Source organism: Paenibacillus sediminis (genome assembly GCF_017873765.1).
GTDB classification, from domain to species: Bacteria; Bacillota; Bacilli; order Paenibacillales; family Paenibacillaceae; genus Paenibacillus_AG; species Paenibacillus_AG sediminis.
Genome location: NZ_JAGGKP010000006.1, coordinates 1 through 57,671 on the forward strand (window position 1 = coordinate 1; position 57,671 = coordinate 57,671).

The 57,671-nt window shown below is 44.5% G+C and carries 50 protein-coding genes, 1 rRNA gene, 2 pseudogenes and 1 riboswitch (1 of these 54 running past the window's edge); of the genes and pseudogenes, 17 read left to right on the forward strand and 36 right to left on the reverse strand.

The features are described 5' to 3' along the window. A 16S ribosomal RNA gene (locus J2Z20_RS12075) occupies positions 1-91 on the reverse strand; the annotation flags it as partial. Between the two features lie 457 nt (positions 92-548). Next, the gene (locus J2Z20_RS12080; RefSeq protein WP_209850368.1) at positions 549-1,424 is read right to left on the reverse strand and encodes an NAD(P)-dependent oxidoreductase; all 876 of its coding nucleotides are present in this window, start codon (positions 1,422-1,424) and stop codon (positions 549-551) included. A gap of 316 nt (positions 1,425-1,740) precedes the next feature. Between J2Z20_RS12080 and qoxA the strand changes: the two genes are divergently transcribed. From qoxA to qoxD, 4 genes are read left to right on the forward strand one after another with little or no spacing between them, the layout of a single operon-like run. After that, positions 1,741-2,715 carry a cytochrome aa3 quinol oxidase subunit II gene (qoxA, locus tag J2Z20_RS12085; protein WP_209850370.1) on the forward strand — a complete coding sequence of 325 codons (975 nt, stop codon included), beginning with the start codon at positions 1,741-1,743 and terminating at the stop codon, positions 2,713-2,715. A gap of 18 nt (positions 2,716-2,733) precedes the next feature. Beyond that, positions 2,734-4,680 carry a cytochrome aa3 quinol oxidase subunit I gene (gene qoxB, locus J2Z20_RS12090; RefSeq protein WP_209850373.1) on the forward strand — a complete coding sequence of 649 codons (1,947 nt, stop codon included), beginning with the start codon at positions 2,734-2,736 and terminating at the stop codon, positions 4,678-4,680. Beyond that, positions 4,677-5,273, forward strand: coding sequence for a cytochrome aa3 quinol oxidase subunit III (gene qoxC / locus J2Z20_RS12095; protein ID WP_209850376.1), 597 nt, complete (start codon positions 4,677-4,679; stop codon positions 5,271-5,273). Before qoxB ends, qoxC begins: the two co-directional genes overlap by 4 nt. A 1-nt stretch (position 5,274) precedes the next feature. Next, on the forward strand, positions 5,275-5,559 hold the full coding sequence (gene qoxD / locus J2Z20_RS12100) for a cytochrome aa3 quinol oxidase subunit IV (RefSeq protein ID WP_209850379.1): 285 nt from the start codon (positions 5,275-5,277) through the stop codon (positions 5,557-5,559). 90 nt (positions 5,560-5,649) lie between these two features. Here the strand turns inward: qoxD and J2Z20_RS12105 are convergent, their stop codons facing one another. The 4 genes from J2Z20_RS12105 to J2Z20_RS12120 all read right to left on the reverse strand — a co-directional run bounded on the left by J2Z20_RS12105 (position 5,650) and on the right by J2Z20_RS12120 (position 8,042). Further along, positions 5,650-6,024 carry a carboxymuconolactone decarboxylase family protein gene (locus tag J2Z20_RS12105; protein WP_209850382.1) on the reverse strand — a complete coding sequence of 125 codons (375 nt, stop codon included), beginning with the start codon at positions 6,022-6,024 and terminating at the stop codon, positions 5,650-5,652. Continuing rightward, positions 6,005-6,388, reverse strand: a complete 384-nt coding sequence (locus J2Z20_RS12110; protein ID WP_209850385.1) for a MerR family transcriptional regulator — start codon at positions 6,386-6,388, stop codon at positions 6,005-6,007. The genes J2Z20_RS12105 and J2Z20_RS12110 overlap by 20 nt, the downstream gene beginning before the upstream one ends. A gap of 67 nt (positions 6,389-6,455) precedes the next feature. Continuing rightward, positions 6,456-6,842 (reverse strand): VOC family protein, encoded by a 387-nt coding sequence (locus J2Z20_RS12115; protein ID WP_342454307.1) that lies wholly within the window; start codon positions 6,840-6,842, stop codon positions 6,456-6,458. 12 nt (positions 6,843-6,854) lie between these two features. Further along, on the reverse strand, positions 6,855-8,042 hold the full coding sequence (locus J2Z20_RS12120) for an MGDG synthase family glycosyltransferase (RefSeq protein ID WP_209850388.1): 1,188 nt from the start codon (positions 8,040-8,042) through the stop codon (positions 6,855-6,857). A 299-nt stretch (positions 8,043-8,341) separates the two neighbouring features. Here J2Z20_RS12120 and J2Z20_RS12125 point away from each other — a divergent pair, with 299 nt between their 5' ends. Further along, positions 8,342-9,379, forward strand: a complete 1,038-nt coding sequence (locus tag J2Z20_RS12125; protein WP_209850391.1) for an LLM class flavin-dependent oxidoreductase — start codon at positions 8,342-8,344, stop codon at positions 9,377-9,379. Between the two features lie 61 nt (positions 9,380-9,440). On the opposite strand, the gene moaA is transcribed toward J2Z20_RS12125, so the two are convergent. The 4 genes from moaA to mobB all read right to left on the reverse strand — a co-directional run bounded on the left by moaA (position 9,441) and on the right by mobB (position 12,986). Beyond that, positions 9,441-10,466, reverse strand: a complete 1,026-nt coding sequence (gene moaA / locus J2Z20_RS12130; RefSeq protein ID WP_209850394.1) for a GTP 3',8-cyclase MoaA — start codon at positions 10,464-10,466, stop codon at positions 9,441-9,443. Positions 10,467-10,554: 88 nt separating this feature from the next. Continuing rightward, positions 10,555-11,166, reverse strand: coding sequence for a molybdenum cofactor guanylyltransferase (mobA, locus tag J2Z20_RS12135; protein ID WP_209850397.1), 612 nt, complete (start codon positions 11,164-11,166; stop codon positions 10,555-10,557). Further along, entirely contained in the window at positions 11,160-12,440 is a 1,281-nt protein-coding gene (locus tag J2Z20_RS12140) for a molybdopterin molybdotransferase MoeA (RefSeq protein WP_209850400.1), read from the reverse strand. The genes mobA and J2Z20_RS12140 overlap by 7 nt, the downstream gene beginning before the upstream one ends. 57 nt (positions 12,441-12,497) lie before the next feature. After that, on the reverse strand, positions 12,498-12,986 hold the full coding sequence (gene mobB, locus J2Z20_RS12145) for a molybdopterin-guanine dinucleotide biosynthesis protein B (RefSeq protein WP_209850402.1): 489 nt from the start codon (positions 12,984-12,986) through the stop codon (positions 12,498-12,500). A gap of 94 nt (positions 12,987-13,080) precedes the next feature. Between mobB and fdhD the strand changes: the two genes are divergently transcribed. Further along, positions 13,081-13,884 (forward strand): formate dehydrogenase accessory sulfurtransferase FdhD, encoded by an 804-nt coding sequence (gene fdhD / locus J2Z20_RS12150; RefSeq protein ID WP_209850405.1) that lies wholly within the window; start codon positions 13,081-13,083, stop codon positions 13,882-13,884. Positions 13,885-14,001: 117 nt separating this feature from the next. On the opposite strand, the gene J2Z20_RS12155 is transcribed toward fdhD, so the two are convergent. The 5 genes and pseudogenes from J2Z20_RS12155 to J2Z20_RS12175 form a co-directional block, all read right to left on the reverse strand. Continuing rightward, positions 14,002-14,499, reverse strand: a complete 498-nt coding sequence (locus J2Z20_RS12155) for a helical membrane plugin domain-containing protein (RefSeq protein WP_209850408.1) — start codon at positions 14,497-14,499, stop codon at positions 14,002-14,004. Next, positions 14,483-17,446 (reverse strand): formate dehydrogenase subunit alpha, encoded by a 2,964-nt coding sequence (gene fdhF, locus J2Z20_RS12160; protein ID WP_209850411.1) that lies wholly within the window; start codon positions 17,444-17,446, stop codon positions 14,483-14,485. The genes J2Z20_RS12155 and fdhF overlap by 17 nt, the downstream gene beginning before the upstream one ends. 203 nt (positions 17,447-17,649) lie before the next feature. Next, positions 17,650-20,082 carry a restriction endonuclease-like protein gene (locus J2Z20_RS12165; protein WP_209850414.1) on the reverse strand — a complete coding sequence of 811 codons (2,433 nt, stop codon included), beginning with the start codon at positions 20,080-20,082 and terminating at the stop codon, positions 17,650-17,652. Further along, a complete protein-coding gene (locus J2Z20_RS12170; protein ID WP_209850417.1) occupies positions 20,054-22,255 on the reverse strand; it encodes an MrcB family domain-containing protein in 2,202 nt (733 codons plus the stop codon). Before J2Z20_RS12170 ends, J2Z20_RS12165 begins: the two co-directional genes overlap by 29 nt. A 280-nt stretch (positions 22,256-22,535) precedes the next feature. Continuing rightward, positions 22,536-22,863, reverse strand: a pseudogene (locus J2Z20_RS12175) (M20/M25/M40 family metallo-hydrolase); the annotation flags it as partial. Between the two features lie 184 nt (positions 22,864-23,047). Between J2Z20_RS12175 and J2Z20_RS12180 the strand changes: the two are divergent. Continuing rightward, positions 23,048-24,304 (forward strand): WD40/YVTN/BNR-like repeat-containing protein, encoded by a 1,257-nt coding sequence (locus J2Z20_RS12180; RefSeq protein ID WP_209850420.1) that lies wholly within the window; start codon positions 23,048-23,050, stop codon positions 24,302-24,304. Between the two features lie 90 nt (positions 24,305-24,394). Here the strand turns inward: J2Z20_RS12180 and J2Z20_RS12185 are convergent, their stop codons facing one another. From J2Z20_RS12185 to J2Z20_RS12200, 4 genes are all read right to left on the reverse strand, one after another. Next, a complete protein-coding gene (locus J2Z20_RS12185; RefSeq protein ID WP_209850423.1) occupies positions 24,395-25,750 on the reverse strand; it encodes a dipeptidase in 1,356 nt (451 codons plus the stop codon). Positions 25,751-25,875: 125 nt separating this feature from the next. Next, positions 25,876-26,631: an amino acid ABC transporter ATP-binding protein gene (locus J2Z20_RS12190; protein WP_280921762.1), complete on the reverse strand. Its 756-nt coding sequence runs from the start codon at positions 26,629-26,631 to the stop codon at positions 25,876-25,878. 15 nt (positions 26,632-26,646) lie between these two features. Beyond that, on the reverse strand, positions 26,647-27,306 hold the full coding sequence (locus J2Z20_RS12195; protein ID WP_209850425.1) for an amino acid ABC transporter permease: 660 nt from the start codon (positions 27,304-27,306) through the stop codon (positions 26,647-26,649). A gap of 94 nt (positions 27,307-27,400) precedes the next feature. Next, positions 27,401-28,171, reverse strand: a complete 771-nt coding sequence (locus J2Z20_RS12200) for an amino acid ABC transporter substrate-binding protein (protein WP_209850427.1) — start codon at positions 28,169-28,171, stop codon at positions 27,401-27,403. A 193-nt stretch (positions 28,172-28,364) separates the two neighbouring features. On the opposite strand from J2Z20_RS12200, the gene J2Z20_RS12205 reads away from it, so the two are divergent. The 3 genes from J2Z20_RS12205 to J2Z20_RS12215 all read left to right on the forward strand — a co-directional run bounded on the left by J2Z20_RS12205 (position 28,365) and on the right by J2Z20_RS12215 (position 31,998). Then, on the forward strand, positions 28,365-29,048 hold the full coding sequence (locus tag J2Z20_RS12205) for a GntR family transcriptional regulator (protein WP_209850430.1): 684 nt from the start codon (positions 28,365-28,367) through the stop codon (positions 29,046-29,048). 205 nt (positions 29,049-29,253) lie between these two features. Continuing rightward, the gene (locus J2Z20_RS12210) at positions 29,254-30,855 is read left to right on the forward strand and encodes a long-chain fatty acid--CoA ligase (protein ID WP_209850813.1); all 1,602 of its coding nucleotides are present in this window, start codon (positions 29,254-29,256) and stop codon (positions 30,853-30,855) included. Positions 30,856-30,906: 51 nt separating this feature from the next. Continuing rightward, positions 30,907-31,998 (forward strand): SDR family oxidoreductase, encoded by a 1,092-nt coding sequence (locus J2Z20_RS12215; RefSeq protein ID WP_209850432.1) that lies wholly within the window; start codon positions 30,907-30,909, stop codon positions 31,996-31,998. Positions 31,999-32,031: 33 nt separating this feature from the next. On the opposite strand, the gene J2Z20_RS12220 is transcribed toward J2Z20_RS12215, so the two are convergent. Next, the gene (locus J2Z20_RS12220) at positions 32,032-32,520 is read right to left on the reverse strand and encodes a DinB family protein (protein ID WP_209850435.1); all 489 of its coding nucleotides are present in this window, start codon (positions 32,518-32,520) and stop codon (positions 32,032-32,034) included. Positions 32,521-32,798: 278 nt separating this feature from the next. On the opposite strand from J2Z20_RS12220, the gene J2Z20_RS12225 reads away from it, so the two are divergent. Further along, positions 32,799-34,190, forward strand: coding sequence for an APC family permease (locus J2Z20_RS12225; RefSeq protein ID WP_209850438.1), 1,392 nt, complete (start codon positions 32,799-32,801; stop codon positions 34,188-34,190). Between the two features lie 158 nt (positions 34,191-34,348). Here the strand turns inward: J2Z20_RS12225 and J2Z20_RS12230 are convergent, their stop codons facing one another. From J2Z20_RS12230 to J2Z20_RS12245, 4 genes are all read right to left on the reverse strand, one after another. After that, complete coding sequence (locus tag J2Z20_RS12230; protein WP_209850816.1) at positions 34,349-35,779, reverse strand: GntP family permease; 1,431 nt, start codon at positions 35,777-35,779, stop codon at positions 34,349-34,351. A gap of 44 nt (positions 35,780-35,823) precedes the next feature. Next, a complete protein-coding gene (locus J2Z20_RS12235) occupies positions 35,824-36,966 on the reverse strand; it encodes a glycerate kinase (RefSeq protein WP_209850441.1) in 1,143 nt (380 codons plus the stop codon). Positions 36,967-36,968: 2 nt separating this feature from the next. Continuing rightward, positions 36,969-37,823 (reverse strand): sugar diacid recognition domain-containing protein, encoded by an 855-nt coding sequence (locus tag J2Z20_RS18010; RefSeq protein ID WP_245252302.1) that lies wholly within the window; start codon positions 37,821-37,823, stop codon positions 36,969-36,971. Positions 37,824-38,001: 178 nt separating this feature from the next. Further along, positions 38,002-39,159 (reverse strand): CdaR family transcriptional regulator, encoded by a 1,158-nt coding sequence (locus tag J2Z20_RS12245; RefSeq protein WP_209850444.1) that lies wholly within the window; start codon positions 39,157-39,159, stop codon positions 38,002-38,004. Positions 39,160-39,425: 266 nt separating this feature from the next. Here J2Z20_RS12245 and J2Z20_RS12250 point away from each other — a divergent pair. Both J2Z20_RS12250 and J2Z20_RS12255 read left to right on the forward strand, forming a co-directional pair. Continuing rightward, positions 39,426-40,848 (forward strand): annotated as a pseudogene (locus tag J2Z20_RS12250) (DHA2 family efflux MFS transporter permease subunit). Positions 40,849-40,912: 64 nt separating this feature from the next. After that, entirely contained in the window at positions 40,913-41,521 is a 609-nt protein-coding gene (locus J2Z20_RS12255) for an acyl-CoA-like ligand-binding transcription factor (protein WP_342454308.1), read from the forward strand. A gap of 72 nt (positions 41,522-41,593) precedes the next feature. Here J2Z20_RS12255 and J2Z20_RS12260 read toward each other — a convergent pair whose 3' ends face one another. Continuing rightward, the gene (locus J2Z20_RS12260) at positions 41,594-42,055 is read right to left on the reverse strand and encodes a DinB family protein (RefSeq protein ID WP_209850450.1); all 462 of its coding nucleotides are present in this window, start codon (positions 42,053-42,055) and stop codon (positions 41,594-41,596) included. A 90-nt stretch (positions 42,056-42,145) separates the two neighbouring features. After that, positions 42,146-43,231, reverse strand: coding sequence for a major royal jelly family protein (locus J2Z20_RS12265; protein ID WP_245252323.1), 1,086 nt, complete (start codon positions 43,229-43,231; stop codon positions 42,146-42,148). A gap of 359 nt (positions 43,232-43,590) precedes the next feature. On the opposite strand from J2Z20_RS12265, the gene J2Z20_RS12270 reads away from it, so the two are divergent. Further along, the gene (locus J2Z20_RS12270; RefSeq protein ID WP_209850463.1) at positions 43,591-44,922 is read left to right on the forward strand and encodes an MFS transporter; all 1,332 of its coding nucleotides are present in this window, start codon (positions 43,591-43,593) and stop codon (positions 44,920-44,922) included. A gap of 60 nt (positions 44,923-44,982) precedes the next feature. Here J2Z20_RS12270 and J2Z20_RS12275 read toward each other — a convergent pair whose 3' ends face one another. From J2Z20_RS12275 to J2Z20_RS12285, 3 genes are all read right to left on the reverse strand, one after another. Next, a complete protein-coding gene (locus J2Z20_RS12275) occupies positions 44,983-45,495 on the reverse strand; it encodes an acyl-CoA thioesterase (RefSeq protein ID WP_209850466.1) in 513 nt (170 codons plus the stop codon). Between the two features lie 94 nt (positions 45,496-45,589). Continuing rightward, entirely contained in the window at positions 45,590-46,750 is a 1,161-nt protein-coding gene (gene purT, locus J2Z20_RS12280; RefSeq protein WP_209850469.1) for a phosphoribosylglycinamide formyltransferase 2, read from the reverse strand. Between the two features lie 71 nt (positions 46,751-46,821). Then, positions 46,822-46,902, reverse strand: a riboswitch (ZMP/ZTP riboswitch). A 72-nt stretch (positions 46,903-46,974) separates the two neighbouring features. Beyond that, positions 46,975-47,445, reverse strand: a complete 471-nt coding sequence (locus tag J2Z20_RS12285; protein WP_209850473.1) for an acyl-CoA thioesterase — start codon at positions 47,443-47,445, stop codon at positions 46,975-46,977. Between the two features lie 241 nt (positions 47,446-47,686). Here J2Z20_RS12285 and J2Z20_RS12290 point away from each other — a divergent pair, with 241 nt between their 5' ends. After that, positions 47,687-49,297, forward strand: coding sequence for a S53 family peptidase (locus J2Z20_RS12290; protein ID WP_209850476.1), 1,611 nt, complete (start codon positions 47,687-47,689; stop codon positions 49,295-49,297). Between the two features lie 46 nt (positions 49,298-49,343). Here J2Z20_RS12290 and J2Z20_RS12295 read toward each other — a convergent pair whose 3' ends face one another. After that, positions 49,344-49,820, reverse strand: coding sequence for a hypothetical protein (locus J2Z20_RS12295; protein ID WP_209850479.1), 477 nt, complete (start codon positions 49,818-49,820; stop codon positions 49,344-49,346). Positions 49,821-50,006: 186 nt separating this feature from the next. Between J2Z20_RS12295 and brnQ the strand changes: the two genes are divergently transcribed. Both brnQ and J2Z20_RS12305 read left to right on the forward strand, forming a co-directional pair. Next, positions 50,007-51,302, forward strand: coding sequence for a branched-chain amino acid transport system II carrier protein (gene brnQ / locus J2Z20_RS12300; protein WP_209850483.1), 1,296 nt, complete (start codon positions 50,007-50,009; stop codon positions 51,300-51,302). Positions 51,303-51,492: 190 nt separating this feature from the next. Then, entirely contained in the window at positions 51,493-52,980 is a 1,488-nt protein-coding gene (locus J2Z20_RS12305; RefSeq protein ID WP_209850486.1) for a phospholipase D-like domain-containing protein, read from the forward strand. A gap of 22 nt (positions 52,981-53,002) precedes the next feature. Here the strand turns inward: J2Z20_RS12305 and J2Z20_RS18015 are convergent, their stop codons facing one another. The 6 genes from J2Z20_RS18015 to J2Z20_RS12330 form a co-directional block, all read right to left on the reverse strand. Next, a complete protein-coding gene (locus J2Z20_RS18015) occupies positions 53,003-53,134 on the reverse strand; it encodes a hypothetical protein (RefSeq protein WP_415640025.1) in 132 nt (43 codons plus the stop codon). Between the two features lie 99 nt (positions 53,135-53,233). Then, complete coding sequence (locus J2Z20_RS12310) at positions 53,234-54,781, reverse strand: acyl-CoA carboxylase subunit beta (protein ID WP_209850489.1); 1,548 nt, start codon at positions 54,779-54,781, stop codon at positions 53,234-53,236. A 6-nt stretch (positions 54,782-54,787) separates the two neighbouring features. Continuing rightward, a complete protein-coding gene (locus tag J2Z20_RS12315; RefSeq protein WP_209850492.1) occupies positions 54,788-55,570 on the reverse strand; it encodes an enoyl-CoA hydratase in 783 nt (260 codons plus the stop codon). A gap of 23 nt (positions 55,571-55,593) precedes the next feature. After that, complete coding sequence (locus J2Z20_RS12320) at positions 55,594-56,733, reverse strand: acyl-CoA dehydrogenase (protein ID WP_209850495.1); 1,140 nt, start codon at positions 56,731-56,733, stop codon at positions 55,594-55,596. A gap of 20 nt (positions 56,734-56,753) precedes the next feature. After that, entirely contained in the window at positions 56,754-57,101 is a 348-nt protein-coding gene (locus J2Z20_RS12325; RefSeq protein ID WP_209850497.1) for an AtuA-related protein, read from the reverse strand. Positions 57,102-57,103: 2 nt separating this feature from the next. Then, positions 57,104-57,671 carry the 3' end of an acyclic terpene utilization AtuA family protein gene (locus J2Z20_RS12330; protein WP_209850500.1) on the reverse strand. It continues 797 nt past the right edge of the window, so the window shows 568 of its 1,365 coding nt (coding positions 798-1,365); the start codon falls outside the window, past its right edge — the gene reads right to left on this strand; its stop codon occupies positions 57,104-57,106.

Genomic DNA, 57,671 nt, shown 5'->3' on the forward strand with positions numbered 1-57,671 from the left:
AGGTGCAAGCACCTCATCAGCTCCGCTCGACTTGCATGTATTAGGCACGCCGCCAGCGTTCGTCCTGAGCCAGGATCAAACTCTCCATTAAATTGAAGAGCGATTAGCTCATTTTGAATCAAACTGACGAGAACATGTCGTTCTCTATTTTTGAATTTCACCGAAGTGAAATTCACTCACTCGTTGTTCAGTTTTCAAAGATCAAACTCACTTTTTCGGCTTATCCGCTTTTCAGCGGCGACTTTCATAATATATCACGTTCTTAACTTTTTAGTCAAGAACTTTTTTAAACACCAATCAAGTCATAAATACAACCAACTTCATTGTTGTTCTTTGGCTGTGTACTTCGTATCAGCCGGAACTAGAATATATCATGCCATTCACATTCATGGCAAGATGTAAAAATATCCAATGATATAATGAGTCGTATCTCGTCTATCAGTAATTTTCCCTTCTATATAATGCGAGATAATGCGAATAATTCAATCCACACAATAAAGCCGCCAAAGTATACTTCAGCAGCTTCCTCATGAATGCACAATTTGTCCTTACTTCCCTGCCATCTCCTTCAACTGCAAATAAACCGAGGCCATATCAAGATCTCCTTTGTTATTCGCTTTAGCCGCTAGGAAGGTATTGAGAACTGTAGCGACTGTCGGCAGAGGGGTATTCGCCTGTGTTGCCGCATCAACAGTCAGCTTCAGATCCTTGGTCATCAGTTTCAATGCAAAAGCAGCCGGGAACTCTTCCTGAAGCAGCATTTGTTTCTTCGCCTGCAACAAAGGAGAATTTAAAGCCGATTCCGACATCATGAAGAGCACCTGTTCTGTGTTCAGTCCTAGCTGCGATGCCAACATAAGAGATTCCGATATGCCATGCATCGTAATACCGAGTAAAGAATTAATAACAAGCTTAGCAGAGCTTCCGCTTCCGTTGTCCCCGAAATGAATCGAAGTTTTACCTAATACATCAAAAATCGGACGACACTTTTCATAGACTTCCGCATCACCGCCAACCAGAACAATGAGTGTACCGTCTTGAGCTGGCTTTACCGAGCCGGATACTGGCGCGTCTAGAAATAGACCGCCATGATCATTTACCAATTGAGAGAATTTCTTCGAATCGTTAGGTCCGGTCGTACTCATATCTACAATAATCTTACCTTGCAGTTGCGCTGATAAAATACCATCTGAACGGGTCAACACACTCTCTACCGCTGCCGAATCAGACACCATAGTAATGATGATATCTGAATGTTCACTGACTTCCTTCGGTGAACTCGCCAAACAAGCACCCGCCTGAAGCAATTCCTCTGCTTTATCTTTGGTACGGTTATATACGTAAACCTGATATCCTGCCCGCAGTAAATTAGCTGCCATTGGTTTTCCCATAGCACCAAGTCCAATCCAACCAATCTTAAGCATGATGATCACTCCCTATTTATAATTATTCATTTATAGAATTATCTGTTAATTACTTCCTCCATTATATCAAATGCCCACTTCATATTACCAATTTTCCTAGTAAGACTGCATTCTTGACAAAAATGTGTCTGTAAATATGTCGAAAATCGTAAATGTAATGCTATACATATGTACTAATGGATGAAGTTGTATATTATGTAAGAAGATTCGTTTGTGCATCTAATAAGTTGAATATATGATATACGATGGTTATATAAAAAGTTCAACTAAGTAAGGCGATATAAAGATCGCCAATCATCAAAGAAAGGGGTACCTTATGAAAAACAAAGGACCGTTATTTGTCGTGTTTTTATTATTTGCTGTCCTTCTATCGGGTTGTAGTCCACTCACTGTATTAGACCCTAAAGGACCTGTTGCGAAAACACAGTCCGACACCATTATGTTCTCTGTATTTGTAATGGCCGGGATTTTGGCAGTGGTGTATATCCTTTATATTTACATGCTGACAAAATACCGAGCTACAAAAGCAAATGAAGATTATGTGCCGCCTCATATCGAAGGAAGTAAATGGTTGGAATTGATATGGACGATCATCCCAGTCATTATTGTCATTGTTCTTTCCGTAGTTTCGGTTCGTTCGACAGCTGCCGTAGAAACGACTCCAAAAGGATACGAAAATGAGAAGCCGCTTGTTATTTATGCTTCTTCTTCCAACTGGAAATGGCACTTCAGTTATCCTGAAGAGGGGATTGAGACGGTCAACTATGTGAATATTCCTACAAACCGTACCGTTGAATTCCGTCTGTACTCTTACGGACCAATTACAAGTTTCTGGATTCCACAATTAGGTGGCCAAAAATACGCCATGAGCGATATGGTTACAAAACTTCGTTTAGTCGCAGAACATGCTGATTCTTACCTCGGCAGAAACTCTAACTTTAACGGTAAGGGCTATGCTCAAATGGAATTTGAAGCACAGGCTATGTCTCCTGCAGACTATCGGAAATGGGTTCATGATGTGAAAACGACTGCACCTGCTTTGACGAAAGAAGAGTTTAACACTCTATTAAATACACCGTTTGTTGGTCGTAAAACTTATTCCTCAACACATCTATCCTTTAGCCCGCCTCCAATGGAAGGTAAGGATATGAGTAATATGAATATGGACCACAAAACGGACGAAAAAGATTCATCTTCTTCAACAAAAACAGATGGTATGAATATGAATCACATGGACGGTATGAACATGGATTCTATGAATATGGATCACACGCAACACAGTAACAACTAAGAAGGGAGTCAATCCTCTATGAAATGGGATGAATTTTTCGTAACGGGCGAACCGATGATTTATGCAGCCGATATCTGTATTGTCCTCGCTTCGCTCGCTATAATCATCGGTTTAACTTATTTCAAGAAGTGGGGCTATTTATGGCGCGAATGGTTAACAACTGTCGACCATAAAAAAATTGGTGTCATGTACATCATCTCCGCTCTGCTCATGCTGTTCCGCGGAGGCGTCGATGCCCTGCTCATGCGTACTCAATTAGCGATGCCTAATATGACATTGTTAAATGCGCAACACTATAATGAGATCTTTACAACACATGGTGTTATCATGATATTGTTCATGGCGATGCCATTTATTATCGGACTTATGAACGTTGTAGTTCCACTGCAAATTGGTGCCCGCGACGTCGCTTTTCCTAGACTGAATGCTGTAAGCTTCTGGTTGTTCTTTGCCGGAGCTATGCTTTTCAATATTTCGTTTGTTATTGGCGGTTCTCCGGATGCCGGTTGGTCCGCATACTTCCCGCTGGCGAGCAAAGAGTTCAGCCCGTCAGTAGGTAATAACTATTATTCACTCGCTCTGCAAATTTCTGGTATCGGTACTTTGATGACAGGGGTTAACTTTGTTGTTACGATCTTGAAAATGAGAGCACCAGGCATGACATTAATGAAAATGCCAATGTTCACTTGGTCTATTCTGATTACAAGTGTCATCATCATGTTTGCTTTCCCGGTGCTAACTATTGCACTGCTGCTCATGATGTTTGATCGTCTCTTCGGCACACAATTCTTCACCATGACAAATGGTGGTATGGACATGCTGTGGGCCAACCTGTTCTGGGTATGGGGACACCCAGAGGTGTATATTGTAATTCTCCCTGCGTTCGGTATTTATAGTGAAATTATATCCACTTTCGCTAAGAAAAATTTGTACGGTTATAAATCAATGGTCGTAAGTATGGTAGCTATTTCGCTGCTTTCATTCTTAGTTTGGGCCCATCACTTCTACACAATGGGTATGGGCGTAGTCGGAAACGGATTCTTCTCCATTGCAACAATGGCGATCTCAGTTCCAACTGGGGTTAAATTATTTAACTGGTTATTCACGTTATATAAAGGTCGAATTGAATTTACGACGCCTATGCTTTACGCGCTCGCATTTATCCCAAGTTTCACCATCGGTGGGGTTACTGGGGTTATGCTTGCAATCGCAAGTGCCGACTATCAATATCACAACACGATGTTCCTAGTGGCGCATTTCCACTATGTATTGATTCCAGGTACAGTATTTGCGGTTATTGCAGGTATGCATTTCTGGTTCCCGAAAATTTTCGGATTCCGTCTTAATGAACGTATTGGTAAAATTGCATTCTGGTTCATTGCTATATCGTTCCAAGTTGCGTTCATGCCGCTGTTCTTCTTGGGACTTAACGGTATGACGCGCCGTATGTACACTTATTCACCGGAAACCGGCTTTGGTCCGCTGAATATGATTGCTACGATCGGTGCATTCGGCTTGGCAATCGGATTTATTTTCTTAGTGTATAACATTTACTACAGCTTCCGTTACAGTCCACGTGACACAACAGGAGATCCTTGGGATGGACGTTCCTTGGAATGGGCAACACACAGTCCGGTTCCAGAATACAACTTTGCGATCATTCCGACTGTAGACAAACTAGATGCATTCTGGTTTGCTAAACAAGATAAAAAATCATTGTTTGAAGGTAAAAAAATCGAAGAAATTCATATGCCAAACAACACCGGCGGTCCGTTTGTTCTAGGCGTGGTATTCTTCTTCTTAGGCTTCTTCCTTGTGTTTAGTTGGTGGATTCCAGCTATCATTTCGGGAGTTGTTGTTCTCATTCTTCTTGCAATGCGTTCCTTTGAACGTGACCATGGACACCATATCCATGTCGAGGAGATTGTAGAAACTGAACAAAAACTGCGGGGTGATAACGCGTGAAACACGATACATCTCTAGCGCTCGAATATCGTACAGAGGAAAATGAGAACCGTATCTTAGGGTTCTGGTTGTTTCTAGGAGCGGAGATCGTTCTCTTCTCTACTCTGTTTACTGTCTTTTTCACTTTAAGTCATCGCTATGGCAACGGTCCAACACCTCATGAACTTTTTGAGCTAAAAGGCGTGCTATGGGAAACATTCCTACTCTTAACAAGTAGTTTTACGTGCGGTCTTGCGATCCACAGTATGCGTCTTGGTCTTAAGAAACCGATGATGACTTTCTTCATCATCACCATGCTTTTCGGTCTTGGCTTCTTGGGAGTAGAAGTTACCGAGTTTATTACGTATGTTCATGATGGTGCTACAATCCAAACAAGTGCGTTCTTGTCCAGCTTGTTTACTCTGCTTGGTACTCACGGAGCGCACGTTACCTTCGGTCTTCTGTGGGGGACTGCCATTATGATTCAAGTAAAGAAATATGGGATTGATGAAGCAACTGCTAACAAATCCTTTATCTTCTCTTTGTACTGGCACTTTCTCGATGTTGTTTGGATCTTTATCTTCAGCTTTGTCTACTTGAAAGGATTGATGTGACATGAAACAATTGTTCCCTGTTAAGCATGTGATGGGATATATTTTCTCCCTCATCCTTTCACTTGTTGCTCTAGCTGTTGTTTTCTTTGATATGTCGTTTGCCGCTGGCATGACCATTTTGCTGGTTGCTGCAGCTATTCAAGCATCACTGCAATTATTCTTGTTCATGCACATCGACGAGACTTCATCGAAGAAGACTTTGTATCTCAACATTGTATATGCCTTATTTGTAGGTCTAGTAACGATCTTTGGTTCATTGCTTGCAATGATCTGGGGTATTGTATAAGAGATTCAATATTGCAATACAAAAGCCTTACTTCGGGTTTTAGCCGAAGTAAGGCTTTTTTTGTGAATAAACATAAGATTGTAACTCGATCTAAACCCTTTCCTTCACTACCTCTTTCAACACATTCATCGCATTAATAGCTGTTGGAAATCCCGCATAAGGGACCGTCTGAATGATTGTCTCTTCCACTTCCTTCGCAGATAAACCAACGTTAAGCGCCGCGCCTATATGTACTTTGAGCTGCGTTTCGCGGCCTAGAACTGTCAACATGGCAACTGTAGCAATTTCTCGTTCTCGCAGACTAAGACCTTCGCGGTTGTAGATATCGCCAAAGGCGAATTCTATAATGTATCTGCCGAGGTCACCTAGCGGGGCTACAACCTCTTCCCCGGCCTTTCCATCTACTTCAGCAAGTTTGGCAAGCCCTCGCTCATAGCGAGTTTGATCATTTAGTTGCAAGCTCATCTTCTTCCAGCTCCTTATAATGAACAATTTTATGTTCAATGGATTCTAAATTACTCTGAAGTTCAAGAAGTCTCATCCTAACTTCCGCTTGATGTTCTTCTAGTATGACTCTCCTTTCATGAATGGTTGCAGAACCTTTCCGCCTTAAATCAGCAAACTGTTGCATCTTCCGAATGGTCATTCCCGTTGCTCGAAGGCGATTTAAAAACTCAATCCATGCCCTATCTGCATCCGAATATTTACGGTAACCACTGTTTGTTCGGGCCACATGATCAAGCAGTCCAATTCTTTCGTAATATCGTAACGTGTGAACACTTAAGCCCGTCAGTTTAGCAATCTCTTGAATGGTCAATTCTTTTTCCATGTACATAGTGTATACCTTTGAGCGCGCTCAAAGGCAAGCCTTTCGATGATATGTTCAAGCCAAATACCTATTTCACATCATTAGATACTTCTATTAAATTCAAATCAGGGTCACGGAAATATACGGATGTAATTTGCCCGAGGGCACCAGTTCGCAGAACAGGGCCTTCCACAATATCAACTCCGTTTATTTGCAAGTGACGAATCACCTCATGAATAGGTGTACTCGTAATAAAACATAAGTCCGCTGAACCAGGCGTAGGTTTATTCGCTTTCGGCTCAAATTCGCGGCCATGCTGATGGAGATTGATCTTTTGATTGCCAAATTTCAGCGCCACTCTGTCTCCTGAGAATTGAATAATGTCCATTCCAAGAACCTTTGAATAAAATGCAGAAGTTGCTTCAACATCACGAACCGTCAATACGAGATGATCCAAATGATCCACTTTCATCATGACTCACTCCTCTTACGCATTAGCATAAACCATTGGAATTCCACTACTTGTTACTGAATCATTCTGAGCTTCAAGAATCGCCACAAGCGCGTAATACGCGCCTTCTTTAATATGATTTGATCGCGCGTGATTTCTTAACTCCATCAGAAGGGACTTATCCTCGGTGACTTGTTGCAGTCTCTTTTTCAGATCTGATGCATTGGAAGCTTCTAACGCCACGCCTAAATTGACTAAATACGCCGAATTCGCTTGCTCTTGTCCAGGCAGTGGTCTGTACAGGATCATTGGCAGCTCAAGTGCTAACGCTTCGGAAACGGTCAAGCCTCCTGCCTTGGTCACGATAAGATCCGATAAAGCCATCAGCTCATGCACATGATTGACAAACCCTGTAACCAACACTCGTTCCCTAATATCATCATCGACGTCACAGAGCTCCTGTACAAGCGATTGCCGCAGTCTCTCATTACGTCCACATACGATAATGAATTGGACAGAAGTCAACAGTTCATTAGCTACGATGAATGACAAGAATTGCTTGCCAATCAGCCCGTCTCCTCCCCCCATAACAAGCACAATAGGTCTCTCGCGATCAAGACCATATTTGTCACGCAGCATGATACGATCATATGAATAAGTAAAAGACAGCTTGATCGGGATGCCTGTCACAACAATACGCTCATCGGGAACATGATGCTTCAGCAGTGCCTGCTTTACGTGTTCTGCGCCGACAATATAGCGGTCAGTAAATGGATGCACCCAGTAGCTGTGATCGGTATAGTCCGTAATCACCGTTACCGTAGGAATATCCGTCATTAGGTTCGATTTTAGAAAAGACATCGCCGCAGCTGCTCCGGGAAACGTACTTACCACCACGGTCGGTTTAATCTCCTGAAGGAGCCTCAGCATTTTATCTGTGCTGAATGATTTAATACTTTTAAATAAACTAGATAGTTTATTGTCATCGCGAGTTTTGCGATATAAATACCCGTATAGAGATGGCAAACCCTTCACCCACTGTAAGTAACAAAACTTGCCGAATGTATGTAAATAAGGATGTGTCCATTCTAAAAAATCAACGATCTCTACCTCGGCCCCTGGGCGATAAAACCGAGCTGCTTCTAGAATGGCTTGTGCTGCTTGGTTGTGCCCATCACCAAGAGTGCCACTAAGAATCAAAATTTTCTCTTTGTTATTATTCAATGTTAAGACACCTCTTTTTCGATCCTTCCTTGTTAAACGAATAAATTTGAAAATAGTTACATTTTTTTCTAAAAAGAACTTTATTAATCCACTTTATTATTTATTACTCCAATCTTCAGAAATACGAATACTAAGGATGAACAGAGGAAAAATTACAAAGACTGGTCGAAATGGATCTTGCTCCAGAACCGGCTGTTTTTCCATAACATTGAAATACATAACCTACTGGTGTATACTCTTTAACTGGAATTATTATAGTCACAGTTTCACAAAATGCACTTATAGGAGGCTCATAACATATGGCTGAGGGCAATTCCGCAAATAAGCGAAAACAAATACATGATATTCCTGTTTCCATATTAGATCTCGCTCCAATCGTTAAGGGAGGCACAGCTGCAGATTCTCTGCACAATACACTTGATCTTGCACAGCATGCTGAAAATTGGGGGTACAACCGGTTCTGGCTAGCCGAACATCACAATATGCCCGGAATCGCCAGCTCCGCGACATCAGTCGTTATCGGATATGTGGCAGGTGGAACGAAAAAAATTCGCGTAGGTTCTGGCGGAATTATGCTGCCTAACCATGCTCCCCTAGTGATTGCTGAGCAGTTCGGAACGCTTGAATCTCTCTACCCAGGACGTATTGATCTAGGTCTAGGAAGAGCGCCTGGTTCCGACCAGTTCACATCCTACGCACTGCGCCGCGGACTCGGAAGCGACGGTCATAATTTCCCTGAGCAATTAAATGAGCTTCGCGCTTACTTTAATCCAGAACTGGACTCCCGTCCGATGAGAGTTCGTGCTATTCCAGGTGAAGGTCTGAACATTCCGATCTGGCTGCTCGGTTCAAGCGGCTTCAGCGCTCAGTTAGCAGGTCAACTCGGACTTCCATTCGCCTTTGCAAGTCACTTCGCTCCGGATTATTTGTTGCCCGCGCTCGAAATATACCGTACGAATTTCCGTCCTTCTGAAGTACTGGATAAACCTTACGTGATGGTAGGGGTAAACGCCATTGCGGCCGATACGGAAGAGGAAGCTCGCAGACTTGCGACTTCACAGGAACAACAATTCCTTAATCTGATTCGCGGTCGTACAGGTCAGCTAAATCCTCCAGTAAGCAGTATGGACGCGATATGGAATGAACATGAGAAGGCTGTTGTTCGCAAACAGCTGAGTTACTCCGCTATCGGAAATAAAGATGCAGTTCGGGATCAGCTGCAGCACTTTATTGATATAACAGGTGCTGACGAATTGATTGTAGCTGGAACGATCTATGATCACGAGGCTCGTCTGCGGTCCTATGAAATTGTAGCTGAGGTCTTTAAAGGAAACTAATCATTTGAGGATATTTTAAAAAACGACGCTGGATTTGCAGCGCCGTTTTTTGTTTATTCCCTCAGCCCCCCAAGTATGACATTTCGGCCTTCTCGATTTTAAGATCAGAAGATTGATTCAACCTTACCTCTGAATAACGGTCTCCTCTCTTCTTCCATGTTCCCCGAATAAGCTGCTCCAAATCATCATCGCTTGCTCCATTTCTTAGCGGTGTGCGCAAGTCGACGCCTTTGGAAGCGAATAGGCATGTATACAACCGCCCTTCCGCGGACAATCTGGCTCTCGTACATGTTGCACAAAAAGGCTGTGTCACAGACGAAATGAAGCCAATCTCTACATTAGTTCCAACATAGCGATAGCGGCTTGCCACTTCTCCGTAATAGCCCTCCTCGACCGGCTCCAGAGGCATCTCCGCGTGAATCATATCGACAATAGTGCGGCTAGGCACCACTTCATCCAGCTTCCAGCCGTTCGTATTGCCTACATCCATAAATTCGATGAACCGAAGCGCATGACCTTTTTCCTTGAAATAGCGTGCCATTGGTAAAATGTCCTCGTCGTTCGTTCCCTTTTTGACGACCATGTTAATTTTGACGGGCAGACCTGCCTGAGCCGCCACTTCGATGTTATCCAGCACCTTCTTAACCGAATAACCAACGCCGTTCATCAAGCCGAAGCGCGTATCATCCAAGCTATCTAAGCTCACGGTAACTCTGCGGACACCCGCTTCCTTTAATGCATGAGCCTGCTTGGCAAGTAGTGAACCGTTCGTCGTTAGAGCAATATCCTGAACCCCATTCACGCTATCAATCATGCGGATTAGCTTTGGCAATTCACCACGAAGCAGAGGTTCACCGCCGGTAATCCGAATTTTCTCTACACCCAATTTTGTAAAAATACCCGTGAGGCGAGTGATTTCTTCAAAAGTAAGCAGTTTCTCTTTCTCTAAAAAAGCATACCCCGCTCCGAAAATTTCAGCAGGCATACAATATGTACAACGGAAATTACACCGATCCGTAACCGATATTCGCAGATCGCGAAGTGGTCTATCCAGCATATCCTTCACTCTATCACGAGGTTGCCCCATTCCCCACACTCCTTTATGAACAACTTAACGCCAGCTTGACGATCTCTCTTATATTCATTATAAGTGGTTAGTCAATTATGAATATGTTTCAAATATCATCTCTACTCAACATTTCGTATTGTTCGGGAGTATCGACATCTATTGCAAAACGCGGATTTAGCTTGTGACCGATAAAATCAGCTTCATCGATTTGAATGTACCTAATATGATCAAGAAGGCTTCTCAACCGAAACTGTCCCTCACGAAGCAGCTTAGACACCAGTTCCGCGCAGCTTTGATGATATAGTCCGTGCAACATTTGCAAATGTCCATCCACAAAAGGGATAACCGCATCTATCTGCTCTCTGATCAGCTCTCTCTCCCACCGCTCCATCATAAATCTAGCTGCGGAAGCAGATATGAAAGGCTCATCACAGCCTACGACCCAGATCCGTTCGTTACGTGCTGCGGCAAATGCCGCCTCCATTCCGCTAAGAGGTCCTCTGTCAGGAACATAATCGCTGACAACACGAACGAACGGACTCACATATTCCTTATACCAGTCCGCCCTATTCGTAACGAGTACAATTTCGGAGCACACCTTCTCCATCTCTTTCCATTGCCGGGTTAAAAAAGACTCTCCTTCTATACGAAGCAAAGCTTTATTGAAGCCGCCCATTCGTGAGTTCTGTCCGCCTGCCAATATAGCGCCTGTCAGCATTTCACTCCTCCTAATAATAGAACGGAGATTGGCTCGCCCGCTTTTAGACCCTGCCCGCCGGGAGGGATAACGATAAGGCAATTTGCATCTTTAATCGATGTAACAACAGCTGATTGATCCGCCCCGACCTGCCTGGCAAATAGCTTGCCGCCTTCTGTATAGCACACGCCTCTTACATACCGGGTGTATGCATTCACCTTATTAAAATCGTTAGCAAGATACGCTGTACATTCCGGTAAAAATAGTTTTCGCTCACCCTGCATCCCTAACAGAACAGGCCTAACTAACAGCTCGAAAGCGACGAAGCAGGCCCCCGGATTACCTGAAAGTCCTAAGATAAGTTTCTCATCTTTCAATGCTGCCGAAGTGACACTGCCTGGGCGCATGGCGAGCTTATTAAACAGTACAGACTGTTTCCATTCTGAGAAAATATGAGATACGATATCATAATCGCCAACCGACACTCCGCCCGTTGTAATCACGATATCTGCCTGTTGGAATGCCTCGTCAATGAGCTTCGACACTTCTTCTATATCATCAGAAGCTGTTCCCAGTGCTATTGGTTCACCGCCATACTGCTTCACTTGAGCAGCAAGCATACTTAAATTGCTGTTTCGTATTTTACCGGGCACGAGCGGTTCAGCAATTTCTAGAAGCTCTGAGCCTGTTGCGATGATCGCTGCCTTCGGTCTGCGATATACCGGAACTCGGTCATAGCCAAAGGAAGCGAGCAAGGCGATTTCTCCAGCCGAAATTTTCTGGCCAGATTTCAGGACTAATTCTCCTTCTCGAAGTTCAGAACCGATGTCTGAAATATTCGTTCCTGCTGGTATAGACTTCGTAATTCGGATATATGGCTCGCCATGCTCTACCAACTCCTGAGTCATTTCAAGCATAATGACCGCGTTAGCACCTTCAGGCACCATCGCCCCCGTCATCGTTCTAGAGGCTTGCCCTCTACTAATCGCACAACTCGGCAAACTGCCGCTCGGAATCGTATCTACCACTTTTAAAATGACCGGATTGTCCAGAGTCGCAAACCTAATATCTTCAGCTCGAATGGAGAAACCGTCCATCCCTGAACGTCTAAAATGTGGAAGTGGATGATCAGCGCTTACGGTAACAGCAAGATATCTGCCGAAAGCATCCTCAAGCACAACTTCTTCACTAGGCAGCGGCGAGATATACTTTGTGATTCTTTGCAGTGCATCCTTCACTTGAATGGTATGCCGATCGATATTATTGTTACGGGAACTGATGATTTTATTGTTCATCACTTCTCCTCCGGACCATGATTTGTAGTTATGTATATTCACGCTTCTTATATTTAATCAAGACTCCCAATTTTCATTGATGATCCAGTGAAACATTTTATCCGTCTCATCAATATGGAATTGCGGCAAGGAATAAGGCATTTCACTTATCTCTCCCCAGCTGACGACCGCGCGAACTTTCTCGCTTTGCTCAACGAGTGCTGCTTGATCCGCACACTTAACAATGACGATCTTCGGGTAGCTTTCTTTCTTAAACCCTTCTACCAGTATGTAATCCATATGTTCCATTCTGCTAATGAGTTCGGCTAACGGAACTTGTGTCTCTTCTAAGTAGGCACTTTGCGTCTTCGAAGTAATGGCAACAGCTTGCGCTCCCGCTTCACGAAAGTTCCAAGTATCTTTACCGGGGTGATCCATTTCAAAATGATGAGCATCATGCTTAATCGCTCCTACTTTGTACCCCGAATGATTGAGCATGTTTACGAGCCGGCATACCAAGGTGGTTTTGCCCGTATTCTTATATCCGACAAATTGAATGACTTTCATTAGCGCCACCTCATCATTTTTTAGTAAGAATAAAATTCCTTTTTCCCGCAATATAATATATCCGTTAAGTCATAGAGCGAAGGAGTGCAGGTCTATGATTCCACGAGTAACGACAAGGTGGCATATCCGCAAATTTGACGGCAATATAGCTATTGAAAAAGATGATGAAATTGCAACAGAGTTCGCGCTGACGTTTCGTCTCGATGGTGAGGAATTTGCAACGATTGTATGTTCTCCTTCCGACCTTCACGAGATGGCTATTGGTTTCTTGGCCTCCGAAGGGGTTATCCGAACCATCGACGATATTAAATCGATCGACATGAATGAAGATCGCGGTTTCGTCTATGTAGAGCTGCATTATAAGCAGTCCACGAGCAAAGAGTATTATTCCAAACGGTTTATCGGTTCTTGCTGCGGCAAAAGCAGACAGTTTTATTTTCAAAATGACGTCCGCACAGCCAGAACCTCAACCACTCGTACCCGAGTTTCAGTAGAACAATGCCTTAAGCTTATGCGTTTGTTACAGCAGAGCTCGGCCGATTTTCGAAGTACAGGCGGGGTTCATAATGCAGCGATTTGTACAACGTCTGAATTGCTTGCGGTACGTTCGGATATTGGAAGACACAATGCGCTCGACAAAGTGTTCGGATACTGCCTGCAGAATCGGATACATACGGGAGATAAAATGATCGCTTTCAGCGGCCGGATGTCCTCCGAAGTCGTCTTGAAAGCATCGAAAATCGGTGTCGGCATACTGCTGTCCAAATCCGCGCCAACCGATTTAGCACTGCAACTGGCGCAAGATCTCGGCATTACGTGCGTCGGATTTATCCGAGGCAATGAGCTCAACGCGTATACGCATATGGATCGTATTATATGGGATTCAATTGATGATTAGACTGCTAGACTTGGTCATATTCATCTGTTGAATCCTTTTTTCATGTGGATCGTGATGAAACACCCTTAGCCCGGCACGTTGTACCGGACTAAGGATGCGCAATATTTGTGCAATCGACTAAGTGTGTTGCCCTTGTTCCTTCTTATTGAATTCCTCGCCCATGCCCCGAAGAAAATGGAGCATCGTTGACATCGCAGAGGTTACGTACGGGTCGCGTACTGAACTGAGCAGGCTCCATACACTTCTAGTCGCTTTCCCTTCTGTCTTCATGGACTGTTCAAGGCCGTTATCCAGACCGTTGATTAATTTTTGCGTGGCGGCAGGATCGAGGCGACCCAAAAACTGTGACACGATGATCATATTTTTGAGCATGGTCGGAATGTTCGCCACTTTCATAAACTCAAAACCGACGAAGCCTAGACTGTTCCGATTTTTCAAAATCCCTTGAACAATATCTAGCGCTCCAGCTTCCTGCAGTTCCTTAAGAATGTCAAGGAATTGCACAATCGCCTTGCGATTATCGCTGACAGCTTTCAAAATTTGTTCAAGCGACTCAGCCTGAAGCTCTTCCTCAGTAGGGATTCTTCTTTCAATTGTATTAATGGACTTTGCCACGTTGTTCACTCTCCTTCCGGACGGTATCAACGACAGGCTCAAAGTCAGGACGTTTCCACTTATCTTCCACTTTCACGCCTAATTGAGACTGACGGTTGCCGAACCGATGGTTTACTCTCGGCAGTGGAGATTCTCCATCCTCCTCAAGAACCTCCATACGTACTTTCATTTCTTTATAGTTCGGCGTGTGTGTCACTAGGTCGTAATAGCTGCTGGTCAGACGGTTAACCGCCTCATCGACATTTTGTGTATGCATCGGCAAGTACAACTCATTGCCTTTGACATTCTCGGTAACAAGTACCCGAATTTTGACAGCCCCATACGGAGAGGTCAGTCTTACAAGACCGCCATTTTTAAGCCCTCTTTCTGCAGCCAGCTCTGGCGAAACTTCCACCCAAGCACCAGGCACCTTATGCGTGATTCCTTCCGATTTATACGTCATATTGCCTTCGTGGAAATGCTCCAATATACGGCCATTGTTCAGATGGAGGTCGTACGATGTATCGTCTGGTTTAAACGGCTCTGTCCATGCTACAGGGTAAAGTCTTGCTTTGCCATCTGGGAAGGCAAATCGGTCTTCATACAGAATTAATGTGCCTTTGCCATCTGGTCCGACAGGCCACACTTGGCTGTTCCAACCTTCAAGACGTTCATAGCTAACACCAGCGAACAATGGTGCAAGGCTTGCTGCCTCGGCCATAAGTTCACTTGGATGGGTGTAATTCCAGTTCGCCCCCATACGGTTAGCAACCTCTTGAATGATCATCCAATCTGGTTTGGATTCACCGAGCGGTTCGAACACTTTATGGAATCGTTGAATCCGTTTTTCCGTATTGGTGAACGTTCCATCCTTCTCAAGGCTTGGAGCAGCCGGCAGAATGACATCGGCAAACTGTGCTGTTCTGCTGAAGAACACATCCTGTACCACAAAAAATTCAAGCTTGCCAAACATCTCTTCGACAAAGTTGGAATTGGAGTCCACAAAAGCCATTTCTTCACCAAACAAGTACATCGCTTTGAGCTTGCCTTCTTGGATCCCATCCACCATTTGGTGGTTATCATAGCCCGGTTCAGCTGGGAGCGAGACATTCCAAGCTTTCTCATAGCGAGCGCGCACGTCAGGATCGGTTACTTTCTCATAACCTGGGAAATAACTTGGCATCGTTCCGAAATCGCAAGCGCCTTGTACATTGTTATGTCCGCGCAGCGGATAAGCACCTGTGCCAGGACGCCCGAAATTGCCGGTTACAAGCAGCAGGTTGCAAATGGCCGTGCTTGTATCCGTGCCGCCTAAGTGCTGAGTAACCCCCATCGCCCACAGTACGCAAGTGGAACTTGCTTCATGGATCATATTCGCTGTCTTGATCAGCTCTTCCTTCGTCAGCCCAGTGACCTCTGATGCGTATTCAAGTGTATACATGTCTAGCGACTTCACATATTCATCGTAGCCGTTCACGCGGTTATTAATAAATTCGCGGTCTACCCAGCCCTGATCAATAATATATTTCGTTACTGCCGACAACCAAATAAGGTCTGTCCCTGGTTTTGGATGGAGGTGAAGGTCGGAGCGCTCTGCCATTTCGTTTCTGCGCAAATCTGCAACGATCAGCTTCTGCCCGTGCAGCTTATGGGCACGTTTCACCCTAGTAGCCAGCACTGGGTGCGACTCAGCAGGGTTAGCACCTATGATGATAATCAGATCAGATTTCGCAATATCGACGATTGTTCCTGAATCTCCTCCAAGTCCGACCGTTCTCATCAGCCCTGCTGTCGCAGGTGATTGGCAATAGCGAGAGCAGTTATCTACATTGTTCGATCCCATAACGGCACGAGCGAACTTCTGGAATATAAAGTTCTCTTCATTGCTGCATTTTGAAGAAGCGATATATCCAATGGAGTTAGGTCCGTATTGTTCCTTAATAGAGCCGAGCTTGCTTGCAATTAAGTCAAGCGCTTCGTCCCATGAGGACTCGACGAACTTGTCGCCTTTGCGGATGAGCGGCCTTGTCAGCCGCTCTTCGCTGTTCACATAATCCCAGCCGAACTTACCCTTAATGCAAGTGGATACGCCATTTACCGGCGCTTCTACAACCGGTTCAATTTTAAGAATGTGCCGGTCTTTGGTCCACACTTCGAAGCTGCAGCCCACACCGCAATACGTACAAACCGTCTTCGTCCGTTTAATTCTGGACTTCCGCATCGCGGCTTCCATTTCGGACACCATGAAGATTTCGCGGTAACCCGGCTCAATTTCTTTCGTCAGATCAATCATTGGTTCCAATATATTCGAAGCGATACCCGTTAAGTAACCCGCTTCTCCAAGCATCGACTTCTCCATAAGCGCGTTGCATGGACATACCGTTACGCAGTGACCGCACGATACACAGGAAGATTGGTCAATTGGAACGTCATCGTCCCAGATTACCCGCGGAGTCTCAAGGCTCCAATCAATGGTGAGCGTCTCATTCACTTGCAGGTCTTGGCATGCCTCTACACAGCGGCCGCAAAGGATACACTGGTTCGGATCATAGCGATAGAACGGATGAGACAGATCGACACTATACGGCTTTTGGCGGAACTCATATTTCTGATGATCCATTTCAAGCAGTTCTGTCGTATTATGTACGATGCAGTTTCCGTTATTGTTATCGCATACCGTGCAATACAGCTCGTGATTTTTCAATATGCGCGACATTGCCTCCATCTGCGCTTCCTTCGCAAGCGGAGATTTCGTATCTACTTGCATCCCAGGCTCAATAGCCGTAGTACAAGCACGTACTAACTCACCGTTCACTTCAACAAGACAAGTATCGCAAGTCTGAATGGCTCCAAGCATCGGATTGTAGCAGATACTGGGTATGAATAGATTATTGTCAGTTGCTACCTGCAGAATCGTCTGCCCCGCTTCACTTTCAAATTCCTTACCGTTTATGGCTATACTCTCCACGTCAACTAACCACCTCTCATAACGGCAATTTTAAGTATCATCCCATAGTATTAACCAATTCCTCCTTGGATTAAGCAGAATAAAGTTGATGGGGAATAAAAAAAATCGAGTTAACGGATATAGTATCCGTTAACTCGATTTTATGCGGGAGGGGTGGGGGGAAGAACGGGAAATGGTAACCGAACCATTCTTTATGTTGCTTGTTAACCCTCATAAGACATATGAATTCCAAGTACTCTCCTTGCCACATCCACCTGCTCATGATCTAATTGAACTTTGACACGACCCTGACGGCGTTTCTCTCTCCACTCTTTGAGTTGTTCTTCCGTTTCTAGTTTGAGTTCAGCAATCTCGACAGCTCTATCGAACATATACTTGGTTGTTAGCAGACAACTACGAACTCCTTGCCCTCCAGAAACAATGGGAGTTTCTCTATACAACCATTTTTCTATGTTGAATTTTACATACAAATTTTGTTCCGTACCTCGCTTCGCAGGTCGTTCCTTAATATCTCCTCGCTTTAATACTTGCCAATCGCTGATCTTACCATATATATAAACACCCTGCCCTTCCGAGCCAAACCAGTTTTTAGACTGGTAAATTGCAATGTACTCCAGCTGTGTGAGCAACTTATGGTCTGTAATGTTAGACAAAGGAGTGTGGTAAAATAGGTGCTTTTTGACGAAATCGAGCTGAGATTTATCCTTCAATGAACCAACCAGCACATTCTTACCGCCCAGCTTGTTCTGATAGTAATCATCCGTACCTCGAGGACGAGTAGAACGCTCGTAAGCTTTTTCCGGACTATCCAAGATCAGTTCATCCAAGAATTGCTCCATCAAACTTGTTGCATTCGGCAAAAATGGAAATGCTCCGATATTAACCAACTCGATACTTTTATAAAAACGATGCTGCTTAAACTTCTCTTCATCCGCATAGGGAAATAGAACGTAAGCACCGAACATACTGCGCTCGTAATCCAAACTGTCCTTATCTTGATATACAATTGCATCCCTATAACGGTGCATCGTATTAATGTCATCCTCTTGAGGCCCCGGCAGACCCTGATAGTTCCGATGATATGGCGTACCTTCGTAAGCCGGATCAAGTCGATACTTGGCGTCGAATATATACTTGTATACTTTTTGCTGCTTATTGACATCAAGCTTTCTTAAAGTTAGAACATTATCCGGTCGCTGAGATAACGTAGTTCGCTCCTTTTTATCTTCCGGCGGCAGTTTATTGTAATAAAGTTCGAACCGTTCCCCATTCGCTGGATTCTCATATTCCACCTTGGCTGATTGCGATCTATCCAGTGTAACAAACAAGCCATTTCGATTAACTCGAATGATGTCTTGCTTCACAAGCTTATACTTTTCACTCAATAAACCATGAATTTTTAAAAAGCACCAATATTCATAAAGCTGCGCCATATCCTTCATCGATAGATGGAACAAATCGCTCTGTATGGACAGCCCCTTCATTAACATTAGATACATGCGATACGCATCCCGATAACCAGGAGCCATCTGAAGCACTAAGGAAACCGACATTTGTCTCATCGGCCCTACATCACGCAGAAAATCTACTTGTAACAGACGCTTCAAATGTGTTTGCATCTTGTAGATTCTATCCAATAGAACGGGATCCTTCTTGTAGTCCTTAGTGTTTAGTTGAGCGTTGAGCTGTTTAAGCTTCGTCTCAATCCGTATAAGTAGCCACCGCAAAAACCGGTTCTCTCCTGTATCAAAATCCAATCTCTTTTTCGTTTCAATGAGCTTATGAGGCCTGTACTTTGACCCTTGAACCTCAATAAAACCATTGGAATCATCTATTATTAATTGGTGCGAATTTTTTGATAAAAATGCAATATTCTCTCTACCCGCCCGCCTCACTTTGGATGCATCGGTCACTTTGTGCACATGATATAACCTGTGATGAGGTGCATCCTTAATTCTCTCAATCGCACCCACCAGTTGCTGAAACACGTGCTGCAATATACTAAAGAACTCTGTCAAGCTCTGGTTGCTGGTCTCCTTCAAACCCGTTAAATGATATGTTTTACGCATAAAATCAAAGGATAGATTATAAATCTGTTGATTCACGTCGTGCAAAATAGCCTGATAATCCGACTTATAATCTAGCTTGGTCGGAAATATTTCTAATCGAATAGCAAGACTTTCAGTTCCATCAATAAGTACTCTTAGATCTGTGTAGCCAATCTCATTCTGAAAATTCAACATCCCAGATAAAATATTGCGTCCGAGCGGCTTAATGGCTTGTCGTAAATATAAATTGTCATGATAAAATTCCAGCTTATGTGTACTTTTATTTTCAATGACAAGCTGGTAATTCTGTGTTTCATAAAAGCATGGTAGGATCCTTTCTCTTAAGCCATTTATCATATTACCTGTCACAGGGGAAAACACTTGAACTGAATGTATGTCTAAAGAATGGAGACGAGGTGCAACTTCCAAGGTAGCATCAACCCAATCGTCCACAGCATCACGATGCAGCTTTAGAGTTTCCACCGTCGGATGAAACGGTTTACCCAGTATGTATAAATCGAATAGATTCGTCTCTATTCTCAGCAGTTCGACCGCTTGATTAAGAAAGCCAGAAGGATGTGAAGCCATCTTCCTCTAACCTCCGTAACATGTAAGCTAACTTTCGTGCGCTTTGTGGGTATGTAGCTGTGAGAATCGTCTTGTAGAGTTCTGATGGATCGTTCATTAGTTCCTCCACATCCCCCTTATGACCTGTGCAAAACAGCATAAGCTCAATGAGTACACGTCTTACCGTATGACTGCTGCCTTGAATTCGTGGTAATATTTTTTGAAGAAGCTGAAAATCAAACGCATACTCTTCTTTCATAAGTCCAAATCGCTGGTTATAAATCAAATAAAAACAAACGGCGTCCCTCACCCTAAATCCAATATGAGAGTGATTTTCTTCGAGTATATTATTAATCGTAACCAGTTTTTCCGTAGTGCGTTTCACTAAATCCTCATAATCCGCAAAGGCATCTTGTAACTGTAAGTAATCGCTGCATAAGAATGTATGCGCCAGCTTCTTGGAATTCATTGGCTTCGTATTATTATCCAAAATAGGATAATCTTCTAATTGTACATAGTTAAACTCTATCGTATTAGCTCGGTCCAACACCTTTTTACTAAAAGGGTGCGTCGTCTCATCCATGTTTACAGTACCAATTAGAAACACGTTGTCAGGGATGCCCACATTATCATTAAACTCACCGTAATCCCCAGTGTTTAACGTATCTTTTGAAAGGATAGCATCAGTAACAATTTGACCTTCCTTCCATTTTTGTGTCTCAAGTACACTTAACAAATCACTAAAATAGTGCTCCACTCGAGCCAAGTTCATCTCATCCAAGCATATAAAATAGGGCTTGTTACAGTTTTCTATTTTGGAAGCCTCCAATAAAACCTCAGTCAGCTTACCAACACGGAATCTACCAGACAAATCCTTGTATCCTAACAAATCTGAAGGATCACTCCAATCCGGACGAACCGGAATCAACGTAAATTGGTGATTATTATCGGTTGCTCCTAATGCCTCAGCAAATAACTTCACTAGTTTTGTTTTTCCAGTCCCCGAGATACCTGCTAGAATGACAAATGGCTTAGTCTTCAAAGAAAGGTAGAAGTTCTCTATCATATACTCTGGGTAGGAAAAGCCTCTTTGCTTAATGTAGGCTTTAATATGAGTAAGTTGATCCCTAACAGACAAATCGTCCATTACAATTAGCTCCTCTTCATCGTCAATACCTTTTTCTATTAAATCGTTCTGCTCATTATTGGAGATTACACTTTGCACATAGGCTTCATAATTTACTAGCAAAGCATGAAGATCAGAGAGTAGTTCTTGGTCAGTAGGTAAATCAAGACTGTCGTATTTCCGATATGCAATAGTAGATACTTGATACGCCTCTCCAATACCTTTAGTGGTTAGATGTATACTCTCATCTTTTTTAAATCCATCTAGTGGTATGATTTCTCTTATTTGTTTTGCTTTTTCTCGAAGATATTGATAACCTGACTTTTTCCCTTCTCTTAAAGGTTCTGTCACACCCTGAATAAGGGTCAAATATACAGAACTCATATCATCAGAAAACAAATAAACAATATAAACTCCTTGTTGAGTAGTCATAGTGATTCGGGGATCCATAATAGCTATCCACGGAATATCCGCCCAGTTTCCTTGTCCTACGGAGCCCTGCACTTTATATTGGTCACCAATAAAATGTACAGACCTCAATTGAGAAGGGATGATCTGACGAACAAACTCCCCAAGCGTATGTTTACCAAATGGTTGTGTTTTGGCTGTTAGATACTCAGAAAGTATTTTTGAGAGAATATCTGATAAAGGAATTGGAGAAGCAAGCTTCTTATAGAAATCATCCAGTTCTTTTAAAGCGTAATCCCTTAATTCATGAATAACATCAGATCGCATCTCTTCCCAAACATCGGGTCTAAACCGAATCCATTCACCATCATTTATTAAAATTGATGATAAAGCATCTATGGGTGTGCTTATGATAGGTTGTAATTGTCCAACGGTTATTTGTTTCCAGTTCATTGCTAATTTCTCAGGAGGCTTTTCTACTATTAGACCTTCCATTTCTCTAGTCTGATAGAATGATAAAAACCTTTCCTTTACATCATTAAGCGGTACTATAGAGATATGTTGTTTATCTAACTCGTCTAATAAAGATAGAATAAGTACCATTTTATATGATTTTTGTTTGCTTTTAAAAATATCTGACATTACTTTTGGCAATGACATGTTAGTTCTCCGTTACCTTTCTGATTTAATCTAGTTGGCATGAGGATTAAATTACTACATATCCTATCTCTGCCTATATAAATATTATACATGATATTTTCAACAATAGAGTTCATTAAACATATACTTAAATACATAGTCCTATTTACAAGAGATATACGTATTATCTATTGATAAAAAATACCCGACAACGATTTGATATTCGTCAAAACGTTGTCGGGTTAATTTAATTTTTATTACTATTTTTCACTAACAAAAGACATAGGCAGTCTCTTACACCCTACACCCTCTTCAAAAACTCCACAATCGTGAGAAGCCCTTTATCAAAGTTCTCGAAATTAAAGTGCTCATTAGGCGCATGCAGGTTCTCGTCTGGAAGACCGAAGCCCATCATGACAACTGGAGCTTCAAGCACACGGGAGAAGGTTTCCACAATTGGAATCAATTCGCCGTCTTTCGTGAATAGGGCACGACTCGTAGGCATCTGCCGCGACTTGAAGGACGCGCTCTGAAGGATCGATATTGAATGCGCGGGCCTCCTCACCGTCGGTAATAGTAAGCTTCGCACCAGGGTGATATTTGCGCAGATGGCGATTAATACTCGTCAATTAAACACCTCTCATTTACAATATTGCATTAGTTTATTGTCAGTTCTACTCATGGAGCAATTATGTATGAAATGTCTTGGAACATTTTTCCTTAAACTGCGTCTGAGTAGATAGGAAAAATCACTCAGACCGTTTTCGGACGATACGGCCTAGCATGCTACATCATATGAACGGAGGAAAGAACATGTATAGTTTTCGCAAAAGTGCATTCGCCCTGCTCTTGATTCTGCTTATCGTTCTAGCTGGCTGCCAGAACCCTGCTAATACCGCAAGTCAAGGAGCAATTAACGGTGAATCAGTTAGTTTATCATCTATTGCCTCTGTAATAGATAAGACACCTGAAGCAGCCGGGTCTCTCTCGAACCCCAAAAACACTTCGGCACAGTTGGCAACAAAAACATTGGCAGATAACCAGCTTACCCCTTCACTTGTAAAGGTATCCTCAAGCGTAACCATGGGGAAAGTCAGCGCCTTAAGGATGGCCAGTGCCGAATCCGGATGGATCGGCGGCGATGGATGGATCGCCCGGACGGACGACGGCGGGAAGCATTGGAAGATCCAATATCATGGCAGCGGTATCGTCAAACAGATCTTTGCGCTGAACAATCAAGACGCCTGGGCGGTTACTGATAAAGCGAAGCTGCTCAGCACATCAAACGGTGGAGAGCACTGGGTATTAACGGGGAAAATGCCTAACGAAGGCTTCCTGCATTTCGTTTCTAAAAATGAAGCATTTAGTGGAAACGCAAGAACGACGAATGGCGGGAAAAATTGGAGTACGCTGCCCGTTCCCAAACAAACTGTCGGCGACGCCTACTTCCATGACAAAAATAACGGATGGGCAGTAATCCAGAATAATGGTATGGGCATTGTGGAGCGGACGCAAGATGGCGGGAAAACATGGAAAATCGTCATGGGTCTGAAGCTCATCTCGCCACTCAACGGAGCAGTGATCCGCTCTGCAGGTACAGATGACGCATGGGTCGAATGGATTGGAGACTACGGCATGACTCAAAACTCCTACTCCCTGTTCCATACATCTAATGGCGGCAAGAACTGGCAGACAGTTCTCGCCAACTCAACTGCCGGCGGGGGCCCAGCTCCTGGATTCCAGGAAGAATTCGACGGACCGAAAAACCAAGGCTCTAGTCCAGGACCGCTGTACGTCCTTAATCACAATGTGGCCTACATGGGCGGAGACTGCCAGGCCTGCGACAAACCGAATACGGTTGGTAGAACTATAGATGGCGGGAAAACGTGGGTGAATGAAAAGGTATCTTTCCCTGGCTTCGGAGGAGCTCTACTAGCTTTCTCTGACATCAATCATGGATGGTGGATTTGTACAGACAATTCCGATCCATCGGTGCTATATACCACCTCTGACGGCGGCACCCACTGGAAGAAGATTTATACGTTCCCCCGTCCAAAACAGACTTCCTAAAGACTCATAGTACCTTAAGTCATGGTAGTGTAAGAGAACAAAGCAAAAACGCCGACCTATACTAGTCGGCGTTTTTCACTTGTACAGCAATTAAACTCTCTTCAAAAACTCCACAATCGTGAGAAGCCCTTTATCAAAGTTCTCGAGATTAAAGTGCTCATTAGGCGCATGCAGGTTCTCGTCTGGAAGACCGAAGCCCATCATGACAACTGGAGCTTCAAGCACACGGGAGAAGGTTTCCACAATCGGAATCGATCCGCCGTCTTTCGTGAATAGGGCACGTGTGCCGTAGACTTGTTCGTACGCATCTGCCGCGACTTGAAGGACGCGCTCTGATGGATCGATGTTGAATGCGCGGGCTTTCTCACCGTCGATAATCGTTAGCTTCGCACCAGGTTGAACATATTTGCGCAGATGGCGATTAATTTTAGCTAGAATGTCCTCTGGATCTTGATCTCCAACAAGGCGGCACGTAATTTTCGCATGTGCTTCCTTCGGAATGACCGTCTTCGTTCCTTCGCCTTGGAAGCCGCCCCATACACCGTTAAGTTCAAGCGTTGGTCTAGCTCCAGTACGTTCTACGAAGGAGTAGCCTGCTTCTCCATATAGAGTATCAAGCTCAAGACTTTCTGCTAATTTCTTCTCGTCGAACTTTTGTTTCGCGAATTCTTCTCTCATCATTGGCGAGAGCTGAGGTACGCCTTCATAGAACCCTTCAACAGCGACGCGGCCATCTTTGTCGTGAAGGGATGCAAGCAGATCGACAAGGGCATGCAGCGCATTCGGCACGCCGCCGCCAAATGTACCGGAGTGTAAATCAGTATTCGCAGTGTTAATCGACACTTCCAGTGAGCATAGTCCGCGCAGTCCTGTACTGATCGCAGGTTTGCCAGGTTCGAGGAGTGCTGTATCGGAAATGAGCACAGCATCCGCAGCCAGCTTGTCTCGATTCGCATCTAGGAAAGGCGGCAGGTTTGGACTTGAGATTTCCTCTTCGCCTTCAATGCAGAACTTGATATTTACAGGCAGCTTGCCTTCCTGTTTCAGAATCGCTTCAACGGCTTTAATATGTAGGAACAATTGCCCTTTATCGTCCGTTGCACCGCGCGCATACAGCTTGCCGTCACGGATGTCCGGTTCAAAAGGCGGCGTTGTCCACAGATGAAGTGGATCAACTGGTTGTACGTCGTAGTGGCCATAAACGAGTATCGTCGGTTTACCCGGAGCATGCAGATGATCTGCAGTAATGATCGGATGTCCATTCGTTTGATGTACTTCTACATTCTCAAGGCCTGCCTTCTTTAGTAGGTTCGCAATCCATTCAGCGGCTTTATTCACGTCCCCTTTGTGTTCGGACAAAGCTGAAATACTCGGGATCGACAGCAATTCCTTCAATTCATCCAGGTGCTGTTCCCGTAAATTTTGAAAATAGGTTTCATAACTCATAAAGATTCGTTGCCTCCTAGCATGTATATATTCTTTATTGTACTACGTTTTGGCTAAATTGCGAAAAGCGAAAAAAAGAAGCAGCCAAAATTGTATCGACCGCTTCTTTATTCTCCACCAAATTGTTACCCCATAATCTCTACTCTGCTCAAAAATGACTTCGTCCGCTCAAGCTGCGGATTGCCGAAAATTTGTTCAGGCGTGCCCTCTTCAGCAATCTCGCCGTTATCCATGAAAATAACCCGATCAGCCACGTCTCTTGCGAAGTTCATTTCGTGCGTCACGATAATCATCGTCATGTTCTCTTCCGCCAATTGCTTAATGACCCGAAGCACCTCACCGGTAAGTTCGGGATCTAGCGCAGAGGTTGGCTCGTCGAACAGCAGAATTTCCGGCTTCATCATAAGCGCTCTCGCAATCGCTACCCGTTGTTTCTGTCCCCCGGAGAGATTAGCAGGGTAAGCATTCGCTTTGTCCGCTAGTCCTACCTTCGCTAATAGTTCCTCGCTTCTGCGGCGTATTTCCGCCGCGTTCTCCTTCTTCACCGTCTTCGGAGCAAGCTCTAGATTGTCCTGCACCGTCAGATGCGGGAATAGGTTGAAATGCTGGAACACCATCCCCATCCGTGAAGTTATGCTCTTAATCTTCGCAGGGGTCGCATATTTGCCGTCTTCGACTAAAGCTTCACCCTGAATACGAATGCTTCCGCCTGTTACCTCTTCGAGGTGGATTAGGCTGCGCAGCATTGTACTTTTCCCGGAACCGGACGGACCAATAACAGCCACTACCTCCCCCGGCGCAACGGAGAAATTAACCTTTCGGAGTACGTCCAAATTACCGAACGATTTCTTTAAATTGTGTATTTCAATCATACTTGTCATCTCTAGACAGTCCTTTTATTCGAATTTAAAACGTTTCTCAAGTGCTTTGAAGAACAGTGTCAGTACAAGTGTCATAAGCAAATAGATTACACCTGCGACTACAAATGGCGCAATCGTAAAGTCACGGTTGACCGCCGTCTGCGCATAATGGAGCAGCTCAGGTACAGCGACAGCATACAGAAGCGCTGTATCCTTCACCAAAGTAATGGACTCATTCGCTACTGCTGGCAGTGCTACTCGGATCATCTGAGGGATAATGACCTTGGACATCGTCTGCCATCTACTTAATCCAAGCACTTGTGACGCTTCATACTGACCTTTGTCGATAGAGAGCAGTCCCCCTCTGAAAATTTCCGCAAAATAAGCCGCATAGTTCAGTACAAATCCAATACAAGCTGCCACAAAGCGGTCTATGACGAGATATTGTCCGATCACCGGCAGAAGCGGCAGACCGAAGCAGAAAAATAGCAATTGCAGCATAAGTGGCGTTCCCCGCATCACATAGATGTACGTATGTGCGATCCAAGCGAGCGGTTTGACACGACTCTTGGCCATGAGTGTAATAAGAAACCCAAGAGGAAGAGACAGCAAAATCACAATCAGAAAGGTAATGATCGTCGTCTCTGCTCCCTGCAGCAACGGCTGCATAATACTTGATATATAATCCAAACTCATTTCTCTTTCGACTCCTAAGTACAAGAAAACCGGATTTATTTCAATCATCCGGTTTCTATTCTTTAATTTGTTTATTCTGTAATCTAGAAGGCTTTTATTTTAAGACCTTATCTACTCCGAACCATTTCTTCGAGATTTCCGCGGCTGTTCCATCTTGATTCAGTTCATCCAGCGCTTTTTGAAGTTCATTCAGAAGCTTCTCATTACCTTTTTTCACACCAACACCATACTGTTCTGGAGCCAGTGATTCATCAAGAAGTTTGTAAGTTCCTGGTTCCTTCGCCATATAGTATCTTGCCACAACTTCGTCAATGACAACCGCATCAAGACGTCCTGTTTTCAAATCCGTTAGGGCAAGCACGTTATCTGGATATTCGGAAACTTTAGCGATTTTAGACTTAACAGGATTTGCATTCAGCGCATCAGCTGCAGAAGAAAGAGACTGGAGTCCGACTTGTTTACCCGCTAAATCTTCAAGCTTCGTAATTTGTGATTTTGCGGGTACAACAACGACTTGGCTGTTAGCAAGGTACGGCTTCGTGAACAACACTTTCTTTTTGCGTTCATCTGTGATCGTGTATCCATTCCAAATCAAGTCGATTCGGCCGCTGTTCAGCTCAGACTCTTTGGCAGACCAGTCAATCGGTTGGAAAACAGCTTCCTTGCCCATTTTCTTAGCAGCTGCTCTCGCATAGTCAATATCGAATCCCACGAGCTGGTTCTTATCATCTCTAAAGCCCATAGGTGCAAATTTGTCGTCAATCCCAATGACTAACTTATTGTCATCCTTTGCTCCGCCTGAGCATCCGGCTAACACAGTCATGATCATTCCAAAAATGATGGCTAGCAATGCTGTCTTTTTCATTATGTCCCCTCCAAAATATTAACCTTTTTGTATAAACGCTTTAGTTCGTTACCACGTTATCAGAGTCTTATGATAACATAGCATCGTGAAAGAGTCGAGAGGAATTGTTAGGTATTTAACAACAAAATTATTCATGTTAGAATTGTAGAATGTAATTACAATCTGTAAATGTGGCACGAATAGGAGAGTTATTATGATTAAGCAGTACCCCGCTTCATGGTTATCAGGCGTATCCCTTGGAGAATCCATCGCTTGTGAATTAAGACTACAAATTATTCGTGGGACGATCCGCCCTGGCGAGGTTTTATCGGAGAACCGGATTGCCGCTGATTTCGGAACAAGCCGGTCCCCTGTCAGAGAAGCAATGAAAACCTTATCCAATGAAGGATTGATCCGTCTAGAACGGATGGGGGCTGTCGTAACTGGTTTAAGCCTGAAAGATGTAGGCGAGCTGTATGATCTCCGCTATTTAATTGAAAGTTTTGTTCAAGAGCGTCTCGTCGGTTCTGACATCAGCGAACTTCTTAATACACTCGGAAAAATCGTTGATAAAATGAGACTAGCGGCGCAGCATCATGATATTGTCGAATTCTCGTATCAAGATTTGTCCTTCCATGAAGCGATCATCACCGAAGCGAATCATACGAGAATTTTGCACCTATGGAAAAATATCCGTCAGCTGGTGATGACCGTTATGCTGATCACCACTGAAAATGTGTTCAAACAAGGCGACGAGAAAGTGAAAACCGTTATTGGAAAGCATGAGAAGCTTATCGAGGGGCTGGCGTCAGGCGATGCTGAGCGGATTCATGAAGGCGTCCTAATTTATTTTGCCGATTCGCGTACAACCCTATCTAAGAGCATTCCAAACAACTAGGCTGAAGAAGAGCGTACTCCTGCTCTTTCTCAGCCTTTATTTGTCCACATCTATATGATGGATTACCTTCGTTTCTATTATTCTTTCCATTTCCAAAAAAGAGGAATAAAAGCATACTCTCTCGAACTATTCAATATTAGTAATACAGTATTATTAAATCCTATAAGGCTGAGGGGGTATAGTTTTGAAAGCGTTCACATTAACGATGCGTTCGATGCTTGAGAGAGCAGAAATGTTGTTCCCGAACAAGGAGATTGTATCAAGAACCGCTGCTCAAATATTCCGGTACACTTACACGGATTTTGCGAAACGGACACGGCGGCTTTCATCCAGCTTGCAGGCTCTCGGGGTACAAAGAGGCGATCGCGTAGCGACATTTGCTTGGAACGATCATCGCCACTTGGAAGCTTATTTTGGCATTCCGTGTATGGGTGCAGTTCTTCATACGGTCAACATTCGCCTTCCGGATGATCATATCGCCTTTATATTGAATCACGCGGAAGATCGCTTTTTACTATTCGACGAGACGTTACTGCCTATTATTGAGCGAATTCAGCACAAGCTGACAACGATCGAAGGCTTCATCTTAATGACTGACAAAGAAACGTTGCCCCCTAGCTCCTTAGAACCCCTATACTCCTATGAACAGTTAATTACGGACGGCAATCCTTCCTTCGAATACCCTATAGACCTTGATGAGAACTCTCCAGCGGGCATGTGCTATACATCTGCCACCACGGGCAATCCGAAAGGCGTCATTTATACGCATCGCGGCATTTATCTTCACAGCCTTTGCATAGGGCTAGCTGATACGCTTGGTCTGTCTGAAAGAGATGCTGTCATGCCTATTGTGCCGATGTTCCATGTGAATGCATGGGGATTACCTTTTGCCGCGGTATGGTTTGGCAGTAAACAGGTTCTCCCGGGGCCGGCTCCTACGCCTGAATTGTTATTGAATCTAATTGCAGAAGAACAAGTGACGATCGCTGCGGGAGTACCGACCGTATGGACGGCCGCCCTCAAAGTTATGGAACAGAAACCGTTCGATCTCTCGAAGGTTAGAGCTCTTGTCTGCGGAGGGTCCGCTGCACCGCGCAGCATCATCGAAGCTTTTGAGTATAAGTACGGTATTCCATTCTACCACGCATACGGCTTAACGGAGACGAGTCCGCTTGTTACTGTTGCGAAGGTGAAGAGCTATCAAGAAGATCTGCCCAAGGATGAACTGCTCGATCTTCGCTCTACCCAAGGGCTTCTTGTTCCAGGACTTGAAATGAAGATTGTTGGACAAAACGGCGAAGTCGCATGGGACGGTCAAGAAATGGGAGAGCTTCTGCTTAGGGGCCCGTGGATTGCTGATGAATATTACAAGGATGAACGCACGAATGATTTTTTCCAAGACGGATGGTTTAATACGGGCGATATTGCAGTCATCAATTCAGAGGGCTATTTGAAATTAGTTGATCGATCGAAGGACTTAGTCAAAAGCGGCGGCGAGTGGATATCTTCTGTTGACCTGGAAAATCATCTCATGGCGCATCCTGCAATCTTCGAGGCTTGTGTAGTAGGCATTCCGCATGAGAAATGGGCTGAACGCCCTCTTGCCTTCGTGGTGCTGAAGGACCCTGTGAATCATCCTGTCAGCAAAGATGAAATTGTGCACTTCTTAAGTCAAAACTTTGCAAAATGGTGGATTCCGGACGATGTCGTCTTCCTTACCGAAATTCCGAAGACATCTGTAGGCAAGTTCCTTAAGCGTCAGCTGAGAGAGCAGTATCAGGAGCATTACTCTCCAGTAGCAGAATAATAAAAAGACTGAGAGCCTACACTGTAGGCTCTTCCTTATAGGAGGACTCTAATGAGCACAACTTACTTTTTCACTGGCTTTCCGGGATTTTTAGCTGCAAATATTGTAAAGAACATCGCGATCCAAAATAATGAAGCACAATTTAAATTGCTCATTCATCCCAGTCAGATGGACAAAGCGGATAAAGCAGTCGATCGGCTGCTCACAGACGGCCTATTACATAGAGAACAATTTGAGCTTCTTGAAGGCGACATTACGCAGCCAAACCTCGGTCTTCATGAGATCACTCTAGAATCGCTTAGAGATACGGTGAACTATGTGTTCCACCTTGCAGCCATTTACGATCTTGCGGTACCAAAGGATTTCGCCTACAAGGTCAACGTCATCGGGACAGGCCATGTGAACGATTGGGTACTCACGCTGAATAACCTTAGAAGATACATTTATTTCAGCACCGCATACGTATCCGGAGAACGGAAAGGTCGGGTACTTGAAACCGAACTGCAGATGGGGCAAACTTTTAAAAATCATTACGAATCTACTAAATACGAAGCGGAAGTACTTGTCCAGCAGATTCGGAGCCAGGTTCCTACCACGATCATTCGTCCCGGCGTTGTCATGGGCAACTCTCAGACTGGGGCAACGATTAAGTTTGACGGACCCTATTTTGCCATGCGCTTTCTTGATAAGTTCGCTGCGTTTCCGATTCCCTATGTTGGGAAGGGTGAGGCAACGTTGAACCTTGTACCTGTTGACTATATCGTTAATGCTACAAGTTATTTGGCCCATGCCGAAGTCGCGGAAAACAAAGTATACCACCTAACCGATCCGAGTCCTTATCCTGTAAGAGAAGCGTATGCCCTTATTTGCCGTAATCTGATCGGAAAAGAGCCTTCGTGGACCGTTCCTGCTTCCTTTATTTCATCAGCCCTGTCGATCCCTTCCTTCCGAAGATGGACAAGTGTTGAAAAGGAGACGATTGCGTACTTCAATCATCCTGCTGATTATGACACGACACAAGCTGCGAAGGATTTAGAAGGTTCCGGCGTTTCCTGCCCTGATTTTGCGGACTACATTCAAATTGCTGTGTCTTTCTATAAGGAGCATCGCCATGATCCTGATAAAATGATTCCGGTTCGCTAAGCCTCCCATGAATAAAGAAAAGCTCAAGCATAATTACTGCTTGAGCTTTTCTTTATATTCTTCAATTTGAGCCAAATGCCGCCCTTCATGATAACCAATAAATGAAATCCATTGTTCTACGTTCAACAATCCAAGATTCCGATGCTGAAACGATTTTTGCTTAAGATCATCTTCACTGATTCCTGCAACTAGAGTTGTCAATGCCTCTCGAGATTGGTCTAACTTACTCTTTATTTCTTGCAACGTTGTGAACGTGTCTGACGGAACAAGATGCGCAGGCGCTTCCAACTTACGTGTTCGATCAACGACTAAATGAACTGGTTTCGGTTCTGTGGGATTGTTCTCTTCACTCTCTAGAGCATTAGATATCCCTTTTAGAACAGTCTGCTCCGTTAAGTAAAGATGCTCTAACACCTGCATAATCGACCATTTACCGGCTTCTACATGCTCATTCAACTGTTGATCAGACAAATCACTGACACTTTGCCAAATTTGCTCACGGGCTTTTTGGGTTTCTTCCACGTTGAACCCTCCTTTTTCGTAACCTTACAAGACTGAATCGGCACTGTATATATGTATACTAACATACTCTCAAAGATTCTAGTTGGCCTCTAAAATTTGTACACTGATCTGTTGAACAATTTATTGATATTTCAGAATAAGGGTATAATATTGGCAAAATAATCTAAATCAATCCAAATATTGTATTAGTAAAATGAATTGAATAATTATTCTCAAGCAAGTATTATTATTTAATGTGATAAATTAAAACATCGTTAGAAAGGTGAACAACTACAACTATGAAGTCTACAGAAAAAAAGAAACTTGGTGTATTAGGGTTATCTATTATTAGTATAAATACAATATTAGGTTTAAAAAATATCCCTTTTGCTGCTACAGTTGGACCCTCTGCTATTGTATTTTGGATTGTAGCTGCATTCCTATTTTTTATTCCGATTAGTTTAATCGTAGCTGAGTTATCGACGACTTACCCTGAACAGGGAGGAATAAGCGCATGGGTAAACCGTGCCTTTGGCAAAAAAGCAAGCTTTTTAACCACTTGGTTTTATTGGGTGGCAAACTTCACCTATTATCCTTCTCTCTTACTCGGAATAACGATAAATATTGCTTATGCCATTAATCAACAGCAACTTATTCATAACACATGGTTAACGACGATTATATCACTTACTATTTTCTGGGTTTTTACGTTGTTAACATTGCGTGGTACGCAAATGAGCGAGAAGCTGGCGGCAATTGGAACCCCACTTGGAGTCATTGCGCCAGTCATCTTAATTTTTGGATTTGGGTTAGCCAGTATTTTAAGCGGACATCATTCAGCAACAGAATTTACAGTACGGACGATTACACCTAATAACCTTTCACTCGATACAGTCATGTTTTTGTCCACATTGATGTTTGCCTTCGCAGGTGTGGAAATGCTTGGAACCATAGCAGGAGATGTAAAAAACCCGCAAAAAACATTTCCAAAAGCCATTTGGTATTCTTCAGTGATTATAGGATTAGTTTATATTATTGGTACAATCGCTTTTCAATTTGTCATTAACATCAAACCAGATCAAACGGCAACGGCTTTATACTTATTTGCTGATCAAGTCACAAAACAGTTCAATTTACCGTTTCATTTATCGCAGATTCTTGCAATATGTTTTGTAGTTTCAACTTTGGGCGCATTGTCATTTTTAATTTTGAATCCAAATGTCATGTTCTATGAAAGCGGAAAGACGGTTCTACCCAAAGTTCTCACAAAAACGAATAAAGCAAATATGCCCGCAAACCTTATTCTTTTGCAAGCCGTAGGTATTTCCATTATATTACTGCTTTCTGGGTTTGTTCCGACGATATCTAAAGCTTTGAATATGCTGATTCTTATGGCAACTCTCGCTTTTTTTATTCCTTATATCTTTTTAATTTGTGCTTATATCAAGCTTCGTTTGACAGACCATGCAGCAGTCAGACCGTTTAAAATAAAAAATAATAAATTAGCCTATTTCGTTTCAGGCATTGGGTTATTGTCCGTTATAGGAACCATTGTATTAACATTAATTCCTGCTCCTGATACGACCATTTCACAATATGCACCGCTTGTTGTTGGACCTATCATATTTGCTATTTTAGGTTTTTGGTTTTATCGAATAGGAACAAAAGAAAAAAGATACAATGCTTCATAGAGAGCACTGGAAAAGGAGATGATTGTGAATCATCTCCTTTTTCCTCTATATATGAATCATGGGAACGAAGCCATTCGAGCTTATTTAGGATTGTGCCCGCACAAAAAAGAGCCTGCTGACAAAAGTATCAGCAGGCTCTTTACGTTCATCTTTATGACTTATAGGAAAATAACACCGAGGATCGCTACTACAATAATCCCCACAATACCTTGTACGAGCGTTGCCATCGTCTGTGCGCGGTATGCAGTGTTCAGCTTCATGCCTGAGAACTGAGTAACAACCCAGAAATACGAGTCATTGACATGACTGACAACCATAGCTCCGCAGCCAATTGCCATAACGGTAAGCATTTGCCCAATCGGGACAGTGCCTGCCATAGCATCAAGTCCAAGGGATGGAAGCAGCGGCATCATGATCGTTGAAGTAACGACAAGGGATGTCGTAGAGCTGCCTTGTGCTGTCTTCAGTACAGCGGCAATGAGGAACGCTAGAATAAGCGCGCCTACGCCGACAAATGCAGCATTTCCATTAATTAACGACTTCACGTAATCCGCGATTGGAGTCGCTTTAATGACCCCGCCGAGTGCTCCGCCTGCTCCAGTAATCATAATAATGATTGCGGAATCAAGAAGACCTTCACCCATGAGTTTTGTTAAATTTTCTTCATCCCGTTTAGGAAGCAATGTGAACATTGCTAGCAATACACCGATGAACAGTGCATTAACAGGAGCACCTAAGAAGGTAAGAACCGTATTCGTGAAGCCGCTGGTAAGCAGTACTTTGTCCCCTGCTTCATTTACGCCAACTGGGAAGTTCGCAAATGAACCAATAGCGAGCAAAATAATCGGCACGACGATCGGTCCAAATGCTGCCCATGCGGAAGGCAATTTGCCGAAACGTTTCTTGTATTCTTCGAACGTCTCCGTCGATTCTTCAAGCGTAGAAGGAAGCTTGTCCGCAACCTTTCTAGCCCAAATGTGACCCGCAAGTGCAACCGGAATGGAAACAACGAGACCAATGAGAATAACCCAGAACAGACCATCTGGTCCGATACCAAGATTCGTTGCAGCTGCAATCGGTCCTGGTGTCGGCGGAACCAATGTGTGAGTAGCATACAGACCAGTAGATAGAGCAACAGACAGCGTAACGACGTTAACGCCTGACCGTTTTGCAAGTGATTTTTTAAGAGAAGACAGAATAACGTAACCTGAATCACAAAATACAGGAATAGAGACAATCCATCCGATAATGGACATTGCGATAGCTGGATGACGGTCACCTAGCAAACGAAGTACAACTTCAGCCATTTTAACGGCAGCGCCTGTTTTCTCGAGAATTTTACCAATAATTGTCCCGAAAATAATAACAAGACCGATACTGGTAACAATCCCGCCGAACCCGCCTGTAATTGTAGCCCCAATGTCTTTAATGATAGGACCGCCTTCCACGCCCTTCATTTTGCCAATGAGATTCGTTCCAAGTGCAAGTATGTATGTCGAAGAGATGATTGAAAGAAACGGATGCAGCTTCCATTTTGCGGTGGCATAGACGATAAAGATAATACATAACAGCAGCAGTACTAACAAAATCGGACCTAACCCAATAACATCTGCGCTAAAGCCTGCTTGATTGTTCATTGTAATCCCCCTTTAAGTTGGTAAATACGAATGACTTGCTCTGCGGCCAGTTCCAGCAGTGATTCCGTTAAACCCATTGCTTCGTCAAGCTTCATCGGCCGGTTCAGAATACTTATGACGGCAGATACACCATGCTCGTACAAGCTTTCAATCCCTTGTCCAATAGAGCCTGCCAGTACAATAACAGGCACGTGATATTTGCTAGCCACATGCGCGACACCGCAAGGTGTCTTTCCTCTTGCCGTCTGAAAATCAACTTGCCCTTCGCCAGTAATGACCAGATCAGCATCCTTCACTGCAGCTTCCAGCCCTGTCACTTTAGATACAATCGAAACACCTGCTTCCAATTGCCCATTCATGAATGCAACAATGCCGCCAGCTAAACCGCCTGCAGCGCCAGCCCCAGGAAGATGATGAATCGATTTCCCTATCGCTTCTTCGATCAAATCAGCAAAATGATGCAAATTACGATCAAGCTGCTGCACCATCACGGGCGTTGCACCTTTTTGAGGACCGAATACAGCCGATGCACCAGTTGGACCTATGAACGGGTTATCTACGTCGCATGCAATGATAAAGCTGCTTTCTGCAATACGGGCATCTAATCTTTCTAAGCGAATCTCGGCAATTTTGCCTAGTTCACCTCCCCCATAGCCTACTGGATGACCTTTGGCGTCAAGCAGATCCACTCCGAGCGCTTGCAGCATCCCTGCCCCGCCGTCATTCGTCGCGCTACCGCCCACACCAAGAATAAATTTCCGACATCCTTGGTCCAGACCGGCCTTAATCAGTTGACCAAATCCGTATGTCGTTGTAAGGAGCGGATTTCGTTCAGACTCCTCAATGAGATACAATCCTGAAGACATTGCCATTTCGATCACACATGTCGTGCCATCTCCTAAAATCCCGAACCCCGACTTAATTTCTCTCCCCAGCGGGTCCTGCACGACAGCTTCAACAAATTGTCCGTTTGTTCCGTCAATCAAACATTCCATCGTTCCTTCGCCGCCATCTGCCATAGGAATTACAATGATATCGCTTTCATAATTGACTCTTTTAATTCCTCTCTCAATCGCGAGGCCTACTTCCTTGGCTGAGAGACTTCCTTTGAAAGAATCAGGTGCAATGACAATTTTCACGCTCAGTCAACCCCTTCCTTCAATGTACTCATCACATTCTCAATTTCATTGACATAAGAAGCGATTTCTTGCAGCGCAGCATGTTGTTCGTGAGTTCTTATTTCATTATGTTGAGCCTGTTTTGAAATACGATCAAAGGAGCTGTTCACCTGTGCTAGAAGATTGCGAATAATTTGGACATGATTATGACTGTTCGCAGCGAGCTTCCTCACTTCTGAGGCGACTACACCAAATCCTCTTCCGGCCTCGCCTGCATGTGCAGCTTCTATCGAAGCATTGAGTCCAATCAAGTTGCTGTGATCTGCAGTTTCTTTAATAAAATTAAGTGCTTTTTCCATGGCCTGAATGTGCTCAGCAGCGGATTGCACTTCATTTAGCGCCTCTTTACTTGCCACAGTAAATTCTTCAGATTGTGCACCAATCTGCTGTATGGCAGCGGCCATTTGCTGCAGTTGATTATACACATTATCCGCGGTTTTATTTCTCTCTTCCTGCTGCTCATAATTTCGAATCCATAGAGTAACAGTACGTACAGCGACTCGTACGATTTGTATCATCCGTGCCGGGTCCCCAGACATGCCTACAACGCCTATCCGTTCGCCGTTATATTCAATAGGCAGATTACAACCCGCTCTTACTCCTTCAAGCTTCTGTGCCTCCTCCTCCGTTACGAGCGCGTCATCGATCAATTTGTCCATAATTTTCTTGGCTGCTTCATGGACAGAACCGATCCGTTCGGGGCGGGTAGAGGAAACGATGACGCCCCCAGGTCCCATAATGTTGACATGCTCACCCGTTTCTTCGTGGAGAATCTGTACAATTTCATCAAAAAAACCTTCTTTTTGAAAAAGCAACAACTTGATCACCTCTTAAATTTTGGACTGAAATTTAAAGTCATACGAGGCCATGCAATGATTATAGAATGATTATACAAAAGGTAATTTTTCTTCCTCAATGTATAAATCAACCTAGAAAAATGACTCATTTACCCATTTTTTTGTGCAGAATGCATATAAATTTTTCGTTTGTAATCACTTACATATTTAGTTTGTACAGCAGAATTGCTAATTGTGTCCGAACGGCTTGCCGAAACTGTTTTGGACTAGCCTTAAGAAAACTATCAATTCGGTCAAGACGATACATGAGTGTATTCCGGTGAATCCCCATCGTGCGTGCTGTCTCACTATAATTCATGTCACAATCATAAAATGCTTGCAGTGTATCTATCAGATCCGGATAATGAATCAACTCCCCAAGCTCTTCCTCTATCATTCGCTCTCTTGAAGTGTCCGAGATTTCTGACAATATCATTTCCAGTGAAGCATCATCGATGTGTATGATTGGTTCTTTGATGGGCATCTTACAAGCAAATTCCAACATATGCAGCAGTTCATGAAACGATCTTCCAAGCTCGTTCACATCTTTGCAAAGCTTACCTAGCGCTATTCGCGCATCCGTTTGCAATCTGTCAGAGATCGTCTTCATTATTTTTGCAGAAATATCGATGAGATCCTTCTTGGCATGCTGTTCATTTCTATAAGCCGAGAGTTCGGTAATAACAACCCATCTGTCATGGCCGAACTGCGCAAGTAGCGTTTGCTTCGGACTGCGAAACAATTGGGTAATATCCATTAGTCGATAATAGCTCTGATTGAAGCTCTCGCTCACCCTGTCATTCATTCCAAGTTGAATAATCATGATGGAACGAGGCAATGTAAGGTCGATTCCAAGCAATTGTCCTCTAGCTTGCAAAATATCCATCGAAGAGTGCTCTATGCCGGAAATCATCTCATGAACAAGGTATGCCTTGGCACGCTCTTTCATCTCAATCTGCTCCGTCAAATAGGACTGCTGAAGAAGCATCTCCGTCATCATTTTAACAGCACGACCGAAAGGAATAACGTCTGCTTCCTGCCCCGTAATGCCAATTACGCCTATAATTTCGTTATGAAACAGAATAGGCATATTAATTCCCGGTTTCGTCCCTGCCCATCTATTCGTCATTTCGGATGAAATAATGATTTCTTCCCCTGTTCGTACAACTTCAATCGCCCCTTCATGAAGCTTACCAATCCGCTCTGGATCACTGGAACTGATAATAACCCCTTCTTTGTCCATCACATTCATATTCATCTGAGTTAGTTCTTTGGTCTTCTTCACAATCATGTCTGCAAGCTGTTTCGTCACTATCATCAATCACGCCTCCCAACCAACCAAGGACTAATTCACCTTATGTCGCTTTATGTCACTTTATTAAGAAAATAACGATATTCATGAAATTAGACAAGCCTAAATAAAATGAATGTAAATATATATTGACAGTAACTTTCATTTTATATAAACTCTCATTATCAAATGTGAAATACGAAAGGTGGAGTTTGAAAATGAAAAACCTTGAAAAGCGTAAATGGTGGGTGCTCGCGACTCTGTCTTTCGGCCTCCTTGCCGTCGGCCTCGACATGACCGTTCTTAACGTCGCCCTTCCGACCTTGGCAACAGATCTGCATGCATCGACTAGCGAGCTGCAGTGGTTTGCCAACTCGTATAACCTCATGCTGGCTGCCATGCTTCTTCCTGCCGGTATGCTAGGAGATCGATTTGGGCGAAAGAAACTGCTGCTCATTGCACTCATCCTGTTTGGAGCGGCTTCACTGGTATTCCGATTCTCCGGCGATGTTGATCATTACACGAGCGGCACTCGGATTTGGTGCTGCCTTCCTGATCCCACTCTCCATGTCGGCGCTCCCTGTATTGTTCTCACCACAGGAACGAACGAAAGCGATGATGATTTGGGCGATGGCAAATATGCTTGGCATTCCTCTTGGACCGATTGTAGGCGGATGGCTTCTTGAGCATTACTGGTGGGGCTCCGTGTTCCTCATTAACCTTCCTTTTGTCGCTATCGCACTCATTGCCATATCTGTGCTGATGCCGGAATCCCGGAGCAGCGAACACCGCCCGCTCGATTTGATTGGCGTTGTATCCTCCAGTATCGGCTTGGTCAGCGTGACCTATGGCGTAATCCGTGCAGGAGAGAATGGATGGGACGACACCATTTCAATAGTCACACTATTTATCGGTCTCATCATATTGACAGCCTTCGTCCTATGGCAAAAACGTAACCGCCATGCACTCATTGATCTATCCCTGTTCGGTTCGAAAAGCTTCACTTGGGGATCTATATTGGCTACGTTGGTCTCATTCGCCTTGTTCGGATTATTATTCGCATTGCCGCAATTTTTCCAAGCTGTAGGGGGGACCGATGCGCTCACTACCGGTTTACGCTTGCTGCCGCTTATTGGCGGCTTGATTGTAGGAGCTAAAGTATCCGACCTGCTTGTAACCGCCATCGGTTCCAAAGTGAACGCCGCACTAGGATTTGCAGTCATGGCTGCAGGACTGATGATTGGGTCGACTACGGACGTACAAACCAGCTACGGGTTTATTGCAATGTGGATTACTGTGACCGGCATCGGTCTAGGTCTCGCTCTCCCTACGGCAATGGACGCGGCGTTAAGTGCTCTGTCTGCCGAAAGAAGCGGCATTGGCTCTGCACTTATTATGGCTTTGCGGCAGGTCGGCGGAGCTATTGGCGTGGCGCTTCTTGGCTCTACTCTAAATTATAGCTACAGAAGCCAGCTCGATTTGACTGGACTTCCGAATTCTGTGGTCAGTACGGTACGGCAAAGCGTATCCGCTGGTGTCGCCGTCGCCCACAAGCTGAATTCCCAAGAGCTGCTTGATAACGTTCGTAACGCTTTTATTCACGGAGAAGCAACCATGCTATGGGTATGTGGCGGAATCGCCTTACTCGGCGTCATTCTTACCCTGAGCTTCCTGCCTCGTCAAGCTAGTGGATCTCAAACAGAAGAAGTCTCCTAAAGTTGTCCACCCGTTCAACAACAGGTATACTTATGGGAAGAAATTGATGGGGGGAGGTGTCACAGTGAATACGGACGATCAGTCAAAAATCGGATTGCGCGAACGCAAAAAAATAAAGACTAGGGCGTCAATCCAAAAGCATGCTTTGCGTCTATTTCGCGAACAAGGCTATCACGAGACTACCATTGAACAAATCGCGGAAGCTGCGGAGATCTCCCCCAGCACGTTTTTTCGATACTTCCCAACCAAGGAAGCGTTAGTGTTGGAAGATGATTACGATCCTATCCTCATTCAAATGTTTCAAGAGCAGCCTCCTGAGCTGACCCCCATTCAAGCATTGCGGAGAGCTATGAATCAAGGACTTGCCATGATTCCTGAACAGGAGAAAGAAGCCCTTCGGGAACGGATGGAACTGACCTTCTCCGTTCCTGAATTGCGCGCCGCTTCACTTAATCAATTGACGGATACTTTGCGTATGATCGCGAAGCTGTTGGCTGTTCGAGTAGGGAGAGAGAGTGATGACTTCTATGTGATGTCGTTTGCTGGAGCGGTGATAGGAGTAATCATGTCGATCCTAGTCTACAGCGCAGATAAGCCCGACGCTGACTACCCTTCCTTGATTGACGAAGCACTAGCCCATCTGGAAGCTGGCTTTCCACTTCTTCCTGATTGATACGGAATTTACACCATTCAAGAAAAATAAGGACACCCAGGGGGTGTCCTTATTTTGCACTAGACTACAGCATTACAGAGCAGTATTTAAAAAGAAAGGAACTTTTTCAACACCGATCATTCGAGTGTATGTAAACAGTTGGCCTTTGTGATGAATTTCGTGTTCCTTTGCCGTATTAATCCATGCTTTACCTGGAGCGGAGAACTGATTGACGACTACAATTTGTTCTAATTGATCCTCTGTTAATGATTGGAGTTCATCTTTTGTTTTCTCCGTATATTCCTGCACAATTCTTCTGACATCATCCATCGTTTCAAACGGATTAGAAGCAGACGGCGGTACAAATTCCCCATTCTTCACCGCCTGAACGAACATATCCGTAGAACTCACAATATGTACTGCTAATGATCCGAGTGAATAAGCTTGATTCCAAGGTTTAAAGTGTGTATGCTCGTTATCAATCCCTTGAAGCAATTCAAGCAGTACACTTCGATGCCGAAGCCACCCTTGCACATATCCATCGATTTTCCCCATGTTCTACCTCCAATAAGCCCTTGGCTTCCTTTAAATCACACTTCATTCTATTATATAACTTTACTTGTAAATAATGTCAACTTATATTGCTTAATTAGCGTATAGATACGACTTCACATCTTTCCCGACAAAAGCTCTCCAAATGATCAGATTGTACGGATAATTCCAATCCATATCGTCCTGATTCCGTTCAAACATTTGGTGAAGCCGATTGTTATTAAAAATGATCGATCCCTTCTGATCAAACGCCACGCCGTCTACCCACAGCATCCGATCGTCAGAAATAAATTTATAGAATCTGTTTCTCTCTGAATGATAAATTCCAATGCCTTGCCCTTCTAACATCGTGTAAAATACATTTCCTCGGTTGTCTGCATGCATCCCGTCGGTATTCGTACGTTTACTGCCGATCGTTTGAACCGAGCTACTTATCTTCTCGAGCGGGGTATTGAAATTTCTCACAAGCGCAGTGTCTATGGCATACAGATTCCGTCCCGTCACTGGGCAGTAGTACAAGGTCCGGCGGTCCGCAGACAAGGCGATGCCGTCAGAACCAATCTTCATCGGTCTGTCTCTAAATACCGGTCTATGGACAATTTCAAACACAAAGCCCGGATAATCCTGCGTGCTGTAGTGTCTATCTAGCACTCTTCTGAACGTCTTCGTCTTCATATTGTACACAATGATTCCGCCGACAACTGGGCTCGACCATCCCCCGCCATTCCCGGAATCTGTAATATAGACGAAGCCATTTTTGTTGTCCACAACCAAGTCATTGAGAAAAGAGTACCGATACGATGCGATCTCGTTCGGAATTTTAATCGAATCGATGAGCTTGTTCTTGTTTAAATCCCAAATGACCAATTTCTGCGAACCATCCGGAGAAGGATTATATGCTATTTTACCTTGATCCAGTAGCCACATGCGATTATTCTCGTCAATTTCATACCCTAAGACGGATTGAAGTACTTTCACATCTCCTGCTTTATTCCATTCCCAGCTTGGAAATGCTTCAAGAAGCGGCTTGCCATTTTTAACTACGATACGATTCATCGTTGAAGGAATGCCCTGCGCCCAGCGCGGTACGGAGACATAATAGTTGCCTTGCTGATCGACCTTAATTCCTGCAGGCATAGACTGCTTCCAATATTGGTTCACTTCAAATTGCTGCTTCATTCTTGGATCGGCAAAATTCCAGTCCAGACGGTTCCAATGATAGACGACTTCGTAGCGGCCGATTTTTTCTGAATCCTGCTGCGAAGGAGCAGGCGCTGCGGCCCCAGTGAGCGGATACATAATATTCACACATAGCAAGACAACAAATATTCGGTAAAAAAATATGGCAGCACTTCTCAAATTGTGGAGACCTCCTATCATCTGAAAATCAGAATTATTGTGCACTTGCAAACGATAGGTAACATTCCCCATATATGTTTTGATTATTCGGATTCTCTGTTTGTCAAAGCGGCTGGAAAGTATAATAATAATATTATGTCTTTAAGAAATCATTGATAACAGATAGGATGGTCACACATATGAATGACAAAATCGTGATGCCGGTATGGACGTTCGGCCTGTTCATTGTGGTGATGAATACGACGATGTTTAACGTGTCAATTCCGAGCATTATTCAAGATCTTAGTATCTCAGCTGATCTCGGATCATGGGTTATATCAAGCTACTCGATCGGCTATGCCTTGTCGACCGTCATTTACAGCAGACTTTCGGACGCCATACCGATTCGCAGACTGCTTGCTGTAGGGTTAACTGTCCTCGGCCTTTCATCGGTCTTCGGGATCTTTGCGCATGAATTTCATCTATTACTGATTGCCCGCATTCTGCAGTCGGCAGGCGCAGGTGTAATGGCTGGCCTTGGACTCGTTCTTGCGAGTCGTTATATTCCTTATGAAAGACGCGGAAGAGCTATTGCGATGATTTCCTCAGGAAGTGCGATGGCATTCGGGCTTGGTCCAATCGTTGGGGGGCTTATTAGTGAATACTTAGGGTGGAACGGATTGTTCGCCGTCACTTGCCTCGTTCTTGTTATACTTCCAGTGCTGTACCGTATGGTACCGAAAGAACAGGCGAAGCCTTTTCACTTTGATGTTCTCGGTGCTGCGCTGACTGTCGTCAATGCGGCAACACTTTTGACAGCTGTAATGCAGCGCTCAGTCATCTGGCTAGCCGTCAGCATTGTTTCTTTCATCGCTCACGCTTCGTATCTCAAGAGAGCGAAAGAACCTTTTATTAACCCGGCCTTGCTGACGAAGCCAGCGTATAGAAAACTTTCGGCTGTAGGTTTTTGTATCTTGGTCCTTAACCTAGGCAACCTATTCCTTATGCCGCTTGCTCTAGCCAATTTATTCGGCAAATCAGCGATGGCCATCGGCTTGATGATCGCACCTGGGGCTATTTTATCCGCTTTCTTAACACGATTTGTCGGACGATGGATTGATCGGTACGGTAACTTACGATTTCTATTTCTCGGACACGGCATTCTTGCCTTCGTGTTAGCTCTGTTTGCTGCCGATCTCGCTGCCTCGCCTTTCATTATTCTTGCAGGCTACATATGCTTTTCGCCTGCCTTCTCTGCAACAATTGCATCATTAAATAACGAGACATCTCGCATTCTGCCTAAAAAGCTGATCGGCTCTGGTATGGGACTTCTGCAGATGATTCAGTTCTTCGGCGGCTCTTTTTCCGTTGCCGTGTGCGGTCTTCTTCTCGCATTTCAACAAGATGTCCCGCTTGTTAGTGCCTACAGGCACGTGTACGAACTGTTATTGCTCGTATGTCTGTGCTCACTAGGCGTGCTGCTGTGGTACCGGCGATCTAACCATAAAGAATTGGTAAATCAAGCGGCCTGACGAAGAGACATTAAAAAAGCTCAAGCGTATTTCAGCTTGAGCTTTTTTATGTAACTTTGTTTATTCCCAATATTTATTTGTCGTTAAATGTTGAGCGAATTTTTTACTTTCTTCTCTGCGCAATCTGCGCAAATCCGCGCGGCCTTTCGCCGTCTCGTACATCATTTTTTCTTCAGCCGTTTCTGGAACAACTGGTGGCACAGGGGTTGGAACTCCATTCTCATCAAGTGCCACAAAAGTTAAGAAAGATGTTGCCGCAATTCTTCGCTCTCCAGTAAATAAATTTTCCGCTATGATTTTAACGAAAATTTCCATACTTGTTTTACCTGTATAACTGACATACGATTCAAGACATACTGAATCGGTTTGTTCGATAGGACTTAGAAAGTCGACAGAGTCAGTAGACGCAGTAACGACGGATTTACGGCAGTGCCGCATCGCAGAAATGGAAGCGACATCGTCGATGTTGCGCATTAAAGCGCCGCCAAACAATGTACCATGATTGTTGACGTCATTTGGAAAGACATGAGATGTTTTAATCGTAAGCGATGTTTTACATGTGACCGGTTCCATGATGTAATCCCCTTTTTTTGACCTATACTTGTTTCCTATATATTGTAGCACATTTTTTTCATTTTTTATTACTGTAAAATGCAGAAAGGGGATATTATGCTTCGGCAACAGCGAGCTTATCCAGCGCCTTCTTCGCGAGGGCACGTGCTTCTTGGGCCGAATCCGCTGACGATAACGCTACCGCCACTCGTCGTCCTACCTTCGTAACCGGCTTACCGAAGATACGCAGCTGCGTGTTAGGTACGGACAGCGCCTCGTCTATTCCAGTAATGCGATAATTGTCCTGCTCACGACCTGCTTTCAGCGGTCGGCTGGCGCCCGGCGTCATCAGCACAATCTCTGGGATAGGATACCCAAGGATCGCACGGACGTGAAGGGCGAATTCGGAAAGATTTTGCGTCACCAGCGTCACTAATCCTGTATCATGCGGCCGCGGCGAAACTTCACTGAAATACACTTTGTCTTCCGCTAAGAAAAGCTCGACACCAAACAGACCATATCCGCCAAGCTCGTCCGTAATTGTCTTCGCGATGCGCTTTGCTTCCTCGATCTGGCTGTCTGTCATGTCGTGGGGTTGCCAAGACTCGATGTAATCCCCGTTCTCCTGAATATGCCCGATTGGCGCGCAGAAGCTCGTCCCGCTCACCGAACGAACTGTAAGCAGCGTAATCTCTGACTGGAAGCGGATAAACTCTTCAATGATGACTCGCCCGTTCTGTACTCGCCCGCCTTCCATCGCAATATTCCAGCTGTGTTCAATGTCCTTCTCTGAACGACAAACGCTTTGCCCTTTGCCGGAAGAACTCATGAGAGGCTTGACGACGCAAGGGTAGCCGATATCTTTGACTGCTTGTACGAACTGCTCGTACGTATCGGCGAATTTATACCCAGCTGTAGGTAGTCCCAGTTTCTCAGAGGCAAGCCGACGAATACCTTCGCGATCCATTGTCATTTTCGCCGCACGAGCGGTAGGAATGACGCGATAGCCCTCTTCCTCTAACTTCACAAGCTCGGAAGTAGCTAATGCCTCAATCTCAGGTACGATGAGGTCCGGTTTTTCCTGTTCGATAATTTCCCGCAGACGCTCCGGATCCAGCATATCAATCACATAACTGCGATGGGCAACATGCATGGCTGGTGCGTGTGCGTAGCGGTCTACCGCGACCGTCTCCACGCCTAACCGCTGAGCTTCGATAATGACTTCCTTCCCCAATTCCCCGGCGCCGAGCAGCAGCATTTTCTTTGTTGTTAACATTTCTTCATCCCCCAATTCATCCTATTAGAGTGCGTAGAAACATAAAAAGAGGCAAGGAGTATAAATCTCCTTACCTCTGCCCAGGCGTACGGCCGCTTCCATCTATGTGCTCCCTCATGGTTACCCATGCTCCGCCAGTCACACATAGACATTTAAGTTGTTAACTTGAGCATACTGAAATCTTCGAGGAATTGCAATATATCGTATCGCATTTCATTTCAAATTCATACTGTTACGTTTGCACCTTCGAAAGCAATGATTTTGGCCCGGGCGTCGTCTGGCAGCGGCAAGCTTTTCCCGCTCTTTGTATCGATATAAACCATAGCTCCTCGGCCGACTGCCTTCAATTCACCTGTCAGGGCTTGGACGACTGCATATTCCAAATCGAATGAGGAACGACCAAGCTTAGCGATTCTTACATGGAGCTTCAGCGGATCTTTTATGAAAATTTGCCCTAAATACTGACATTCCAAATCCGCAACAACCGAAATCGTTTCTTGGTTAAAGAGAGAATCTGATAATTCCAAATGCTCAAGATAATCCACCCGGCCTTGTTCGAAATAAATAAAATAGCTTACATTGTTGAGATGTCCCAGTAAATCCGTCTCTGAATAACGAACTTTGATAGGAATTGAAAATTGGAACTTTTGGAGCCATCCCTGCGGATCAGGCTGAACATACGATATTTGTCTCATCGTTCTTCCTACTTCCCTATGTATTGTAAACTTCATATTCAATTTGATTATACTAAACAATTTTTATCTAGCCAATTATTACCATATAAAAGAATCATACCATTCTGACAGTCGAGCACCTTTTTGTCGAATGGCCACGAATTTGCCCGCTTAAATGACTAGATTCAATAAGGCTTATTTCACATGCTGCCGCAATATAATTTTGCTAGACTATGATTGTAATGAAATTAGGTTAAGGAGGATGAACAAATTGGACAAATCAAACCTGGAACATGCCAATTACGTTCGGATACCCGGCAGTGAGCGAACCGCTTTACCTAGTGCTCGAAAAATAGGTTCGGCAGAGCCAAACGAGCAGATGTCCGTGACTGTACTCGTACGTCGTCCCTCTATTACCAACATTAAGCCGAGTCAAAGCCGATTTCTTAGCCGCGAACAATTCGCTGCTGACCACAGCATCGACCCTGAAGATTTGAAGAAAGTAGAGCAATTCTCACATGAACACGGACTCGAGATTAAGGAGATTAACGTCGCTGCAGGAACTATAGTACTGACAGGATCGATACTCGATTTTAGCAAAGCCTTTGATGTTGAACTCACGAATTACGAACACACGGATTTTACTTACAGGGGACGTGAGGGCCATGTCCACATACCCGAGGACCTCGCTGATATCATTGAAGCCGTTGTAGGTCTAGACAACCGTCCGCAAGCTATTCCTCATTTTCGCATTCTTGAAGAAACTGAACCATTTGCAAGAAGTAATGCGGCCAAACCATCCTTCACACCACCCGAAGTGGCACAGCTCTATAACTTCCCATCTGATATAAACTGCAATGATCAATGCATCGGCATTATTGAATTAGGCGGCGGCTACCGCAGCGATGATTTGGAAACGTACTTCAATTCTCTCGGTATTCCCAGTCCAACCATTACAGACGTATCTATAGGGGGCAAAAAGAACCAACCAACTGGCGATCCAAATGGACCAGACGGCGAAGTCGTACTCGACATTGAAATAGCCGCGGCTGTTGCACCAGGAGCACGTATCGCTGTTTATTTTGCTCCAAATACAGATGCTGGATTTCTGCGCGCCATTACGACTGCTATCCATGATAACGTCAGTAAACCTTCTGTGATCTCGATTAGTTGGGGTAATGCTGAGAGCAGGTGGACACTTCAGGCGATGAAAGCTATGAATCGTGCCTTCCAAGATGCGGCGGCACTTGGTATTACGATTTGCTGCGCTTCAGGAGATACAGGCTCGTCCGATGGTATAAACGATGGTCTTGTTCATGTTGATTTCCCGGCTTCGAGTCCTTACGTTCTAGGATGCGGCGGCACGCGCCTTGAGGGCTCCAATCATACAATTACAAATGAAGTTGTGTGGAATGAAGGAATAGACAGCGGTACTGGCGGCGGAGTGAGTCATGTATTCGATCTGCCGAGCTGGCAAGAGAAAGCTCATGTTCCTCCTTCAGCAAACCCTGGAAGCCGAGCAGGGCGCGGTGTTCCTGATGTGGCTGGCAATGCCGATCCTGCTACTGGTTACGAAGTATTAGTTGACGGAAGAAGATTTATTATTGGCGGAACGAGTGCGGTAGCACCCCTGTGGGCAGGATTGATTGCAATCATCAATCAGAAACTAGGTCGATCGGTTGGCTTTGTTAACCCTGTTCTCTATAGCTTATCTCCTGAAGGAAAAGCATTTCACGACATCACAATCGGCAACAATGACACCGATCATGGAACCGGACCTTATCCATCACAAGCAGGCTGGGATGCTTGTACTGGCCTAGGCAGTCCAGATGGCACACAATTGATGAAGGAACTTATTACACGGTACAGTTAACTGCCGAAGAAATCAGAGGTCAGCCGGATCTTTCTGGCTGACCTCTTTATTCATACTCTTCACCATGATATATGACGAAACCGACCGGTCTGTGCGTAAAATGGATACACGGCTCTCCTTCGCGATTGTCCGGGGTAATGTACACATGGTTTTCATCTATATATTCGCCCTGAAGTTCGATCGATTGTCCTGCTTCAAGTCCTTGGATAGGCTTAGGAATTCCAAGATGATCCCCGTAACGAACTGCAACAAAATGCTCTTTCTCCAAGTTAACTATAGAAGGATCGCTTCCCTTAATGCTAATGATTTGTTTGATCATCACAAAAAAATGGTGGTGCATTGATCCCTTCGCTTCTGCATCTGGATGCACTTTAATAATGTCAGCTATGACGTGAATAACCGGTCCATGCAAGGAAAGCGGATGGAGCTGATGACCGTAACAATCGTCCGTAATCGTATGTCCGAAATGCGGGTGTTTAAATAGGTTATTTTGATGACGAGACAGCAAAAATGATCCTTTCATCATAAATCCCTCCTTAAGCATAAATGGACGTATATATAAATTAATTATAGTTTTGAACATCATAATAATATATAGGTTCATAGAAGCAGGACTACCTGCTCTCCTATCTGTTGTAATATATTGTAAATTGACTTATTCATTCTCCTTTGCTAGATTGTTTTTTAATTTAATAAAGGAGAGATTACTTTGAGGAAACTGGACACCTTATTTATTGGATTCATGCTGTTTTCGATGTTTTTTGGAGCAGGGAATCTGATTTTTCCGCCATTTCTAGGAGCGCAGTCTGGAACCTCATATTGGCTCGCGATGTCAGGATTCATCGTTACAGGAGTTGGACTTCCTTTTGCCGTACTGTTTGCGATTTCCCTTGTACAAGGCGGCATTCAGACGATTGGGAATCGTGTTCACCCGCTATTCAGTACCATCTTTATGGTTATTATTTATTTATGTATTGGGCCATTCCTTGCCATCCCTAGAAATGCCAATGTTGCATATGAGATGGGGATTAAACCGTTCCTTGGCAGTTCATCCTCGGCATGGGTGTTATTCTTATTCACCGCTCTATTCTTTGCCGTTGCGTATATCGTGAGCTTAAACCCGTCCAAAATGGAAAAATATATGGGGCGCTGGATTACGCCTGCCCTGCTCATCTCAATGGTTGTCTTATGTGTAGTCGGATTTATTAAACTGGATGATCCCTTCCAATCCCCAATAGGACAATATACTCATGGAGCTTTTTCTACAGGGTTCATTGAAGGATACAATACGATGGATGCACTTGCTTCATTGGCTTTTGGGATTGTCATTCTTACAGCAATCCAGCAAAGAGGCATACATGACAAAAAGCAATTGACCAAATATACGCTCACAGCCAGCTTAATTGCCGGAGTATTGCTTGCAATGATTTATGTGAGTCTCGGATTAATTGGCGGCAAAATGGCTGCAAACGGCTCGTTTACAAATGGTACGGACATCCTAACGTCTGCCTCGACCCTTTTACTCGGACAAGGCGGAAAGGCGCTCCTTGGATTCATCTTTACTCTTGCTTGCTTTACAACCGTCGTAGGATTGACAACAGCTTGCGGCCAATATTTCTCGAAGCTCATTCCAAAGGCAAGCTATAAAGCTGTCGTAACCATCGTCACACTGATCGGTTTCACTCTATCGAATCTAGGGTTAAACCAAATTCTTAAAGTGTCAGTTCCATTCCTTGTTACTGCTTATCCGTTAACGATCGTCTTAATCACGTTAACCTTTTTCCACCGTTTCTTTAACGGTTCGAGAAAAGTGTATGCGAGTGCTCTTCTATTCACAGGTGTGATTGCCTTAATTGAAGGATTAAATTCGTTCGGCTTGGATTTAGGACCGCTTCAGACCTTTAGAGACATTCTTCCACTATCCTCCGTTGGATTAGAATGGATTCTGCCAGCTCTTGTAGGTATTGTTGTAGGTATGGTCCTTAGCAGATTCAGCAAAAAATAGATTTTATAACAGAAACTGCTATAAATTTCTTACTGAGACATTAAATGACCGCCCTATTCATCGAGCAGGTTGCATTGGCATCCTGCTCTTTTTCATTTAGTTAAGCCGAAAGTAAAACTTATATTACCAAGTGGATAAGTTCGCAACAATTTGATCAACCTATTTGAATATAACGATAGGGGGTTATTTAATGTGGATTTTTTGGCTTTACATATTGAATGCAATCTTTATGTTAATCATAGCGATCCGCGAGGTGCGCAGGCCGGCAAAAGCTTTAAATTGGCTAGCTATAGGTCTTATTTTGCCAATTATCGGTTTCGGATTATATCTCATGATTGAAAATCCAGTGAGCATTCGTCGGGAAAGACTCACTTCTCCGCACAATGAGTCAGATCCATTACCGGATTCGTTCAGCCGTACATCCTCGATCATCGCTCAATCTTTAAGACAGTTGACAGTTCATGGGCTTAGGATGGGCCGAGTCCAGATGCTTACGAACGGCATTGAAACCTATGATAAACTCATCGAATCCTTACAGAACGCGCAAAGCACCATTGATGTGGAATATTACATATATCGGTATGACCAGATTGGCAAACGGATTACGGACGTGCTGATCGGACGGGCTGAATCCGGTGTGCATATCCGTTTCGTTAGAGACGGTTGGGGAAGTAGACAATTTCCACGTAATCAGATCAATCGGATGATAGACGCCGGAATTGAGTGCCGGACGATATTTCCATTACGTTTTCCTTGGATACCTACTTTGACTTACCGCGATCATTGTAAGATTGTCGTGATCGACGGAAAAGAAGCTTTTACAGGTGGTATCAATGTTGGATATGAGTATACTGGATTAAAGCCAGACATAGGATTTTGGCGCGATACCCATATGCGAATAATAGGGGAAGCTGCAAGGGATTTGCGGACAATATTCGATGCCCATTGGAACATCGCTTCGCAGGAAAGGATGAAAACAAAGACACCGCAGAAGCCCGCTCAAGATAAAAGGTATAAGTCACAGCACATCACTCCATCAGGCAGAGTAGCTCTTTCCGGATGGTCGGAAGAATGGGGTGCTGAGTTTGTTACGGGCGTTGATCCCATTCCGGGCTCAGAGGCGTTGCATAATGCATACATCCAGACGTTGGAAAGTAATCCTGGAATTCCAACTCAAGTCATCCGTCAGGCCTACTTTATTTGTCTGACACAAGCGACTCATACCATTGACATAATCACCCCTTACTTTGTGCCTGAAGCGGATATCATTATGGCCCTAAAGACAGCCGTGGCACGCGGTGTACGTGTAAGATTGCTAGTTCCGCGCCGAGTAATTCCCCAAATCGTGGGGCCTGCGAGCCGTACTTACTATGGAGAACTGCTTGAAGCAGGGGTTCATATTTATATGTATGAGAAAGGAGTGGTTCACGCGAAGGTGATGATCATCGATGAGGAAATGGCTGGGATAGGTTCAGCGAATTACGATATGCGAAGTTTTCGTTTGAATTATGAGGTCATTGAAATGGTGTACAGTGCTGACGTGGCCCGGGAACTCACGGAGCAATTCGAGCGCGATCTAATGGATTCCGCACCTTTGCTTATAGAAGAATTGAAACAGCGCTCCTATCCACAGCGTGTAATCGAGCAAGCAACACGCCTATTTTCTCCTTTATTATAAAACCTTGAATCTCTATGCATTTTTAAATTAACTGGGCAAGGAGTACTTGCAGTTCCTCGTCTGTAAGATCTCTCCACTGCCCTTTATCTACGCCATTTAAGTAAATGTTCATAATTCGAACACGCTCAAGCCTTTCCACTCTATTAATTCTCATATAAAACTCGCTTTCCTAACTGATTTATTCATTGTATATGAAGTTAAAATAAAAAACATCCGATTTTAATAAAATCAGATGCTGTACGATTGAGCTAGACTATACCGGATACACCGGATGTTTGCGCTCTGAAAAATGATAGTTTTTCGACGAATATACTTCAAATCGTTTGATTAATTCGTCTCTTAATGAACCCGGAGAAATAATTCCGTCGATGACCATTTCTGAAGCAAGGTGATACAGGTCTATGTCTTTACGGTATTCATCCCGCTTCTCAGAAATGAAACTTTCTCGCTGCGATTCAGGAAGTTCGGCGATTTTGTTCGCATATACTGCGTTTACCGCAGCTTCAGGACCCATGACGGCAATCTGCGCTGAAGGCAATGCGAGACTGCAGTCTGGTTCGAACGCAGGACCAGCCATTGCATACAGACCTGCTCCATAGGCTTTTCGGACGATAATAGAGATTTTAGGAACCGTTGCTTCGGAGACGGCCGCAATCATTTTTGCCCCATGCCGAATGATTCCCGCCTGCTCCACTTGAGTACCAACCATGAACCCAGGGACGTCTACCAGAAACAGAAGTGGAATATGGAAAGCATCACACAGCCAAATAAATTTGGCCGCTTTATCGGCAGAATCATGAAATAAGATCCCCCCCTTTACCCTCGGCTGATTCGCAATGATTCCTACTGGCTTCCCATCCAGCCTTGCTAAGCCTGTAATGAGTTCCTTGGCAAACAACCTCTTGATTTCAAAAAAAGAATCTTCATCCACGATCCCGTCAATCAATTGGTACATGTCAAATGCAGTATATTGATCTTCAGGGATAATCTCTTCAAGTGTCTCCTCCATATGTTTCGGAGGCTTTGGCTCCATGACAGGCGGTCTTTCCGAATAATTGGCCGGAAAATAAGCGAGATAATCTCTGGCAAGCCTAATCGCTTCTTCTTCGCTTTGAGCAAGCACATCACCACAGCCGGATATGGAACAGTGCATTCTGGCACCTCCAAGCTCTTCCAAGGTAGCCTTCTCCCCAACAACCATTTCGACGATGCGCGGAGATCCGAGGTACATCGAAGCATTCCCGTTTACCATGATGACAATATCACAAAAAGCTGGAATGTAGGCTCCACCCGCTGCTGACGGACCGAATAAAAGGCAAATTTGCGGAATTTTCCCCGACAGCTTTGTCTCATTATAAAAGATTCTTCCTGCACCTCTGCGGCCCGGGTACATCTCTAGCTGATCTGTAATGCGTGCACCCGCGGAATCCACTAAATATAGGAGCGGCACCCGCATTTTATCCGCCGTTTCCTGCATGCGAATCATCTTCTCCACCGTCCGCGATCCCCAAGAACCAGCTTTAACTGTCGAGTCATTGGCAATGACACATACCGTCTGCCCGTGTATTTTACCTATGGCAGTTACTACCCCATCAGCAGGCAGATCAGGCTCTATGCAGTTGGCAAACAACGCATCCTCAAGCTCGAAACCCGGATCAAACAGCTTTTGTAGACGGTCACGAACAAACATTTTCCCCTGTTCAGCATTTTTCTCATGATACTTAGGGGCTCCGCCCTTCTTAATCTGCTCGGTCCGTTTCTGTAAATCATCATCCTCAGGTTCAAATAAGTTGAACTTCATTGTCGATTACTCCCCTTTAAATACCGGGTGGCGTTTCTCTTTAAATGCTTGCAGTCCTTCCAAGCGATCCTTCGTCGGAAGAATCACTTCATACGCCTGCCTCTCAATCGCAAGTCCGGTATGGATATCAGCGTCCAATCCCTTATCAATAGCGTACTTGGCCTGTGCAATAGCAATTGGAGCGTTCCGCACAATCTTCTCCGCTAATTCTATGGTTGTACCCATCAAGGCGTAGGCTGGTGTTACATATTCAACGAGTCCGATATTTAGCGCCTCCTCTGCTCCAATTCGTCTAGCTGTATAAATGAGCTCTTTCGCTCGCCCTTTACCAACGAGCCTTGGCAGCCGCTGCGTTCCGCCTGCACCAGGAAGAATGCCAAGGGACGTTTCGGTAAGCCCCAGATTCGCGGTCTCGGAGGCGATACGTATATCGCAGGCAAGCGCAAGCTCCAATCCTCCTCCGAATGCCGCACCGTTAATTGCCGCGATAACCGGTTTAGGGAGTGCCTCCAGCCCATTGATCGTATCACCAATTAACTCAACGGCATCACGTGCTTCCAGGTCATTCATAGCTGCACGTTCTTTCAAATCAGCACCTGCACAGAACACTGTATCCCCCGCTCCGACTATAATTACACAGCGCGTGACAGGATCGGATTTGCAGCCTTCAATTGCTGCCTGAAGCTCACGCAGCATTTGCATGGATAACGCATTTGCTGCTTGAGGACGGTTCAAGGTAAGGATCGTAATTCCCTGACCATGCTTTGAGACCAAAACTGCTGTATCCATGCTGGCTCCTTTCTTAACATCCTTTAACATCCGATTTGACTGGCAATGACCATCCGCTGAACCTCTGAAGTTCCTTCTCCAATTTCTAAAAGCTTGGCATCCCGGAAGAATCGCTCCACCTCGTACTCCCGTATGTAGCCGTATCCTCCATGAATTTGGACAGCTTGATCACAGACTCTCATACACATTTCGGAGGCGAACAATTTAGCCATCGCCGCTTCCTTCTTGAATTTTCCGCCTTGGTCTTTGAGCCATGCCGCCTTATATACCATGTTGCGGGCGATTTCAATATTCATCGCCATGTCGGCCAATTTAAACTGAATTGCCTGAAAGGAAGATAAGCTCTTCCCGAATTGTTTTCTTTGCTTGGCATACGCGAGCGATTTCTCATACGCCCCTTGAGCGATGCCGACAGCCATCGCGCCAATTCCGATTCTTCCTCCGTCTAACGTTGCTAGAAACTGTTTGTAGCCGCTGCCCTGGGTTCCGAGCAGATTTTCTCTAGGTATTCGCACTTGATCGAGTACCAGCTCTGTTGTATTGGAAGCATGAAGTCCCATTTTCTCATAGTTATTGATCACCGAAAAACCATGCGCATCGGTAGGCACGATAAAAGCACTTATGCCATTCGTTCCATTGGAGGGATCTGTTACGGCGGTCAGAGTTAGATTATGAGCGTAACTGCCATTCGTAATAAAACATTTCGAGCCGGTAATGACCCACTCACCTCCGTCTAGGACAGCCGTTGTTCGGGTTCCGCCCGCATCTGATCCAGCATCCGGTTCAGTCAGTCCGAAAGCGCCTAAGTATTCACCTTTACAAATGGGAGTTAAATATTTGACCTTTTGTTCTTCCGTTCCGAATAAATGAATGGGTGCTCCCCCTAACGAAATATGCGCAGAGTAGGTGATGCCCGTCGAAGCGCAAACTCGGCTTAACTCCTCTACAACAATCGCAAAGCTAATCGTATCAGCTTCTCCGCCTCCATACCGTTCAGGGAAAGGAAGACCCATTAACCCAAGTTCCGCAAGCTTCTCAAATACTTCCTTAGGAAAATCGCCCGTTCGGTCTCTTTGGGAAGCCCCGGGGGCAACTTCCGAGTCTGCAAAATCATGGATCAAATTTCTAATCATCAACTGCTCTTCTGTTAAATCGAAATGCAATATCTCCGCCACCTTTCTTATTAAGACTTAGAGAAATTCACGGCAACTACGTCCCCCATTTCAATTTCTAAACGCATCAAGTTAGATGCGTAGCACTTCCCGAGATTATCCATTCTGAGCGATGCAGACCCACCGCCGCTTAATGCCTTCTTGCACACAAAATTGATCGCTTTGATGTTAGGCATTAAATAACGAGTCACCTCACCCTTCACCCATCCTGTAAAATGCGCTTTTACTCTCTCGGTTGTTACTTCGTTGATCAGCAGTTCATAGACATCCTCATTTGGAGCAAACAAAGCGATGTTCACTGTGTTCCCTTTATCGCCTGAACGTGCCTGCACAATATTACGAAGCTGTATCTTGGCCATTATTACACCTCCATAACGGTCACACGAACACCGCTGTCAATGATGTCACGCGGAACAAGACATGACCACATCCCAAGCAGCTCGCGCGGCTTCATCATCCCTAGAAAACCGCCCATGGAAGGAGGACCGCTTAGCATAAGCGGGGGGAATAGCCTGCCAAGCTTAGCTGCATCTTCCCTATTACGGGTCCTTACCGCTATACGCAAATACACTTCATTTAATTCCTCCTCAGGCAATTTCGACAGCGGTCCGTGCAATGAGTTGTATCCCATATAATCAGTCTGAATTTCTTCATACTGAAGTCCCATTTGCTGTAATTGCCTGCGAATGATTTGATCCGCGTTCTGTGCCTTCGCCAGAGCGTCTGGCCACGAATACCCGCAAATCGCCTGTCCCATGAAGCCGTCCGCATATCCCATGACGACTTTGAGCATATTCGTTGGTTTCTTGCCGCGAGCACCCGTAACACGTACCTGATTCGGAGCAATATCCTCTAATCGAACTTCAGTCATATCGAGCACGATGTCCGGCGTCATATAAGCAGACGGATCATGAATCTCGTAAAGCAGC

What these genes read in the sequence shown, in the direction of transcription:
- J2Z20_RS12080 (WP_209850368.1), bottom strand. Translation starts at nt 1,424, where the DNA reads ATGCTTAAGATTGGTTGGATTGGACTTGGTGCTATGGGAAAACCAATG.
- qoxA (WP_209850370.1), top strand. Translation starts at nt 1,741, where the DNA reads ATGAAAAACAAAGGACCGTTATTTGTCGTGTTTTTATTATTTGCTGTC.
- qoxB (WP_209850373.1), top strand. Translation starts at nt 2,734, where the DNA reads ATGAAATGGGATGAATTTTTCGTAACGGGCGAACCGATGATTTATGCA.
- qoxD (WP_209850379.1), top strand. Translation starts at nt 5,275, where the DNA reads ATGAAACAATTGTTCCCTGTTAAGCATGTGATGGGATATATTTTCTCC.
- J2Z20_RS12105 (WP_209850382.1), bottom strand. Translation starts at nt 6,024, where the DNA reads ATGAGCTTGCAACTAAATGATCAAACTCGCTATGAGCGAGGGCTTGCC.
- J2Z20_RS12110 (WP_209850385.1), bottom strand. Translation starts at nt 6,388, where the DNA reads ATGGAAAAAGAATTGACCATTCAAGAGATTGCTAAACTGACGGGCTTA.
- J2Z20_RS12115 (WP_342454307.1), bottom strand. Translation starts at nt 6,842, where the DNA reads ATGATGAAAGTGGATCATTTGGATCATCTCGTATTGACGGTTCGTGAT.
- J2Z20_RS12125 (WP_209850391.1), top strand. Translation starts at nt 8,342, where the DNA reads ATGGCTGAGGGCAATTCCGCAAATAAGCGAAAACAAATACATGATATT.
- moaA (WP_209850394.1), bottom strand. Translation starts at nt 10,466, where the DNA reads ATGGGGCAACCTCGTGATAGAGTGAAGGATATGCTGGATAGACCACTT.
- mobA (WP_209850397.1), bottom strand. Translation starts at nt 11,166, where the DNA reads ATGCTGACAGGCGCTATATTGGCAGGCGGACAGAACTCACGAATGGGC.
- J2Z20_RS12140 (WP_209850400.1), bottom strand. Translation starts at nt 12,440, where the DNA reads ATGAACAATAAAATCATCAGTTCCCGTAACAATAATATCGATCGGCAT.
- mobB (WP_209850402.1), bottom strand. Translation starts at nt 12,986, where the DNA reads ATGAAAGTCATTCAATTTGTCGGATATAAGAATACGGGCAAAACCACC.
- fdhD (WP_209850405.1), top strand. Translation starts at nt 13,081, where the DNA reads ATGATTCCACGAGTAACGACAAGGTGGCATATCCGCAAATTTGACGGC.
- J2Z20_RS12165 (WP_209850414.1), bottom strand. Translation starts at nt 20,082, where the DNA reads ATGGCTTCACATCCTTCTGGCTTTCTTAATCAAGCGGTCGAACTGCTG.
- J2Z20_RS12170 (WP_209850417.1), bottom strand. Translation starts at nt 22,255, where the DNA reads ATGTCATTGCCAAAAGTAATGTCAGATATTTTTAAAAGCAAACAAAAA.
- J2Z20_RS12180 (WP_209850420.1), top strand. Translation starts at nt 23,048, where the DNA reads ATGTATAGTTTTCGCAAAAGTGCATTCGCCCTGCTCTTGATTCTGCTT.
- J2Z20_RS12185 (WP_209850423.1), bottom strand. Translation starts at nt 25,750, where the DNA reads ATGAGTTATGAAACCTATTTTCAAAATTTACGGGAACAGCACCTGGAT.
- J2Z20_RS12190 (WP_280921762.1), bottom strand. Translation starts at nt 26,631, where the DNA reads ATGACAAGTATGATTGAAATACACAATTTAAAGAAATCGTTCGGTAAT.
- J2Z20_RS12195 (WP_209850425.1), bottom strand. Translation starts at nt 27,306, where the DNA reads ATGAGTTTGGATTATATATCAAGTATTATGCAGCCGTTGCTGCAGGGA.
- J2Z20_RS12200 (WP_209850427.1), bottom strand. Translation starts at nt 28,171, where the DNA reads ATGAAAAAGACAGCATTGCTAGCCATCATTTTTGGAATGATCATGACT.
- J2Z20_RS12205 (WP_209850430.1), top strand. Translation starts at nt 28,365, where the DNA reads ATGATTAAGCAGTACCCCGCTTCATGGTTATCAGGCGTATCCCTTGGA.
- J2Z20_RS12210 (WP_209850813.1), top strand. Translation starts at nt 29,254, where the DNA reads ATGCGTTCGATGCTTGAGAGAGCAGAAATGTTGTTCCCGAACAAGGAG.
- J2Z20_RS12215 (WP_209850432.1), top strand. Translation starts at nt 30,907, where the DNA reads ATGAGCACAACTTACTTTTTCACTGGCTTTCCGGGATTTTTAGCTGCA.
- J2Z20_RS12225 (WP_209850438.1), top strand. Translation starts at nt 32,799, where the DNA reads ATGAAGTCTACAGAAAAAAAGAAACTTGGTGTATTAGGGTTATCTATT.
- J2Z20_RS12245 (WP_209850444.1), bottom strand. Translation starts at nt 39,159, where the DNA reads ATGATAGTGACGAAACAGCTTGCAGACATGATTGTGAAGAAGACCAAA.
- J2Z20_RS12260 (WP_209850450.1), bottom strand. Translation starts at nt 42,055, where the DNA reads ATGGGGAAAATCGATGGATATGTGCAAGGGTGGCTTCGGCATCGAAGT.
- J2Z20_RS12265 (WP_245252323.1), bottom strand. Translation starts at nt 43,231, where the DNA reads ATGAAGCAGCAATTTGAAGTGAACCAATATTGGAAGCAGTCTATGCCT.
- J2Z20_RS12270 (WP_209850463.1), top strand. Translation starts at nt 43,591, where the DNA reads ATGAATGACAAAATCGTGATGCCGGTATGGACGTTCGGCCTGTTCATT.
- J2Z20_RS12275 (WP_209850466.1), bottom strand. Translation starts at nt 45,495, where the DNA reads ATGGAACCGGTCACATGTAAAACATCGCTTACGATTAAAACATCTCAT.
- purT (WP_209850469.1), bottom strand. Translation starts at nt 46,750, where the DNA reads ATGTTAACAACAAAGAAAATGCTGCTGCTCGGCGCCGGGGAATTGGGG.
- J2Z20_RS12285 (WP_209850473.1), bottom strand. Translation starts at nt 47,445, where the DNA reads ATGAGACAAATATCGTATGTTCAGCCTGATCCGCAGGGATGGCTCCAA.
- J2Z20_RS12290 (WP_209850476.1), top strand. Translation starts at nt 47,687, where the DNA reads ATGAACAAATTGGACAAATCAAACCTGGAACATGCCAATTACGTTCGG.
- J2Z20_RS12295 (WP_209850479.1), bottom strand. Translation starts at nt 49,820, where the DNA reads ATGAAAGGATCATTTTTGCTGTCTCGTCATCAAAATAACCTATTTAAA.
- J2Z20_RS12305 (WP_209850486.1), top strand. Translation starts at nt 51,493, where the DNA reads ATGTGGATTTTTTGGCTTTACATATTGAATGCAATCTTTATGTTAATC.
- J2Z20_RS18015 (WP_415640025.1), bottom strand. Translation starts at nt 53,134, where the DNA reads ATGAGAATTAATAGAGTGGAAAGGCTTGAGCGTGTTCGAATTATGAAC.
- J2Z20_RS12310 (WP_209850489.1), bottom strand. Translation starts at nt 54,781, where the DNA reads ATGAAGTTCAACTTATTTGAACCTGAGGATGATGATTTACAGAAACGG.
- J2Z20_RS12315 (WP_209850492.1), bottom strand. Translation starts at nt 55,570, where the DNA reads ATGGATACAGCAGTTTTGGTCTCAAAGCATGGTCAGGGAATTACGATC.
- J2Z20_RS12325 (WP_209850497.1), bottom strand. Translation starts at nt 57,101, where the DNA reads ATGGCCAAGATACAGCTTCGTAATATTGTGCAGGCACGTTCAGGCGAT.